The 55,204-nt window shown below is 60.0% G+C and carries 55 protein-coding genes (1 of these 55 cut by a window edge); 26 read left to right on the plus strand and 29 right to left on the minus strand.

All coding sequences use genetic code 11. The features are described from left to right. Window positions 1-342: 342 nt before the first annotated feature. The 6 genes from narI to ABLX76_RS24705 all read right to left on the minus strand — a co-directional run bounded on the left by narI (window position 343) and on the right by ABLX76_RS24705 (window position 9,243). A complete protein-coding gene (gene narI, locus ABLX76_RS24680) occupies window positions 343-1,023 on the minus strand; it encodes a respiratory nitrate reductase subunit gamma (protein ID WP_023289864.1) in 681 nt (226 codons plus the stop codon). Then, window positions 1,020-1,715: a nitrate reductase molybdenum cofactor assembly chaperone gene (narW, locus tag ABLX76_RS24685; RefSeq protein ID WP_065881624.1), complete on the minus strand. Its 696-nt coding sequence runs from the start codon at window positions 1,713-1,715 to the stop codon at window positions 1,020-1,022. Before narW ends, narI begins: the two co-directional genes overlap by 4 nt. Further along, entirely contained in the window at window positions 1,715-3,259 is a 1,545-nt protein-coding gene (narH, locus tag ABLX76_RS24690; RefSeq protein ID WP_004202708.1) for a nitrate reductase subunit beta, read from the minus strand. The genes narW and narH overlap by 1 nt, the downstream gene beginning before the upstream one ends. After that, window positions 3,256-6,996, minus strand: a complete 3,741-nt coding sequence (locus tag ABLX76_RS24695; RefSeq protein ID WP_348875398.1) for a nitrate reductase subunit alpha — start codon at window positions 6,994-6,996, stop codon at window positions 3,256-3,258. The genes narH and ABLX76_RS24695 overlap by 4 nt, the downstream gene beginning before the upstream one ends. A gap of 113 nt (window positions 6,997-7,109) precedes the next feature. After that, the gene (locus ABLX76_RS24700; protein WP_023289860.1) at window positions 7,110-8,492 is read right to left on the minus strand and encodes a NarK family nitrate/nitrite MFS transporter; all 1,383 of its coding nucleotides are present in this window, start codon (window positions 8,490-8,492) and stop codon (window positions 7,110-7,112) included. 175 nt (window positions 8,493-8,667) lie between these two features. Beyond that, window positions 8,668-9,243 (minus strand): TetR family transcriptional regulator, encoded by a 576-nt coding sequence (locus ABLX76_RS24705; RefSeq protein WP_032429166.1) that lies wholly within the window; start codon window positions 9,241-9,243, stop codon window positions 8,668-8,670. A 119-nt stretch (window positions 9,244-9,362) separates the two neighbouring features. Here ABLX76_RS24705 and kmrA point away from each other — a divergent pair, with 119 nt between their 5' ends. Further along, the gene (gene kmrA / locus ABLX76_RS24710) at window positions 9,363-10,862 is read left to right on the plus strand and encodes an efflux MFS transporter KmrA (RefSeq protein ID WP_348875399.1); all 1,500 of its coding nucleotides are present in this window, start codon (window positions 9,363-9,365) and stop codon (window positions 10,860-10,862) included. Here kmrA and ABLX76_RS24715 read toward each other — a convergent pair. Further along, the gene (locus ABLX76_RS24715) at window positions 10,857-11,693 is read right to left on the minus strand and encodes an IclR family transcriptional regulator C-terminal domain-containing protein (RefSeq protein ID WP_072198970.1); all 837 of its coding nucleotides are present in this window, start codon (window positions 11,691-11,693) and stop codon (window positions 10,857-10,859) included. The genes kmrA and ABLX76_RS24715 overlap by 6 nt on opposite strands. 171 nt (window positions 11,694-11,864) lie before the next feature. On the opposite strand from ABLX76_RS24715, the gene ABLX76_RS24720 reads away from it, so the two are divergent. The 7 genes from ABLX76_RS24720 (at window position 11,865) to benD (ending at window position 18,119) form a co-directional block, all read left to right on the plus strand. Further along, window positions 11,865-13,028, plus strand: coding sequence for a muconate cycloisomerase family protein (locus ABLX76_RS24720; protein WP_170927813.1), 1,164 nt, complete (start codon window positions 11,865-11,867; stop codon window positions 13,026-13,028). Window positions 13,029-13,047: 19 nt separating this feature from the next. Continuing rightward, on the plus strand, window positions 13,048-13,338 hold the full coding sequence (gene catC, locus ABLX76_RS24725; protein ID WP_023289855.1) for a muconolactone Delta-isomerase: 291 nt from the start codon (window positions 13,048-13,050) through the stop codon (window positions 13,336-13,338). Window positions 13,339-13,406: 68 nt separating this feature from the next. Continuing rightward, on the plus strand, window positions 13,407-14,333 hold the full coding sequence (catA, locus tag ABLX76_RS24730; RefSeq protein ID WP_348875413.1) for a catechol 1,2-dioxygenase: 927 nt from the start codon (window positions 13,407-13,409) through the stop codon (window positions 14,331-14,333). Window positions 14,334-14,442: 109 nt separating this feature from the next. After that, window positions 14,443-15,825 (plus strand): Rieske 2Fe-2S domain-containing protein, encoded by a 1,383-nt coding sequence (locus ABLX76_RS24735; RefSeq protein WP_348875400.1) that lies wholly within the window; start codon window positions 14,443-14,445, stop codon window positions 15,823-15,825. Beyond that, window positions 15,825-16,310 carry a benzoate 1,2-dioxygenase small subunit gene (gene benB, locus ABLX76_RS24740; protein WP_023289852.1) on the plus strand — a complete coding sequence of 162 codons (486 nt, stop codon included), beginning with the start codon at window positions 15,825-15,827 and terminating at the stop codon, window positions 16,308-16,310. The genes ABLX76_RS24735 and benB overlap by 1 nt, the downstream gene beginning before the upstream one ends. A 9-nt stretch (window positions 16,311-16,319) precedes the next feature. Next, on the plus strand, window positions 16,320-17,336 hold the full coding sequence (gene benC / locus ABLX76_RS24745) for a benzoate 1,2-dioxygenase electron transfer component BenC (protein WP_048297600.1): 1,017 nt from the start codon (window positions 16,320-16,322) through the stop codon (window positions 17,334-17,336). 9 nt (window positions 17,337-17,345) lie between these two features. Then, window positions 17,346-18,119, plus strand: a complete 774-nt coding sequence (gene benD, locus ABLX76_RS24750) for a benzoate diol dehydrogenase BenD (protein ID WP_050533429.1) — start codon at window positions 17,346-17,348, stop codon at window positions 18,117-18,119. Here benD and yddG read toward each other — a convergent pair. Then, window positions 18,116-18,994: an aromatic amino acid DMT transporter YddG gene (gene yddG, locus ABLX76_RS24755; protein ID WP_032453011.1), complete on the minus strand. Its 879-nt coding sequence runs from the start codon at window positions 18,992-18,994 to the stop codon at window positions 18,116-18,118. The two genes, benD and yddG, sit on opposite strands and share 4 nt — an antisense overlap. A 225-nt stretch (window positions 18,995-19,219) precedes the next feature. Here yddG and fdnG point away from each other — a divergent pair, with 225 nt between their 5' ends. The 3 genes from fdnG to fdnI are packed head-to-tail and all read left to right on the plus strand — an operon-like array spanning window position 19,220 to window position 23,812. After that, complete coding sequence (fdnG, locus tag ABLX76_RS24760) at window positions 19,220-22,267, plus strand: formate dehydrogenase-N subunit alpha (protein ID WP_101978305.1); 3,048 nt, start codon at window positions 19,220-19,222, stop codon at window positions 22,265-22,267. 11 nt (window positions 22,268-22,278) lie between these two features. Then, window positions 22,279-23,163: a formate dehydrogenase subunit beta gene (gene fdxH / locus ABLX76_RS24765; RefSeq protein WP_348875401.1), complete on the plus strand. Its 885-nt coding sequence runs from the start codon at window positions 22,279-22,281 to the stop codon at window positions 23,161-23,163. Next, window positions 23,156-23,812 (plus strand): formate dehydrogenase-N subunit gamma, encoded by a 657-nt coding sequence (gene fdnI, locus ABLX76_RS24770; protein ID WP_023289846.1) that lies wholly within the window; start codon window positions 23,156-23,158, stop codon window positions 23,810-23,812. The genes fdxH and fdnI overlap by 8 nt, the downstream gene beginning before the upstream one ends. 95 nt (window positions 23,813-23,907) lie before the next feature. On the opposite strand, the gene ABLX76_RS24775 is transcribed toward fdnI, so the two are convergent. The 4 genes from ABLX76_RS24775 to ABLX76_RS24790 all read right to left on the minus strand — a co-directional run bounded on the left by ABLX76_RS24775 (window position 23,908) and on the right by ABLX76_RS24790 (window position 25,889). Beyond that, window positions 23,908-24,180 (minus strand): CcdB family protein, encoded by a 273-nt coding sequence (locus ABLX76_RS24775; RefSeq protein ID WP_226327374.1) that lies wholly within the window; start codon window positions 24,178-24,180, stop codon window positions 23,908-23,910. Next, window positions 24,180-24,368 (minus strand): hypothetical protein, encoded by a 189-nt coding sequence (locus tag ABLX76_RS24780; RefSeq protein ID WP_050533435.1) that lies wholly within the window; start codon window positions 24,366-24,368, stop codon window positions 24,180-24,182. Before ABLX76_RS24780 ends, ABLX76_RS24775 begins: the two co-directional genes overlap by 1 nt. A gap of 178 nt (window positions 24,369-24,546) precedes the next feature. Beyond that, on the minus strand, window positions 24,547-25,365 hold the full coding sequence (gene ppk2, locus ABLX76_RS24785) for a polyphosphate kinase 2 (RefSeq protein WP_023289843.1): 819 nt from the start codon (window positions 25,363-25,365) through the stop codon (window positions 24,547-24,549). An 86-nt stretch (window positions 25,366-25,451) separates the two neighbouring features. Next, the gene (locus ABLX76_RS24790; protein ID WP_348875402.1) at window positions 25,452-25,889 is read right to left on the minus strand and encodes a VOC family protein; all 438 of its coding nucleotides are present in this window, start codon (window positions 25,887-25,889) and stop codon (window positions 25,452-25,454) included. Between the two features lie 278 nt (window positions 25,890-26,167). Between ABLX76_RS24790 and araJ the strand changes: the two genes are divergently transcribed. After that, window positions 26,168-27,322 carry an MFS transporter AraJ gene (gene araJ, locus ABLX76_RS24795; protein ID WP_023289841.1) on the plus strand — a complete coding sequence of 385 codons (1,155 nt, stop codon included), beginning with the start codon at window positions 26,168-26,170 and terminating at the stop codon, window positions 27,320-27,322. A gap of 6 nt (window positions 27,323-27,328) precedes the next feature. On the opposite strand, the gene ABLX76_RS24800 is transcribed toward araJ, so the two are convergent. The 7 genes from ABLX76_RS24800 to adhP all read right to left on the minus strand — a co-directional run bounded on the left by ABLX76_RS24800 (window position 27,329) and on the right by adhP (window position 35,632). Then, window positions 27,329-28,420 carry an alkylhydroperoxidase domain protein gene (locus ABLX76_RS24800; protein ID WP_065881645.1) on the minus strand — a complete coding sequence of 364 codons (1,092 nt, stop codon included), beginning with the start codon at window positions 28,418-28,420 and terminating at the stop codon, window positions 27,329-27,331. A 9-nt stretch (window positions 28,421-28,429) separates the two neighbouring features. After that, on the minus strand, window positions 28,430-29,416 hold the full coding sequence (locus tag ABLX76_RS24805) for a putative FMN-dependent luciferase-like monooxygenase (RefSeq protein ID WP_065881647.1): 987 nt from the start codon (window positions 29,414-29,416) through the stop codon (window positions 28,430-28,432). Next, window positions 29,416-31,032 (minus strand): ABC transporter ATP-binding protein, encoded by a 1,617-nt coding sequence (locus tag ABLX76_RS24810; protein ID WP_023289838.1) that lies wholly within the window; start codon window positions 31,030-31,032, stop codon window positions 29,416-29,418. The genes ABLX76_RS24805 and ABLX76_RS24810 overlap by 1 nt, the downstream gene beginning before the upstream one ends. Next, on the minus strand, window positions 31,029-31,877 hold the full coding sequence (locus ABLX76_RS24815) for an ABC transporter permease (protein WP_050533438.1): 849 nt from the start codon (window positions 31,875-31,877) through the stop codon (window positions 31,029-31,031). Before ABLX76_RS24815 ends, ABLX76_RS24810 begins: the two co-directional genes overlap by 4 nt. Then, window positions 31,874-32,818 carry an ABC transporter permease gene (locus ABLX76_RS24820; protein WP_023289836.1) on the minus strand — a complete coding sequence of 315 codons (945 nt, stop codon included), beginning with the start codon at window positions 32,816-32,818 and terminating at the stop codon, window positions 31,874-31,876. Before ABLX76_RS24820 ends, ABLX76_RS24815 begins: the two co-directional genes overlap by 4 nt. A 10-nt stretch (window positions 32,819-32,828) precedes the next feature. Then, window positions 32,829-34,451, minus strand: a complete 1,623-nt coding sequence (locus ABLX76_RS24825; protein WP_282279244.1) for a TIGR04028 family ABC transporter substrate-binding protein — start codon at window positions 34,449-34,451, stop codon at window positions 32,829-32,831. 170 nt (window positions 34,452-34,621) lie between these two features. Then, the gene (adhP, locus tag ABLX76_RS24830; RefSeq protein WP_218810951.1) at window positions 34,622-35,632 is read right to left on the minus strand and encodes an alcohol dehydrogenase AdhP; all 1,011 of its coding nucleotides are present in this window, start codon (window positions 35,630-35,632) and stop codon (window positions 34,622-34,624) included. A 253-nt stretch (window positions 35,633-35,885) separates the two neighbouring features. Here adhP and ABLX76_RS24835 point away from each other — a divergent pair, with 253 nt between their 5' ends. Both ABLX76_RS24835 and ABLX76_RS24840 read left to right on the plus strand, forming a co-directional pair. Further along, window positions 35,886-36,485 (plus strand): inorganic diphosphatase, encoded by a 600-nt coding sequence (locus ABLX76_RS24835; protein ID WP_023289834.1) that lies wholly within the window; start codon window positions 35,886-35,888, stop codon window positions 36,483-36,485. Window positions 36,486-36,628: 143 nt separating this feature from the next. After that, window positions 36,629-37,582 carry a helix-turn-helix domain-containing GNAT family N-acetyltransferase gene (locus ABLX76_RS24840; RefSeq protein WP_032452996.1) on the plus strand — a complete coding sequence of 318 codons (954 nt, stop codon included), beginning with the start codon at window positions 36,629-36,631 and terminating at the stop codon, window positions 37,580-37,582. 35 nt (window positions 37,583-37,617) lie between these two features. Here the strand turns inward: ABLX76_RS24840 and ABLX76_RS24845 are convergent, their stop codons facing one another. Together ABLX76_RS24845 and ABLX76_RS24850 are read right to left on the minus strand one after the other, a co-directional pair. Further along, window positions 37,618-39,330 (minus strand): ABC-F family ATP-binding cassette domain-containing protein, encoded by a 1,713-nt coding sequence (locus ABLX76_RS24845; protein WP_348875403.1) that lies wholly within the window; start codon window positions 39,328-39,330, stop codon window positions 37,618-37,620. 522 nt (window positions 39,331-39,852) lie between these two features. Then, a complete protein-coding gene (locus ABLX76_RS24850; RefSeq protein ID WP_004202648.1) occupies window positions 39,853-41,550 on the minus strand; it encodes an NAD-dependent malic enzyme in 1,698 nt (565 codons plus the stop codon). Window positions 41,551-41,628: 78 nt separating this feature from the next. Here ABLX76_RS24850 and ABLX76_RS24855 point away from each other — a divergent pair, with 78 nt between their 5' ends. Further along, window positions 41,629-41,736, plus strand: a complete 108-nt coding sequence (locus tag ABLX76_RS24855) for a hypothetical protein (protein ID WP_032425875.1) — start codon at window positions 41,629-41,631, stop codon at window positions 41,734-41,736. Here the strand turns inward: ABLX76_RS24855 and sra are convergent. Both sra and ABLX76_RS24865 read right to left on the minus strand, forming a co-directional pair. Then, window positions 41,733-41,873 carry a stationary-phase-induced ribosome-associated protein gene (gene sra, locus ABLX76_RS24860; protein ID WP_012541615.1) on the minus strand — a complete coding sequence of 47 codons (141 nt, stop codon included), beginning with the start codon at window positions 41,871-41,873 and terminating at the stop codon, window positions 41,733-41,735. The genes ABLX76_RS24855 and sra overlap by 4 nt on opposite strands. 177 nt (window positions 41,874-42,050) lie before the next feature. Continuing rightward, window positions 42,051-42,902 carry a Vmh family MBL fold metallo-hydrolase gene (locus ABLX76_RS24865; RefSeq protein ID WP_218811014.1) on the minus strand — a complete coding sequence of 284 codons (852 nt, stop codon included), beginning with the start codon at window positions 42,900-42,902 and terminating at the stop codon, window positions 42,051-42,053. Between the two features lie 114 nt (window positions 42,903-43,016). On the opposite strand from ABLX76_RS24865, the gene ABLX76_RS24870 reads away from it, so the two are divergent. Next, window positions 43,017-43,910: a LysR family transcriptional regulator gene (locus ABLX76_RS24870; RefSeq protein ID WP_044523447.1), complete on the plus strand. Its 894-nt coding sequence runs from the start codon at window positions 43,017-43,019 to the stop codon at window positions 43,908-43,910. 67 nt (window positions 43,911-43,977) lie between these two features. Here ABLX76_RS24870 and ABLX76_RS24875 read toward each other — a convergent pair whose 3' ends face one another. Together ABLX76_RS24875 and ABLX76_RS24880 are read right to left on the minus strand one after the other, a co-directional pair. After that, complete coding sequence (locus tag ABLX76_RS24875; RefSeq protein ID WP_348875404.1) at window positions 43,978-44,223, minus strand: DUF2543 family protein; 246 nt, start codon at window positions 44,221-44,223, stop codon at window positions 43,978-43,980. 189 nt (window positions 44,224-44,412) lie between these two features. After that, window positions 44,413-45,327 (minus strand): SDR family oxidoreductase, encoded by a 915-nt coding sequence (locus ABLX76_RS24880; RefSeq protein WP_023289828.1) that lies wholly within the window; start codon window positions 45,325-45,327, stop codon window positions 44,413-44,415. 655 nt (window positions 45,328-45,982) lie between these two features. On the opposite strand from ABLX76_RS24880, the gene ABLX76_RS24885 reads away from it, so the two are divergent. The 5 genes from ABLX76_RS24885 to ABLX76_RS24905 all read left to right on the plus strand — a co-directional run bounded on the left by ABLX76_RS24885 (window position 45,983) and on the right by ABLX76_RS24905 (window position 49,115). Further along, a complete protein-coding gene (locus ABLX76_RS24885) occupies window positions 45,983-46,168 on the plus strand; it encodes a general stress protein (protein ID WP_004143718.1) in 186 nt (61 codons plus the stop codon). A 346-nt stretch (window positions 46,169-46,514) separates the two neighbouring features. Continuing rightward, window positions 46,515-46,730 (plus strand): hypothetical protein, encoded by a 216-nt coding sequence (locus ABLX76_RS24890; protein WP_004202641.1) that lies wholly within the window; start codon window positions 46,515-46,517, stop codon window positions 46,728-46,730. Window positions 46,731-46,753: 23 nt separating this feature from the next. Next, complete coding sequence (locus ABLX76_RS24895; protein WP_023289827.1) at window positions 46,754-47,260, plus strand: ferritin-like domain-containing protein; 507 nt, start codon at window positions 46,754-46,756, stop codon at window positions 47,258-47,260. A gap of 16 nt (window positions 47,261-47,276) precedes the next feature. Further along, the gene (locus ABLX76_RS24900; RefSeq protein WP_277475700.1) at window positions 47,277-47,450 is read left to right on the plus strand and encodes a hypothetical protein; all 174 of its coding nucleotides are present in this window, start codon (window positions 47,277-47,279) and stop codon (window positions 47,448-47,450) included. A gap of 39 nt (window positions 47,451-47,489) precedes the next feature. Beyond that, on the plus strand, window positions 47,490-49,115 hold the full coding sequence (locus ABLX76_RS24905; RefSeq protein WP_348875405.1) for an alpha-amylase family protein: 1,626 nt from the start codon (window positions 47,490-47,492) through the stop codon (window positions 49,113-49,115). On the opposite strand, the gene ABLX76_RS24910 is transcribed toward ABLX76_RS24905, so the two are convergent. The 3 genes from ABLX76_RS24910 to ABLX76_RS24920 form a co-directional block, all read right to left on the minus strand. Continuing rightward, window positions 49,112-50,107 carry an SDR family oxidoreductase gene (locus tag ABLX76_RS24910; RefSeq protein ID WP_218811016.1) on the minus strand — a complete coding sequence of 332 codons (996 nt, stop codon included), beginning with the start codon at window positions 50,105-50,107 and terminating at the stop codon, window positions 49,112-49,114. The genes ABLX76_RS24905 and ABLX76_RS24910 overlap by 4 nt on opposite strands. Before the next feature lie 320 nt (window positions 50,108-50,427). Beyond that, window positions 50,428-50,874 carry a YetF domain-containing protein gene (locus ABLX76_RS24915; RefSeq protein ID WP_243806525.1) on the minus strand — a complete coding sequence of 149 codons (447 nt, stop codon included), beginning with the start codon at window positions 50,872-50,874 and terminating at the stop codon, window positions 50,428-50,430. A gap of 8 nt (window positions 50,875-50,882) precedes the next feature. Continuing rightward, complete coding sequence (locus tag ABLX76_RS24920; RefSeq protein WP_117132237.1) at window positions 50,883-51,386, minus strand: hypothetical protein; 504 nt, start codon at window positions 51,384-51,386, stop codon at window positions 50,883-50,885. 145 nt (window positions 51,387-51,531) lie between these two features. Here ABLX76_RS24920 and ABLX76_RS24925 point away from each other — a divergent pair, with 145 nt between their 5' ends. From ABLX76_RS24925 to ABLX76_RS24940, 4 genes are all read left to right on the plus strand, one after another. After that, complete coding sequence (locus ABLX76_RS24925) at window positions 51,532-51,936, plus strand: YdeI family stress tolerance OB fold protein (RefSeq protein WP_032452981.1); 405 nt, start codon at window positions 51,532-51,534, stop codon at window positions 51,934-51,936. A 15-nt stretch (window positions 51,937-51,951) separates the two neighbouring features. Next, the gene (locus tag ABLX76_RS24930; RefSeq protein WP_065881663.1) at window positions 51,952-52,098 is read left to right on the plus strand and encodes a hypothetical protein; all 147 of its coding nucleotides are present in this window, start codon (window positions 51,952-51,954) and stop codon (window positions 52,096-52,098) included. Between the two features lie 114 nt (window positions 52,099-52,212). Continuing rightward, the gene (locus tag ABLX76_RS24935) at window positions 52,213-52,644 is read left to right on the plus strand and encodes an OsmC family protein (RefSeq protein ID WP_004202630.1); all 432 of its coding nucleotides are present in this window, start codon (window positions 52,213-52,215) and stop codon (window positions 52,642-52,644) included. A gap of 113 nt (window positions 52,645-52,757) precedes the next feature. Next, window positions 52,758-53,627 carry an oxygenase MpaB family protein gene (locus tag ABLX76_RS24940; protein ID WP_050533451.1) on the plus strand — a complete coding sequence of 290 codons (870 nt, stop codon included), beginning with the start codon at window positions 52,758-52,760 and terminating at the stop codon, window positions 53,625-53,627. 1 nt (window position 53,628) lies between these two features. Here ABLX76_RS24940 and ABLX76_RS24945 read toward each other — a convergent pair whose 3' ends face one another. Continuing rightward, the gene (locus tag ABLX76_RS24945; protein ID WP_348875406.1) at window positions 53,629-54,315 is read right to left on the minus strand and encodes an ABC transporter substrate-binding protein; all 687 of its coding nucleotides are present in this window, start codon (window positions 54,313-54,315) and stop codon (window positions 53,629-53,631) included. A 221-nt stretch (window positions 54,316-54,536) separates the two neighbouring features. On the opposite strand from ABLX76_RS24945, the gene ABLX76_RS24950 reads away from it, so the two are divergent. Further along, window positions 54,537-55,204 carry the 5' portion of a cation diffusion facilitator family transporter gene (locus ABLX76_RS24950; protein WP_348875407.1) on the plus strand. Its footprint extends 274 nt past the window's final position, so the window shows 668 of its 942 coding nt (coding positions 1-668); its start codon is at window positions 54,537-54,539; its stop codon lies beyond the right edge, outside the window.

Genomic DNA, 55,204 nt, shown 5'->3' on the forward strand with positions numbered 1-55,204 from the left:
CCACCCGGCGAAATTACAGGTACCGTGCCTGATATCTTGCCCGGCGGCGCTGCGCTTGCGCGGGCCTACGGGGTATGAGCCTGTGAGAGGGTCCTGTAGGCCGGGTAAGGCGACAGCCGCCACCCGGCGAAATTACAGGTACCGTGCCTGATATCTTGCCCGGCGGCGCTGCGCCTGCGCGGGCCTACGGGGTATGTGCTCTGTGAGAGGGTCCTGCAGGCCGGGTAAGGCGACAGCCGCCACCCGGCATAACGGCTGGAGCCCGGGCCGATAACTACCCGGACTCGCGCGAAGGCCGCGTCCGGGCTACCGGTTAGGATGAATAATAACAGCCGCCAGCGCTCAGCGTCGGGAGCGCACCACCTGGTAGCGGCGGGTGAAATACTCCACCGGCGCGCTCCAGACGTGAACCAGACGGGTGAACGGGAAGATCAGGAAGATGGTCATCCCCAGCACCAGGTGGACGCGGTAAATCCAGGCCACGCCGTCCAGATGCGCCGAGGCGCCGCCGTGGAAGGTGACCACCGCCTGCGCCCAGTCCACCAGCTTGAGCATTTCGCTGCCGTCCGGATGCTGGGCGGAGAAGGGGATCGTCGTCAGCCCCAGCGCGCACTGAATCAGCAAAATGCACAGGATCAGAATATCTGCCGTGGTGGAGGTGGCGCGAATGCGCGGGTTGGTCAGGCGGCGCGCCAGCAGACCGATGCCGCCCACCAGGGTGAGCACCCCGCACACGCCGCCGAGGATCATTGCCATCAGCTGCTTCTGCGACATCGGCAGGAACCAGGAGTAGACCCAGTGCGGGGTCAGCATGCCAAAGAGATGGCCGAAAAAAATGCCGAGAATGCCGATATGAAACAAGTTCGACCATAGCACCATCCCGCGTTTATCCAGCATCTGGCTGGATGACGCGCGCCAGGTATACTGCCCATAGTCGTAGCGTAGCCAGCTGCCGAGCAGAAACACGGCGCCGCAAAGGTAAGGGTAGATATCGTAAAAGAAGACGTTCAGATACTGGATCATTTCGGGCCTCCGGCGCGGATGTCGACGTACAGCGGCGCCACATCCTGGCTAAAGCGTCGTTGATAAGCTTGCATAGGCGAGCTGTCGCAAGCGGTCGCATTATCTTCAATAAACTTCACCTGCTCTTCTTCCCACACTTCGTCCAGCGCCTGACAGGTATCGTCGCGCTTTTCTCCCGCCACCTGTTTGGTGACACTGTCACTGGTGAGCGGGCTTTTTGCCAGCGCCAGCAGGGCGTCAAACAGTTGATAATACGAGCATTCTCGTTGCTTCAGGCGGCCGCCGATCAGCGCCAGAATCGGCGCGATATTCTGCAGCCCTTCGCGGGCGTCGGCGAGGGGTAAAATACTGAGATACTCCAGATACAGCGGCAGATAGTCGGGCAGTTCACGGCAATCGATCAGCAGACCTGCCTGCTGATACTGATTCATCAGGTCCACCATCGCCTGGCCACGGTCGCGGGACTCAGCATGCACATGTTCAAACAGCAGCAGCGAGGTGGCGCGCCCTCGCTCGAACACCTCGCACCAGTCGGCCTGGCGATCCAACAGCGGCGCCGCCAGCAGCTCCCCGACAAAGGGCGTCAGGGATGGGATATCGGCGCTGACCAGCGCCAGGGCTTCGTCGCGGTTCTCCCACAGCACCTCGTCGGGATACTCCAGCAGCAGACCGAGCACTTTCAGGATCCGCATCACTCTCCCTCCCCATGCTTACGCACGCCGCTGACGTCGATGGCGTCAATCCGCCGGCTGTTAAACAGGTTGAATTTCGTATCTGACCCGTGGCAGCCGTCGCCGAAGGTAAAGCCGCAGCCGTTGCGTTCCGGGAAGGCATCCTCCGCCAGTTCGCGATGGCTGGTGGGGATCACGAAGCGGTCTTCGTAGTTGGCGATCGCCAGATAGCGATACATCTCTTCGACCTGCTCAACGCTGAGTCCCACCTCTTCAATTGCCCGGGTATCGGTCACGCCCTCGACGGTTTGCGAGCGCTTGTAGTGGCGCATCGCCATCATCCGTTTCAGCGCGCGCAATACCGGCCCGGTATCCCCGGCGCTCAGCAGGTTCGCCAGGTACTGGACCGGAATGCGCAGGCTCTCAACCGCCGGCAGGATGGCGCCGTTGTTCGGCAGGCCGCCGGCGTCAGCAACCGACTGGATCGGCGACAGGGGCGGCACATACCAGACCATCGGCAGAGTGCGATACTCCGGATGCAGCGGCAGGGCCAGCTTCCAGTCCATCGCCAGCTTATAGACCGGCGATTTCTGCGCCGCCTCAATGACATTGTGGGGGATGCCTTGTTTTAACGCTTCCTCGATGACCGCCGGATCGTTTGGATTAAGGAATACCTCGCACTGGCGCTCATAGAGGTCGGTTTCATGCTCGGTGCTGGCAGCTTCTTCGATACGGTCGGCGTCATACAGCAAGACGCCGAGATAGCGGATGCGCCCGACGCAGGTTTCGGAGCACACCGTTGGCTGCCCGGACTCAATGCGCGGATAGCAGAAGATGCATTTTTCCGACTTACCGCTCTTCCAGTTAAAGTAGATTTTTTTATATGGACAGCCGCTGATGCACATCCGCCAGCCGCGGCATTTGTCCTGGTCTATCAGCACGATGCCATCTTCCTCACGCTTGTAGATGGCGCCGCTCGGGCAGGTGGCCACGCAGCTCGGGTTGAGGCAGTGCTCGCACAGGCGCGGGAGGTACATCATAAAGGTGTTTTCGAACTGGCCGTACATCTCTTTCTGCATGGCTTCGAAGTTACGGTCGCGGGCGCGTTTCTCGAACTCACCGCCGAGCAGTTCCTCCCAGTTCGGGCCCCAGTCAATTTTATCCATCCGCTCGCCGCTGATCAGCGAGCGTGGGCGGGCGGTAGGCAGATATTTTCCCTCCGGCGCGTTGTGCAGGTGCTGGTAATCGTAGGTGAAGGGTTCGTAGTAATCGTCAATCGCCGGCAGCACCGGGTTGGCGAATATCTTCGACAGCACGCTAACCCGATTGCCGAGGCGGGGCGTCAGTTTACCGCTGATGCCGCGGATCCAGCCGCCTTGCCACTGCTCCTGGTCTTCCCAGTTTTTTGGGTAGCCAATGCCCGGTTTGGTTTCCACATTATTGAACCACGCGTACTCCATGCCCTCCCGGCTGCTCCAGACGTTTTTACAGGTGACCGAGCAGGTGTGACAGCCGATGCATTTGTCCAGATTCAGCACCATTCCAACCTGAGAACGGATTTTCATTTTTTCGCCTCCTGTACCTGATCGCGACCTTCGTCATCCAGCCAGGCAATATTTTTCATTTTGCGGATCATGATGAACTCGTCGCGGTTGGAGCCGACGGTGCCGTAGTAGTTAAAGCCATAGGCCAGCTGGGCGTAGCCGCCGATCATGTGCGTCGGCTTCGGGCAGACGCGGGTGACGGAGTTATGAATGCCGCCGCGGCGGCCGGTCACTTCCGAACCCGGGATATTCATAATCCGCTCCTGAGCGTGATACATCATGGTCATCCCAGGCGGCACGCGCTGGCTCACCACCGCCCGGGCGGTGAGGGCGCCGTTGGCGTTGAACGCTTCAATCCAGTCGTTATCTTCAATGCCCAGCTCTCTGGCGTCAGTTTCACTGAGCCAGACGATCGGCCCGCCGCGCGACAGCGTCAGCATCAGCAGGTTTTCGCTGTATGTGGAGTGGATCCCCCATTTCTGGTGCGGGGTCAGGAAGTTCAGCGCTTTCTCCGGAAAACCGTTCGGCGGCACGGCCTTCATCTGGCTGACGCTGCGGGTATCAATGGGCGGGCGATAAGCCACCAGGCTTTCGCCAAAAGCCCGCATCCACGGATGGTCCTGATACAGCTGTTGCCGCCCGGAGAGGGTGCGCCACGGGATCAGTTCGTGCACGTTGGTATAACCGGCGTTGTAGGAGACGTGCTCGCTTTCCAGTCCGGACCACGTTGGGCTGGAGATGATCTTGCGCGGCTGCGCCTGAATATCGCGGAAGCGGATCTTCTCATCCTCTTTATTCAGCGCCAGATGAGTGTGGTCGCGACCGGTAAATTCTCCCAGCGCCTGCCAGGCTTTCACCGCCACCTGGCCGTTGGTTTCCGGCGCGAGGCTGAGAATAACTTCGGAGGCGTCAATGGCGCTGTCGATCCGCGGCCGGCCTTTGGCCGGACCGTCCTGCTTGAGGTAGTTAAGCTTGCCGAGGAAATCGACTTCGCTTTGCGTATTCCACGAGATGCCTTTCCCGCCGTTGCCAAGCTTATCGAGCAGCGGCCCGAGAGAGGTGAAGCGTTCCCAGGTGGCGGGATAGTCGCGCTCCACCAGGGCAATCGACGGAGCGGTTTTCCCGGGGATCAGATCGCATTCGCCCTTGCGCCAGTCAAGCACCTCGAACGGCTGCGCCAGCTCAGCCGGAGAGTCATGCTGCAGCGGGACCAGCACCACGTCGGTCTCTTTCCCGAGATGGCCGACGCAGACCTGCGAGAAGGATTTGGCGATATCTTTGTAAATCTCCCAGTCGCTCTTTGCCTCCCACGCCGGGTCGACGGCGGCGGAAAGCGGGTGGATAAACGGATGCATATCCGAGGTGTTCATATCGTCTTTTTCGTACCAGGTGGCGGTCGGTAGAACAATATCGGAAAAGAGACAGGTACTGGACATGCGGAAATCCAGCGTCACCAGCAGGTCGAGTTTGCCCTCGATAGCCGCCGTCTGCCACTCGACTTCCTCAGGTTTCACCTCATCGCTGGCGCCCAGTTCATCCCCCTGAATTCCGCTGTCGGTCCCGAGCAGGTATTTCAACATGTACTCATGCCCCTTACCGGACGATCCCAGCAGGTTAGAGCGCCAGATAAACAGGTTCCGCGGATGGTTTTTGCCGCTGTCCGGCTGCTCGGCGGCAAAGCGGATCTCGCCGGATTTTAGCGACCGCACCGTGAACGCCGAGGGCGATAGCCCGGCGGCCTCGGCCTGCTGCTTGATGGTCAGCGGGTTGACGTTGAGCTGTGGCGCAGAAGGCAACCAGCCCATCCGTTCCGCGCGGACGTTGAAGTCGATAAGGCTGCCGCTAAATTTGCTGGCGTCGGCCAGCGGCGACAACAGCTCCTGCGCGGTCAGTTTTTCATAGCGCCACTGGCTGGCGTGATTGTAGAAATAGGAGGTGCTGTTCATTTGCCGCGGCGGGCGGTTCCAGTCCAGCGCGAACGCCAGCGGCAGCCAGCCGGTCTGTGGGCGCAGCTTCTCCTGGCCGACATAGTGCGACCAGCCGCCGCCGCTCTGGCCGACGCAGCCGCAGAACACCAACAGGTTAATCATCCCCCGGTAGTTCATATCCATGTGGTACCAGTGGTTTACCCCGGCGCCGAGGATAATCATCGAACGGCCATGGGTTTTATGCGCCGTATCGGCGAACTCGCGGGCGATTTGTTCGATATGCTGGCGCGGCACGCCGGTGATCTGCTCCGCCCACGCCGGGGTATAGGCTTTAACCTCGGCGAAATCTTTCGCCGCATTGACATCATCAAGCCCTCGGTCCAGGCCGTAGTTAGCCAGAATCAGGTCATATACGCTGACCACCAGGCCGCTTTCGCCACTGGCCAGCGTCAGCTGTTTCACCGGGAGCGGATGAAGGGTTACCGGTGCCTGCGGCACGCTGCGGAAATGCGGGTTTTCATTGCCGCCGAAGTAGGGGAAGGCGACTGACGCCACGCTGTCGCGAATATCCAGCAGAGACAGCGTGAGCTCCACCGTTTTGCCGTCAGCCAGCGGTTCGAGATTCCATTTCCCTTTTTCGCCCCAGCGAAAGCCGATGGAACCGTTTGGCGCCACCAGTTCGCCGTCGGCGTTGCAGGCGACGGTTTTCCATTCCGGGTTATTCGTTTCGCCCAGTCCATCCAGCAGGTCGGAGGCGCGCAGCATGCGGCCTGGCACATAGCTGCCATCGTCGCGCGGCTCAAGCATCACCAGCATCGGCATGTCGGTATAGGTGCGGCAGTAGTTAAGAAAGTAATCGCTCGGGTTATCAAGGTGGAAGGCTTTGAGGATGACGTGGCCCATGGCCATCGCCAGCGCGCTGTCGGTACCTTGCTTCGGCGCCAGCCAGTGGTCGCACAGTTTGGCCACTTCCGAATAGTCCGGGGTGATGGCGATGGTTTTCGTGCCTTTGTAGCGTACTTCGGTGAAGAAGTGGGCGTCCGGGGTCCGGGTCTGCGGCACGTTGGAGCCCCAGGCGATGATATAGCTGGCGTTGTACCAGTCGGCGGATTCCGGCACGTCGGTCTGCTCGCCCCAGGTCATTGGCGAGGCCGGGGGCAGATCGCAGTACCAGTCGTAGAAGCTGAGGCAGGTGCCGCCGATAAGGGATAAATAGCGGGTACCCGCCGCGTAGGAGACCATCGACATCGCCGGGATCGGCGAGAACCCGGCGACACGGTCCGGGCCGTAGTGTTTGATAGTCCAGACGTTGGCGGCGGCGATGAGCTGATTCAGCTCTTTCCAGCTGGAGCGGACAAAGCCGCCTTTGCCGCGCGCCGCTTTATAGCTGGTGGTTTTGGCCGGATCCTGCATGATGCTATCCCAGGCCTGCACCGGGTCGGGAAACTGCGCCAGTGCTTCGCGCCACAACGCAATCAGCCGTTTACGCGCCAGCGGGTACTTCAGACGGTTGGCGCTATAGAGATACCAGGAGTAGCTGGCGCCTCGCGGGCAGCCGCGTGGTTCATGGTTCGGCAGATCCGGGCGGGTACGCGGATAATCGGTCTGCTGGGTTTCCCAGGTCACCAGACCGTTTTTGACATAAATTTTCCAGCTGCAGGAGCCGGTGCAATTCACGCCGTGGGTGGAGCGGACAATTTTGTCGAACTGCCAGCGTTGACGGTAGCTGTCTTCCCAGTCACGGTTGTTGTTGTAGACCTGACCGTGGCCGTTGGCAAAGGTTTCGCCTTTCTGCTTAAAGTAGCGAAAGCGATCCAGTAGTTTACTCATGACATTTCTCCTGCTCCGATAAAGTCCGGCATCGTGCCACCCGGCCGGATGAGCGAACGAACGCGTACGCCGGATAAGGCGGAAGCCGCCATCCGGCAGATAAATCGTTATGGTTAAGCGGGTTTACGTCGGCCGTAGACCAGCCAGGTCACCAATACGCAAACCACGTAAAAAACGAAGAAGACCTTCATCGCCCCGACCGGCGAACCGGTCATCGCCAGCGAGGTGCCGAAGGCTTTCGGGATAAAGAAGCCGCCGATGGCGCCAATTGCCGAGATAAAGCCCAGCGCGGCAGCGGTATCGGTCACGGCTTCATGCTGCGCTTCTTCTTCGCTGCCGCCGCGCTGCCTCACGCTCTCGATGGTGAGCTGACGGAAGATGACGGCGATCATCTGGAAGGTGGAGCCGCTGCCGAGCCCGGCGGTTAAGAACAGCCCCATAAACACCACGTAGAAGGCGAGGAAGCTGCCGGATCCGCTGCCCGGCAGGGTGAGGAACAGCAGACCGGTAAAGAGCGCCATCAGCACGAAATTGACCAGCGTCACCCGCACACCGCCCAGACGGTCGGAGATGATCCCGCCGAACGAGCGCGCTAGCGCGCCAATAAACGGTCCAAAGAAAGCCAGCTTGAGAATGTCGACCGCAGGAAACTGGGTTTTCGCCAGCATGGCGAAGCCGGCGGAGAAGCCGATAAATGAGCCGAAAGTCGCCAGATAGAGCAGGCTCAACAGCCACATATGCGGGCGCTTGAGTACGGGAAGCTGATCGCGAATCGAGGCCTTCGAACTGGCGATATCATTCATACCGAACCAGGCGGCAGCGGTGGCAAGCAGCAGGAGGGGTACCCAGACGAGCGCCGCATTACTCAGGGCCATGGTCGAGCCATCGGGCTGGGTGACGCCATGGACGCCGAGGAAGGTGAAGATCGGCAGGAAGATCACCGCCGGGGCGACCATCTGCATCACGCTGACCCCGAGATTGCCCAGGCCGCCGTTGACCCCCAGCGCGCTGCCCTGTTTGGCTTTGGGAAAAAAGAAACTGATATTTCCCATACTGGAAGCAAAATTAGCCCCGGCAAAACCGCACAGCAGCGCAATAACAATAAATACCCAGAATGGAGTAGCACTATTCTGGATCGCCACGCCTAACCAAATACAAGGCACAATTAGGATCACTGTACTTAATACGGTCCAGTAGCGCCCGCCGAAGAGGGGTACCATAAAGGAGTAGGGGACCCGTAATATCGCGCCGGAAAGTGAAGGAAGTGCGGTTAATAAAAAAAGCTGGTCGGTAGTGAAATGAAAACCGACCTTATTAAGGTTGACCGCCACGGCGCTGAATAACATCCATACGCAGAAGGCAAGTAGTAAGCAGGTGACTGATATCCAGAGGTTTCTTCTCGCAATGGCCTGACCCTTGTTTTCCCAGAAGGCCTTATTTTCTGGCCGCCAGTTTTTCAAAAGGTAATGATTATCTTTCTCATTTTGTACCGACATATTGCCCTCTAATTGCCCGGAATGGAGTAAATAAATAAGGTCAACAGCTGAATACAAGGTGACGGTGAATAACCCTTAATTGGCGTTATCTAAAAAGCGTAGATAAAAAAAACGTGCTGTCGGAGAGCACGTGGAGAGCGTAGCGGGATTAATTGTTACTAAATGTAAAATTTAACTAAAATAACTCCAGCGTAATCATCTTATTGACGTAACGGCTAAACGCCGTCTCGTCCAGGGTTTGGGTGCCGAGGGCGTAAATCCCGTCGAGGCCGCACACCAGGGCGATAAAACGCCAGGCGATATCCACCGGCGGCTCGCTCGAGTGAAACTCTCCGCAGGCGAGACCCTGTTCCACGATCGCCACGGTCTCGGCATGCCACATGGTCATGGTCAGCAGGTAGGCCGCTTTGATGTCCGGGTCGCTGTCGGCCAGAACCTGGCCCTCCCGCCACAGGCGGATATAGGGTTCCAGCCGGCCATCCTCGCTGCCGATCATCGAGAATAACCGTTCGCGCCAGCTGGCATCCTCCGCCACCAGCGGCATGTCGAGCATCTCGCGGATAAGACGGATGAACACCTGGGACTTCAGCTCGCCAATGGAGGCGAAGTGGTGGTGCAGTTGTCCGGCGGCCACCTGCGCCTCGCGGGCGATCTGCCGGACGGTCATGGCGCTGAAGCCGCCGCGCAGCGCCAGACGCATGGCGGCCTGCATAATTCCTTCCCGTCGCTCATCCCGCTGTAAATAGTGCATAGAACCCCGCTGATATCTGGCTTTGGCCGAGTGTAACAAAAAGTTGGACATGTGTTCAACAATCCGGCAGGATCGCCATCCTGGACATGTGTCCAAGTTCTAACATTGAGGTACACGCTATGTCACGGCAATGGATGACGCTGATGGCGATTTTGCTGGTTTATATTCCGGTGGCGATTGACGCCACGGTGTTGCATGTGGCCGCGCCGACCCTCAGCGTCGCGCTGGGCAGCAGCGGCAATGAGCTGTTGTGGATCATTGATATCTATTCATTGGTGATGGCCGGGATGGTGCTGCCGATGGGCGCCCTTGGCGATAAAATCGGCTTTAAACGTCTGCTGCTGCTCGGCAGCGCTATTTTTGGCATCGCCTCGCTGTGCGCCGCGCTGTCGCCGACCGCCCTGACGCTGATTGCCTCCCGCGCCCTGCTGGCGGTGGGGGCGGCGATGATCGTTCCGGCGACGCTTGCCGGGATCCGCAGCACCTTCGCCGAGGCCAGCCAGCGCAATATGGCGCTGGGGCTGTGGGCGGCGGTGGGCTCCGGCGGCGCGGCCTTTGGCCCGCTGGTGGGCGGCATGCTGCTGGAGCATTTCTACTGGGGATCGGTGTTCCTGATCAACGTGCCGATTGTGCTGGTGGTTATCGCCATTAACGCGAAAGTGGTGCCGCGCCAGCCCGCGCGCCGCGACCAGCCGCTGAACCTGCTGCAGGCGCTCATTTTGATTGCGGCGATCCTGATGCTGGTGTTTAGCGCCAAATCGGCCCTGAAGGGCCAGCTGGCGCTGTGGCTCACCGCGCTGGTGGCGATCGGCGGGGCGGCGATGCTGACCTGGTTTATCCGCAAACAGCTGTCGGCGGCCCGGCCGATGGTGGATATGCGCCTGTTCACCCATCGTATTATTTTAAGCGGGGTGATGATGGCGATGACGGCCCTGATTACCCTGGTGGGTTTTGAGCTGCTGATGGCGCAGGAGCTGCAGTTTGTGCATCAGAAAACGCCGTTCGAGGCGGGGATGTTTATGCTGCCGGTGATGGTGGCCAGCGGCTTTAGCGGGCCGATTGCCGGGATGCTGGTGTCGAAGCTCGGACTGCGCGAGGTGGCTACCGGCGGGATGTTGCTGAGCGCCTTCAGCTTTCTGGGCCTGGCGCTGACCGATTTCAGCACTCAACACTGGCTGGCCTGGGGGCTGATGACGCTGCTGGGCTTTAGCGTCGCCAGCGCGCTGCTGGCCTCCAGCTCCGCCATTATGGCGGCGGCGCCGAAGGAGAAAGCGGCGGCGGCCGGGGCGATCGAAACCATGGCCTATGAGCTGGGCGCCGGCCTCGGCATTGCGCTGTTCGGCCTGATCCTCACCCGCAGCTACAGCGCCAGCATTGTGCTACCGTCCGGGCTGAATGAGACGATGGCGCAGCAGGCGTCGTCATCGATCGGCGAGGCGGTCAGCCTGACCCAGGCGCTGCCCGCCGGGGTGGCGGAGGCGCTAATGGCGGCGGCGAAGGCGGCCTTTACCCAGGCGCACAGCCTGGTGCTGGCGACAGCGGGGGTCATGCTTCTGCTGCTGGCCGCCGGGATCTGGCGCAGTCTCGCCACGGCGACGAAGCCGCAGTCGGCGCTATAGCTGTAGCGACAGGTCCATCGCCGCGCGACGTAGCGGGGCGAGGGCCTTCTCTTTTAACGCCGCGGCGCTGACCGTCGCGGCCGGCACTCCGACATTCAGCGCGGCCACCACCTGGCCATGACGCGACAGCACCGGCACCGCCAGCGAGCACAGGCCCACCTCTATCTGGCGGTCGGCGAGGGCATAGCCCTGCATGCGCACCCGATCAATCTCCGCGCGTAGCCCGGCCATATCGCACAGGGTGTGTGGGGTGTAGCGAATGAGCACAGCGCGTGACAGTGTCACCTCCAGCTGCTCCTCCGGCAGCGCGCTGAGCAATACGCGACCCATCGACGTCGCCCACGCCGGCAGACGGCTGCCGCGTCCGAGATCGACGCTCAGTAAATTATTCACCGCGGCGCGGGCGATATAGAGCACGTTATCCCCATCGAGCGTTGCCGCCGAACAGGATTCGCCGAGGGCTTTGCCGAGGCTATCCAGCGCCGTCTGCGCCACTTTCGCCAGCGGGGTGCCGGCGAGATAGGCATGGCCCACCGCCAGCACCCGGGGCAACAGCTCATAATGGCGGCCATCCGGGCTATGGACCATGCCCAGCGCGGCGAGGGTATACAGGCAGCGGCGTACCGCCGCGCGGGAAATTTGCGTTTTCTGGCTTAACTGGGAAATGGTCAGCCGCTGACGCTGCGGGGTAAAGGCGTTAAGCACCTCCAGCCCGCGAGCCAGAGACAGCATAAAGTTGGGATCGTGCTCGGCCTGCCTGGCGCTTAGGGTGGTGGGGGTATGGTCACGCATAGATTCCCTCTCCGTTGCATTGCAAAGCTCACGGGGCATCACTATACCGTGCGCAAACCGCACCGTCCTGAATTGTGCCGGTTTTACCACCGCGATCACATTATTAACCGCCTTTTAACAAACGTGCCGATAATCGCACAACATTTCGATTATCGCCGTTGACCACCCGCCAGACCGAACCCTATTGTCAATGGCACAGCCCTCCCCGTTATGGATGTGGGTACAAAAAGTTATACATCTCATCAGGAAGCGAAAATGACTGCCACCGTAGAAGGTATTGAGAGCTGGATTGTGGATGTCCCAACCATCCGGCCACATAAATTGTCGATGACCACCATGGGATGTCAGACGCTGGTGATCGTGCGCCTTACTCGCTCCGACGGCATCTGCGGCATTGGCGAGGCCACCACCATCGGCGGCTTGAGCTATGGCGTCGAGAGCCCGGAGGCTATCTCGTCGGCGATAACGCATTACCTGACGCCGCTGCTGCTGGGGCAACCGGCCGATAACCTGAATGCGCTGACCGCCCGCATGAACAGCGCCGTTAAAGGCAACACCTTTGCGAAGTCCGCCATTGAAACCGCACTGTTGGATGCGCAGGGCAAAGCGCTGGGCCTGCCGGTGTCGGCGCTACTCGGCGGCGCGCTGCAAACGTCCTTGCCGGTGCTGTGGACGTTAGCCAGCGGCGATACCGCAAAAGATATTGCCGAAGGGGAAAAATTGTTAGCAGAGGGCCGTCATCGGGCGTTTAAGCTGAAAATTGGCGCCCGCGAATTAGCTACCGACCTGCGCCATACCCGCGCCATTGTGGAAGCGTTAGGGGATCGCGCCAGCATCCGCGTCGACGTCAACCAGGCCTGGGACGCCGCGACCGGCGCGAAAGGCTGCCGCGAGCTGGCGGCGATGGGCGTCGACCTCATCGAACAGCCGGTCAGCGCCCACGACAACGCGGCGCTGGTGCGGTTGAGCCAGCATATAGAAACCGCGATCCTCGCCGACGAAGCGGTAGCCACCGCTTACGATGGCTATCAACTGGCGCAGCAGGGCTTTACCGGCGCCTACGCGCTGAAAATAGCCAAGGCCGGCGGACCGAACAGCGTACTGGCGCTGGCTCGCGTCGCCCAGGCGGCGGGGATTGGCCTGTATGGCGGCACCATGCTGGAGGGGACCGTGGGGACTGTCGCCTCGCTGCACGCCTGGTCGACACTGCCTCTGCAGTGGGGCACCGAGATGTTCGGCCCGCTGTTGCTGAAAGACGATATCGTCAGCGTACCGCTCTCCTTTGCCGACGGCGAGGTGGCGCTCCCGCAAACCCCGGGTCTTGGCGTCGAGCTGGATGAAGACAAACTGCGTTTTTACACCCGCCAGGCGTAGCGGGTAACAGGAGAAACACATGCTATTTAAAGTGGAGATGACCGTGAATATTCCGCTTGGTTTTCCCGTCGCCGAAGCGGAGGAAATAAAGCAACGCGAAAAAGCCTATTCACAACAATTACAGCGGGAAGGCAAATGGCGACATATCTGGCGCGTCGCCGGTCTTTACGCCAATGTCAGTATTTTCGATGTCAACGATGCCGAAGAGTTACATCAAATATTAATGGGATTGCCGCTGTATCCTTTTATGGATATTCGCGTCGAGGCGCTGTGCCGTCATCCCTCGTCTGTTCGTGACGACGATAGCTAATAATAATAACACCTGACCTCATGCCGGGGTGACCCGGAAATACCCTACAACGATAAGAGAGAATAATGATGAGTAATGCTTTCGTACAACAAGAAGCCGTGCAGAAATTATTACGTGAAGGCGCGGGTTTACATGTCCCTGACGGTAACGAACGTTTTAAAGCCATTATTCACCGTCTGCTGGAGAATATCTGTACGCTGATCGACGACTATAACGTCACCGAAGAAGAGTTCTGGCATGCGGTGAACTATCTGCATGCGCTGGGCGGCCGTCAGGAGGCGGCGCTGCTGGCGGCGGGACTGGGTCTGGAGCATTTCCTCGACCTGCGTCAGGACGCCATTGACGCGGCGGCGCGCCGGGAAACCGGCACCCCGCGCACCATCGAAGGGCCGCTGTATGTGGCCAATGCGCCGCTGGCCGACGGCCACGCCCGGATGGATGATGGCGCCGACGCCGGGGAAGTGATGTGGCTGCATGGCCAGGTCAACGATACCGAGGGCCGGCCGGTGGCCAACGCCATTGTCGATATCTGGCACGCCAACACCCTCGGCAATTACTCCTTCTTCGACCCGAGCCAGAGCGAATACAACCTGCGCCGGCGGATCCGCACCGGCGCCGATGGCCGCTACAGCGTCCGCAGCATCCTGCCATCCGGCTACGGCTGTCCGCCGGATGGCCCGACGCAGAAGCTGCTGGATCGGTTAGGCCGCCATGGCAACCGTCCGGCGCACATTCACTTCTTCGTCTCCGCGCCGGGGCATAAACATCTCACCAGCCAGATCAACCTCAGCGGCGATAAATACCTGTGGGATGATTTTGCCTTTGCCACCCGCGACGGCCTGATTGCCGACCCGATCAAAGTGACGGACCGCGAGACTATCGCGATGCGCGACCTTGAGGGAGAGCACACTGAGGTCTGTTTTGATTTCACCCTCTGTAAAGCGCTCAGCGCCGACGAAGAGCAGCGCGGCGCCCGCCTGCGCGCCAAAGCGTAATCTGCTGTAACGGCCCCGGGCACGCGGTTGCCCGGGCCAGACATTGCACCTGAAAGCAAACAATTCACCCGGTTTCTTTCATCCTGAATACTGCAGGAGGGACTGACTCATGCAAAAAACGCTATCAGCGCTTAAAGACAAAATTAACAACGCCTTAATTGTCGATCGTGAAAACCATATTTACCGCTGCCACCGTTCGATATTTACCGACCCGCAGCTGTTTGAATTTGAAATGAAGCATATCTTTGAAGGTAATTGGGCGTTTCTCGCCCATGAAAGCCAAATAACCGAGCCGGGGGATTATTATACCCTGACGCTGGGGCGTCAGCCGGTCATTATTACCCGCGATAAAAAGAACGAGCTGCATGCGTTAATTAACAGCTGCGCCCATCGCGGCGCGATGTTATGTCGACGGAAAACCGGGAATAAAAACTCATTTACCTGTCCGTTTCACGGCTGGACCTTCAGCAATAATGGCAAACTATTAAAAGCCAAAGATGAAAGCACCGGCGGCTATCCTGACACCTTCAAACAGGAAGGATCGCACGACCTGCAAAAGCTGCCGCGTTTTCAGTCCTATCGCGGTTTCTTATTCGGTAGCCTCAATGCCGACGTGCAGCCGCTGGAAGCCTATCTCGGGGAAACCTGCAAAATCATCGATCTGATCGTCGACCAGGCGCCGGAGGGGCTGGAGGTGCTCAAGGGATCGTCGAGCTATGTGTACGAGGGCAACTGGAAGCTGGGCGCAGAGAACGGCGCTGATGGCTACCACGTGAGCGTGGTGCACTGGAACTATGCCTCCACCATGTCGCGGCGCAATTATGAAGCGGAAGGCACCCATGCGGTGGACGCCAACGGCTGGTCAAAAAGCCTCGGCGGCGGCTACGGATTTGATAACGGCCATATGCTGCTGTGGACCCGGGCGCTGAACCCGGAGGTGCGCCCGGTGTATGCCCACCGCGAGCGCCTGCAGGCGGAATTCGGCGAACTCCGCGCCGACCAGATGGTCAACGAAACCCGCAACCTGTGCCTGTACCCCAACGTCTATCTGATGGATCAATTCTCCACCCAGATCCGCGTCATTCGTCCGCTGGCGGTGGACAAAACCGAAGTCACTATCTGGTGCTTTGCGCCGAAGGGGGAATCCGACCAGGCGCGGGCCCTGCGCATCCGCCAGTACGAGGATTTCTTTAACGTCAGCGGGATGGGGACCCCGGACGACCTCGAAGAGTTCAGCGCCTGTCAGCGCGGCTATCTCGGCGAAAACCTGGCGTGGAGCGATCTCAGCCGCGGCGCGCTGCGCTGGGTCGACGGTCCGGATGAGCATGCGCAGCACGCCGGATTTCATCCGCGCTTAAGCGGCGTGAAATCGGAGGACGAGGCGCTGTATATCGCCCATCACCATCACTGGCAGACGCTGATGCTGGCGGCGATTGAACAAGAGCAGCAACGCTATGACCAGTCGATCACCCAGCGCGTGGAGGTGGCCTGATGCTGAACCTCGAACAGGTACGCCAGTTTCTCTACTACGAAGCCCGTCTGCTGGATGATCGTCAGTGGGATGAATGGCTCAGCTGCTACAGCCCGCAGGTCGTCTACTGGATGCCGGCGTGGGGCGACGATGACCAGCTGACGCGCGATCCGCAAAAAGAGATTTCGCTGATCTACTATCCCAACCGCGAAGGGCTGGAGGATCGCGTCTACCGCATTAAAACCGAGCGCTCAGGGGCCAGCACGCCGGAGCCGCGAACCACCCATATCATCAGCAACGTCGAGCTGCTGGGGGAGAACGATGAAGGGCTGGAGGTGCGTTACAGCTGGGTGACCTGGAGCCACCGCTATCAGCACACCGACGCCTTTTTCGGCGCCACCTGCTGCACGCTGACCGAGCAGGACGGCAGACCGCAGATCGTGCGCAAAACCGTGCGCCTGAATAACGATTATATCCGTCAGGTGATCGACGTTTACCACATTTAAGAGGCGCTTATGACCTTCACTATTGCTCTTAATTTTGAGGACGGTATTACCCGCTTTATTCAATGCCATGCCGGAGAGAAAGTCCTGGATGCCGCCTATCGGCAGAAGGTGAATTTGCCGATGGACTGCTCGGACGGCGTGTGCGGCACCTGCAAATGCCACTGCGCCAGCGGGGAATACGCTCTCGGCGACGAGTATCTCGACGAAGCGCTAAGCGACGAGGAAGCGCAGGCCCGCCAGGTGCTGACCTGTCAGATGGTGCCCACCAGCGACTGCGTAATCGATGTGCCAGTGGCTGCCGCCCAGTGTAAAACCGCCCTGACGAACACCGGGGCGCAGGTGCGGCAGGTGAATTGTCTGTCCGATACCGCCGTCGAGCTGGTGGTCGCCCTCGATGAACCGCTGGACTTCCTGGCGGGGCAGTACGTCAACATCCAGGTGCCAGGCACGCCGCACGTTCGCGCCTATTCCTTCAGCTCCCGCCCAGGCTCGGCAGAAGGACGTTTCCTGATCCGTAACGTGCCCGGCGGCATGATGAGCCAGTGGTTAACCCGGCAGGCGCGGCCCGGCGATCGCCTGATCCTCAGCGGCCCGATGGGCAGCTTCTATCTGCGCCATGGCGAACGTCCGCTGCTGATGCTGGCCGGCGGTACCGGGCTGGCGCCGCTGCTCTCCATGCTCGAGACCCTGCAGACGCAGAACAGCTCGCGCCCGGTGACCCTGCTGTATGGCGTCACGCGCGACGGCGACCTGGTGAAGACCGAGGCGCTGGAGGCATTCCGTCAGCAGTTAACCCACTTTCGCTGGCTGCCGGTGGTGGCGGAGGAAAACAGCGCCTGCCCGCAGCGCGGCTTTGTCACCGATCATCTTGACGACGCCATGCTGAATAATGGCGAGGTCGATATCTACCTTTGCGGCCCGCCGCCGATGGTCAACGCGGTCGCCACGGCGCTGCGCGAGCGAGGGATCGCCCCGGCGGGCTTCTGGTACGAGAAATTTATCGCCAGCCAGAGCGCGGCGGCATAAGGAGGAAGTATGCGTTTTCGCGATAAAGTGGTCGCCATCACCGGCGCGGCCCAGGGCATTGGCCGCCAGACCGCGGAGCAGGCGGCTGCGGAAGGCGCGGCTCTGCTGCTCATCGATCGCGCGCCCTGGGTGCGCGAGCTGGCGGCGACCCTGGCGCAGTCCGGCAGTCAGGTGCTGGCGCTGGAGGCGGACCTGGAACAGTGGCCGAGCGCCGAGCAGGCATTTGCCGACGGGGTCGCGCATTTTGGCCGCATCGATGTGCTAATCAATAACGTCGGGGGGACCATCTGGGCGCGGCCGTTTGCCGAATACCAGCCGGACCAGATTGAGAAAGAGATCCGCCGCTCGCTGTTTCCCACCCTGTGGGGCTGCCGCGCGGCGCTGCCCTGGATGCTCAAGCAGGGCAAAGGCAGCATCGTCAACATCTCATCGGTGGCGACGGCGGGGGTCAACCGGGTGCCTTACTCGGCGGCGAAAGGCGGCGTCAATGCGCTGACCCGGTCGATCGCCATGGAGTACAGCGGCAGCGGCATCCGCATCAATGCCGTCGCGCCGGGCGGGACGGAGGCGCCGCCGCGCCTGACGCCGCGTAACGACGAGCAGCCCGGTGAGCAGGAGAAGGCGTGGTATCAGCAGGTGGTCGATCAGACGGTGGCCAGCAGCCTGATGCACCGCTACGGCACGCTGGCGGAACAGGCGAATGCGATCCTGTTCCTCGCCAGCGATGAGGCCAGCTATATCACCGGCGTGACCCTCCCGGTGGCGGGCGGCGATCTCGGCTAACGGCGGGTCGCGTACCAGCAGAGCAGGGAGCCGAGACACACCATCCCGGCCCCCTGCCAGAAGGGCCACGATAGCGCGGCGCTAAGCAGGATCGCCGCCAGCGCGGAGGAGAGCACCGGCGTGAAGTAGGAGGCCGCCGCCAGCAGGCTGACGTTGCCGTGGAGGATCCCCACGTTCCACGCGGCGTAGGCCAGACCGAGCGCCACCGCTACCGTCAGCAGCTTGATGCTGACCGGCCAGCTGAAGACCATCGGCGGCTGCGGCGTGGCGAGAAACTTCAGCCACAGCGTCAGCGCGGTTAACAGGACGAACAGGGTAATGGCATTTTTGCCGCGGGCATATTTGGCCGTCACCGTGCAGTAGGCCGCCCAGATAAAGGCGCCGATAAAGGCCAGCAGATAGCTGAGCGGACTGGAGATGACGTTGCTGATAATCTCGTCCAGCTGCAGGCCGTGCTCACCCCCCAACACCCAGCCGACGCCAAGCAGGGCGAGAAGCAAACCGGGGATCACCAGCCAGCTGCTTTTCTGACCATTAAACAGGATGGCGAACAGAATGGTCAGGCTGGGCCACAGGTAATTGACCATCCCCACTTCAATGGCCTGCTGACGGCTGGCGGCATAGCCCAGGGATAGCGCGAGGCAGATTTCATAGCTGACGAACAGCGCGCTGCCGGCCAGCAGATAGCGGCGCGGGATCTGGCGCAGGTTAGGGAAACCGACGGTAAAAATCAGCAGCAGGCCGCTGAGGCTGTAAATCATCGCTGCGCCGCCGACCGGTCCCAGTCCTTCGCTGACGCCGCGAATCAATCCGACCATGGTGCTCCATAAAATAATGGCGGCGAAGCCGATGGTCGTGGCTCTCTTTTTCTCCATGCTTATCCTGAGGGTTACGCAAATGCAGCCGGCATATATATCATCTTTTTACCGCCGCGGGGCGAAATTTTCCGCCATGGGTAACCCCTAGGGATTAGTGAAAACGGCCGCGGCTGGCGATTAAGGGGGCGTTGGTTTTGCTCCTTGATTTGACGCAAATTTTCCCGGGATTTTGCTGTTAGTTTCCTCCGCGCGATGAATCAACATCCTGCATGGAGGAATGCAATGGACGTCAGCCGCAGAAAGTTCTTTAAGATCTGCGCAGGCGGTATGGCCGGAACCACAGCTGCCGCCCTGGGCTTTGCCCCCAAAATGGCGCTGGCTCAGGCACGCAACTACAAATTGCTGCGTGCGAAAGAGATCCGCAACACCTGCACTTACTGCTCCGTTGGCTGCGGGCTATTAATGTATAGCCTCGGCGACGGCGCGAAAAACGCCAAAGAAGCGATTTACCATATTGAAGGGGATCCGGACCATCCGGTGAGTCGCGGCGCGTTATGCCCGAAAGGCGCCGGCCTGCTGGACTATGTCCACAGCGACAACCGCCTGCGCTACCCGGAATACCGCGCGCCGGGATCTGATAAATGGCAGCGACTCTCCTGGGATGAAGCCTTCAGCCGCATCGCCCGGCTGATGAAAGCCGACCGCGACGCCAACTTTATGGAAAAGAACGAACAGGGCGTGACGGTTAACCGCTGGCTTTCCACCGGCATGCTGTGCGCTTCGGCAGCAAGTAATGAAACCGGCATGCTGACGCAAAAATTTGTGCGTTCGCTCGGCATGCTGGCGGTAGACAACCAGGCACGCGTCTGACACGGACCAACGGTAGCAAGTCTTGCTCCAACATTTGGTCGCGGTGCGATGACCAACCACTGGGTGGATATCAAAAACGCGAACGTCGTGGTGGTGATGGGCGGCAACGCCGCGGAAGCCCACCCGGTGGGATTCCGCTGGGCGATGGAAGCGAAAAACAACAACGACGCCACGCTTATCGTTGTCGACCCGCGCTTTACGCGTACGGCGTCGGTGGCGGATATCTATGCGCCGATTCGCTCCGGTACCGACATTACCTTCCTGTCGGGAGTCCTGCTGTACCTGATCGAACATAACAAAATCAATGCCGAGTACGTGAAGCACTACACCAACGCCAGCCTGCTGGTGCGGGATGATTTTGCCTTCGAAGAGGGGCTGTTCAGCGGCTATGATGCGGACAAACGCCAGTATGATAAATCGTCCTGGAACTACCAGTTCGATGAAAACGGCTACGCCAAACGCGATGAGACGCTCAGCCATCCGCGCTGCGTGTGGAACCTGCTGAAGCAGCACGTTTCCCGTTACACGCCGGAGGTGGTCGAAAACATCTGCGGTACGCCGAAAGCGGACTTCCTCAAGGTGTGCGACGTGCTGGCCTCAACCAGCGCCGCCGATCGCACCACCACTTTCCTGTATGCCCTGGGCTGGACGCAGCACACCGTCGGCGCGCAGAACATTCGCACCATGGCGATGATCCAGCTGCTGCTCGGCAATATGGGCATGGCCGGCGGCGGCGTGAATGCCCTGCGCGGTCACTCTAACATTCAGGGACTGACCGATCTTGGCCTGCTGTCCACCAGCCTGCCGGGCTACCTGACGCTGCCTTCTGATAAGCAGCCGGATCTGCAGACGTATCTGACGGCCAACACGCCAAAAGCGACCCTGCCGGACCAGGTGAACTACTGGAGCAACTACCCGAAATTCTTTGTCAGCCTGATGAAGTCCTTCTACGGCGAGGCGGCGCAAAAAGAGAACGACTGGGGCTTTGAGTGGTTGCCAAAGTGGGACCAGGCTTACGACGTGATCAAATACTTCAACATGATGGATAACGGCAACGTCACCGGCTATATCTGCCAGGGCTTTAACCCGGTGGCGTCGTTCCCGGACAAAAACAAAGTGGTTCGCAGCCTGAGCAAGCTGAAGTATATGGTGGTTATCGACCCGCTGGTCACCGAAACCTCGACCTTCTGGCAAAACCACGGCGAGTCGAACGATGTCGACCCGGCAGCCATTCAGACCGAAGTCTTCCGCCTGCCGTCCACCTGCTTTGCCGAAGAGGACGGTTCGATCGCTAACTCTGGCCGCTGGCTGCAGTGGCACTGGAAAGGTCAGGATGCCCCAGGTGAAGCACGTAACGACGGCGAGATCCTGGCCGGGATTTACCATCGTCTGCGCGAACTGTACCGCACCGAAGGCGGTAAAGGCGCTGAGCCTCTGCTGAAGATGAGCTGGCGCTATGAACAGCCGGATCGCCCCGAGTCTGAAGAGGTCGCGAAAGAGAACAACGGCTACGCGCTGGCAGATCTTTACGATCAACATGGCGCTTTGCTGGCGAAAAAAGGGCAACTGCTCAATAGCTTCGCGCTGCTGCGCGATGACGGCACCACCGCGTCGTCTTGCTGGATCTACAGCGGCAGCTGGACGGAGCAGGGCAACCAGATGGCGAACCGCGATAACGCCGACCCGTCGGGTCTGGGCAATACGCTGGGCTGGGCCTGGGCGTGGCCGCTCAATCGCCGGGTGCTCTATAACCGCGCGTCAGCCGACATCAACGGCAAGCCGTGGGATGCGAAGCGGATGCTGATCCAGTGGAACGGCAGCAAGTGGGTCGGGAATGATATTCCGGACTTCAATACCGCGCCGCCGGGGAGCAACACCGGGCCGTTTATCATGCAGCAGGAGGGGCTGGGTCGTCTGTTCGCGCTGGATAAGCTGGCGGAAGGGCCGTTCCCGGAACACTACGAGCCGATGGAAACCCCGCTTGGCACTAACCCGCTGCACCCGAAGGTGGTCTCCAGCCCGGTGGTGCGTGTGTATGAAGAGGACGCCATTCGCTTAGGTAAGAAGGATAAGTTCCCGTACGTCGGGACCACCTATCGTCTGACCGAACACTTCCATACCTGGACCAAGCATGCGCTGCTCAATTCCATCGCGCAGCCGGAACAGTTTGTCGAAATCAGCGAAGGGCTGGCAAAAGCGAAAGGCATCGCCAACGGCGACCGGGTAAAAGTCAGCAGCCAGCGCGGCTTTATTCGCGCGGTGGCGGTGGTGACGCGCCGTCTGCAAACTCTCAACGTCAACGGCCAGCAGGTGGAGACCGTCGGGATCCCGCTGCACTGGGGTTTTGAAGGCGTGGCTCGCAAAGGCTATATCGCTAACACCCTGACGCCGAACGTCGGCGATTCCAACTCGCAAACGCCGGAGTACAAGGCGTTTCTGGTCAACATCGAGAAAGCGTAAGGAGCGATTCAATGGCGATGGAAACACAAGACATTATTAAACGCTCCGCGACCAACCCGATCACGCCCGCGCCGCGCGCGCGGGACCATAAGGCGGAAGTCGCCAAGCTTATCGATGTCTCCTCCTGCGTGGGCTGTAAAGCCTGCCAGGTGGCCTGCTCCGAGTGGAACGACATCCGCGATGAGGTGGGGCACTGCGTCGGGGTGTACGACAACCCGGCGGATCTCAGCGCTAAATCCTGGACGGTGATGCGCTTTAGCGAGACCGAACAGAACGGCAAACTGGAGTGGCTTATCCGTAAGGATGGCTGTATGCACTGCGAAGAGCCGGGCTGCCTGAAGGCCTGCCCGTCCGCCGGGGCGATTATTCAGTACGTCAACGGCATCGTCGATTTCCAGCAGGAAAACTGCATCGGCTGCGGCTACTGCATTGCCGGGTGTCCGTTTAACGTCCCGCGTCTCAATAAAGAGGATAACCGGGTCTATAAATGCACCCTGTGCGTGGACCGGGTCAGCGTCGGTCAGGAACCGGCGTGCGTGAAAACCTGTCCGACCGGCGCGATCCACTTCGGTACGAAGAAAGAGATGCTGGAGGTGGCCGAGGAGCGGGTGGCTAAGCTGAAAAAACGCGGCTATGCCAGGGCCGGGATTTACAACCCGCAGGGCGTCGGCGGCACCCATGTGATGTACGTCCTGCATCATGCCGACCAGCCCGAGCTTTATCACAAGCTGCCTGCTGCGCCGAAGATTGATACCTCGGTGGAGCTGTGGAAAGGGATCCTGAAGCCGCTGTCGGCGGCGGGCTTTATCGCTACCTTTGCCGGGCTTATCTATCACTACATCGGTATCGGGCCAAATAAGGAAGTTGACGACGACGAGGAGGAGCATGATGAGTAAATCGAAGATGATAGTGCGCACGACCTTTATCGATCGTGCCTGTCACTGGACGGTGGTGATCGCTTTCTTCCTCGTGGCGCTATCGGGTATTTCGTTTTTCTTCCCGACCCTGCAGTGGCTGACGGAAACCTTCGGTACCCCGCAGATGGGGCGTATTCTGCACCCCTTCTTCGGAGTGCTGATTTTTATCGCCCTGATGTTTATGTTCGTGCGTTTTGTCCATCACAACATCCCTGATAAACAGGATATCCCCTGGCTGAAAGGCATTGTGGAGGTGCTGAAAGGCAACGAGCATAAAGTGGCGCGGGTCGGTAAATATAACGCCGGGCAAAAGATGATGTTCTGGACCATCATGAGCATGATTTTTGTGCTGCTGGTGACCGGCGTGATTATCTGGCGTCCCTGGTTTGCCCACTATTTCCCGATTCAGGTGATTCGCTACAGCCTGTTAATTCACGCGACGTCGGCCATTATTCTGATCCACGCGATCCTTATCCATATGTATATGGCGTTCTGGGTGAAGGGGTCGATTAAGGGGATGATTGAAGGCAAGGTCAGCCGCCGTTGGGCGAAGAAACATCACCCGCGCTGGTATCGCGATGTGGAACGTCTGGAGGCGATCAAAGAGAGTCGCGAAGGGATGAAGTAAGCCGTCTGGCCAGGAGGCCCGCTCCAGTTTTGCTGGAGCGGGTTTATGTGTTAGTGATTAATGCGTCCATCGCTGATATCACGGTCGTTCTTTCTTTAGCCAAATTGCAGATAAAAATATTTTTTATCCAGCCTTTGCTTTGCCACGCTGGTGATTGCCGGCGCGTTGATGAACAGTTTCTCAAACTCCATATTAATAACCGGGGCGGCAGCATGATAATGGCCGGTCAAATGAGAATGATAGCTCAGCGGCACAATTAAACGTGTGCCAAGGTCATTAAAATAATCATGTTGGATTACCATTAAATAAGGTTGAAACGCATTGGTTCTCGATGATGGGTTACGAAAAATATCAAATTGTGCCGCCATTAAATCCCTCCGAAAAAAGGATCCTCTGACAACAACCCTGCACGGGCAGTGAACTCATTCAGTGCCTTAATGAATTCCTGGTCTTTTCGGCGTTTGTCCGCATCGACGATGGTAAGTGACTGGTTTTGCGGGTTAAACGTTGTTGTGCGATCGCGATTCTGTGACTTGTTAACGGCATTCTGTTTCATTATCTGCTCCTTGTTGTTGGCGAGCTGATTATCACGCGGTGTGCGATGAAAAGAAATACCTGGTTCGGATTTGTTTTTTATTTTGCGAGACAACTTCCAGAGGAAAGCAACCGCATGAAATATTCATGGTTATGGTAATAAACCCGGCGCTGGCATTAACCAGCGCGGCGGGAAATAATCAGAACTTCTCCGGAATAAAGCGGAAGGGGAAATTGGTCTGTTTCATTTTGCCCATTTTGCGCTTCGGCAGCGTGACATGCTCCACTGGCAAGGCTTCGTAGGGGATCTGTGACAGCAGGTGGGTGATGATATTCAGACGCACTCGCTTTTTATCTTCGGAGCGGGCGACGAACCACGGCGCCCAGGCGGTGTCGGTGGCGGCGAACATGGCGTCGCGGGCAGCGGTATATTCATCCCAGCGGTTGAAAGACTTGATGTCCATCGGCGAGAGCTTCCAGATCTTGCGCCCGTCGTCGATGCGATCCCGCAGGCGCCGCTCCTGCTCCTGCGGAGAGACCTCCAGCCAGTACTTGAGCAGGATAATGCCCGACTCGACCATGCCGCGCTCCACCATCGGCGCGCCGTCGAGGAACTTCTGCACTTCCTCCGGGGTACAAAAGCCCATCACCCGTTCGACGCCGGCGCGGTTATACCAGCTGCGATCGAAAATCACGATTTCGCCAGCCGCCGGGAGGTGCTTGATATAGCGCTGAAAATAGAGCTGACTTTTCTCGCGTTCGGTGGGCGAGGGTAAGGCGACGACCCGGAAGATCCGCGGACTGACGCGCTCGGTGATCGCCTTAATCGTGCCGCCTTTGCCGGCGCCGTCCCGGCCTTCAAAGACGATGCATACCTTCAGCCCTTTATGCACCACCCAGCGCTGCAGTTTTACCAGCTCAACGTGGAGCTTGCGCAGCGCCTTCTCGTACGCTTTATTGTCGAGCGGGGCGATCTTCACCGCCGCGTCGACAGGATGACCGCTTTTCTTATTACCCATCGCCATGCTCCGTGTTGCCGAGGTATCCCTTTGAAGTGTAATCCTTCACTGGCGTGGCGGTGGAAAATATTCGCGCCCGGGACGGGCTAGCGGGCGTTCCCCGCGGCAATGACTTCCAGCCCCACTCGCTGCCCCCATGACAGCTCCAGGGTGTTACCGTCCGGGTCGGCAAAGAAAGCGAAATAGCCCACAGGATCGCCCAGCTGCTCCGGTTCCCGGCGCAGAACGCCTTCCCGCCGCGCCTGGGCGACCTTCTCATCGATCTCCTCCTGGGTGGCGCAGGCGACGCCGAGATGGCCGAACGGACCCAGCGGCGTGTCGGCAGGGCCATCACTTTGCACCAGCACCAGGGCGAAAGGTCGGGTGCGATCGCTGAGCCACGCCACTTTACGCGCCGAGGGGAGGTTGGGTTCGCGCTGGTGAATAACGGTCATCGCCGTGTAGCGGGTATAAAAATCGATGCTGCTGGCCAGACAGCGGACGGTAAAGGCGACATGGGTAAAGCCAACATCAACATTTTGCATGGATGATTCTCCCGAGGTGAACGATGTCTCGACTTTACAACCTCAAGTTAACTTGAGATCAATCCACAATGTGTCCCTGCGTGCCCACCAATTTTTACAGGGAATTATCCACCGCCAGGCGCCTCTGCCGCCAGCAGGACCGCCAACGGCGGCGCTGGCGAGCGCATGAACGAATCAGGCCGTTGTATGGAGGATACTGTCGTCGGGCGTTTTTAGCTGGTGTGGCGAGGCGGGATGGTCAATAATGCCGGCCGTCTCTCAATACCCCTATAAGATGTATGAAAAAAACGATTTTTTCACTGGCGCTGGGCACTTTCGGACTCGGCATGGCGGAATTTGGCATTATGGGCGTGCTGCCGGACATGGCGCGCGATGTCGGGATTTCAATCCCCGCCGCCGGCAATATGATTGCCTGGTATGCCTTCGGCGTGGTGATCGGCGCGCCGATCATGGCGTTGCTCTCCAGTCGGTTTTCGTTGAAATCGGTGATGCTGTTTCTCGCCGCCCTGTGCATTCTCGGCAATACCCTGTTTACCTTCTCCAGCAGCTACGCCATGCTGGCGCTTGGCCGGCTGGTTTCCGGGTTTCCCCACGGGGCTTTCTTCGGCGTGGGGGCGATCATCCTGTCGAAAATCGCGCCGCCGGGGAGGGTGACCGCCGCGGTGGCGGGGATGATCGGCGGCATGACGGTGGCTAACCTGGTGGGCGTTCCCGGGGGCACCTGGCTTGGGCATCATTTTAGCTGGCGCTATACCTTCGCGCTTATCGCGGTGTTTAACGTCGCGGTGTTTATGGCCATCTTCTGCTGGGTCCCTACGCTGTATGATCGGGCCACCACCCGGCTGCGCGAGCAGTTCCGTTTCCTCGCTTCCCCGGCGCCGTGGCTGATTTTTGCCGCCACCATGTTCGGCAACGCCGGGGTGTTCGCGTGGTTCAGCTATATCAAGCCCTTTATGCTCAACGTTTCCGGCTTTGCCGAAAGCCGGATGATGCTGATTATGATGCTGGCGGGGCTGGGCATGGTGGTCGGCAACCTGTTCAGCGGCAAAATTTCCGGGCGCTACAGTCCGCTGCGCATCGCGGCCATCACCGACGGGGCGATCGCTGTGACGCTGCTGCTGATCTTTGCCTTCGGGGAGCATAAAATCGCTTCGCTGACGCTGGCGTTTTTCTGCTGTGCCGGGCTGTTCGCCCTGTCGGCGCCGCTGCAGATCCTGTTGCTGCAGAACGCCAAAGGCGGCGAGATGCTGGGGGCGGCAGGGGGGCAGATCGCCTTTAACCTCGGGAGCGCCATCGGCGCCTTCTGCGGCGGAATGATGATTGCCCAGGGCTTCGGCTGGAACAGCGTGGCGCTCCCCGCCGCCACGCTGTCGTTTCTGGCGATGAGCGCCTTGCTCATCTACGGCCGCCATCAACGCCGACAGGCTTGCTAACGATGCTTACTCACGCCAGGGCTCGCCGAGCGTCAGCATCAGCCGGTTGGCCCAGGCGAAAAAGGCCGCTGACTGCAGCAGATCCAGCTGGGCCAGAGTATCTAAGCCCTGTTCATCAAGCGCTGCCAGATGGCTGGCATTCAGCGCCGGCGGCGTCACCGATAGCGCGGCGGCGGCGTCGATTTCCGCCTGCCAGCGCGGCGACTGCCCGCCGCGCAGATCCTCTCCCGGCGTCACTGCCAGCAGCGTGTCGACGGCAGTCTCGTCCTTCGCCAGCTGCGCCGCTTTGCGGGCATGCACCGAGGCGCAGTAAATACAGCCGTTGATTTTACTGGCCACCGTGGCGGCCAGTTCACGTTCGGCGCGCGGCAATCCCCCCGGGGTATAGAAAATGCCTTTATCGGTCAGCGTCCGCTGCTCCAGCACCGGCTGGTTGCGCGCCAGCAGGCGGAAGTAGGGCGAATCGCTATGGCCATATTTGGCCAGAATCGCCTGTTCTTCAGCGCTAAATTCCGCCAACGGTTTATCCGCCAGCCAGGGTTCCCAGTGCAGCTCCTCGCGGGTGAAGCGCACCGGGGCCTCTTTGCCGCTCTGCGCGTGCGGGGTGGTGTGCCAGTACCCGGCCACCACCGGCGTGTCGGCGCTGACGATGGGCTGGTGGTTGAGCGCCCGCAGACCCAGCAGCAGGCGGCTCTGGAAGCTGACAAAGGCCACCAACTGCGCCAGGGTGACGATGCCCCGCAGGCTCCAGCCCGCGTTTGTCAGAACCTGCAGCGCGCCGGGTGTCGCTTCGACGGGGGTGAAGGTCAGCAGGCGGGCAAAGGCCAGCGCCGGAACCAGACGATCCGTGGTCGGATCGGCCAGGCCGAAGCCGGCATAGTGCGCCGCCAGCGCGTCCGCCTGATGGAGCTTCGCCACCTTTGCCGCCACCGCGAAGCGTTCATCGAGGGGAAAATCGGCGTCCTGCTGGCTGAACAGCACTTCATAACTTCCCTGCGCATGTCGGGTAGCGGCATCGCGGACTGCGCGCGCCTGGTCGAGCGGGGAACCGGCGGCGATCTCCGCCAGTTCGGCCAGAATATCCTGACTCAGCGTCATGGTGACTCCTTATCTGATGTGGGGGGCAATATGCTGAGCGATCAGCTCAATGGAACGCAGCGTATCCCGGTGCGAAGGCTCCACCGAGTGCACCTGGAACGAAACATCGGTGGCGCGGGCCAGCACGCTGTCCTGCGCCAGGGAGGCAATAACATGCTCAGGATCGCCCACGTGGGCATCCAGCTGTTGCAGATAGTCAGTGACACTGTCACCTTCTATCAGATGACCCGCAGCCCGGTACTGTGCAGCCTGCTTGCGCAGGCCGGGTTCGGCGATCTGCAGGGCGTTGGCGTGACTGTCGGCGACGAAGGCGGTGCGCGAAGCGAGGATCCGCGGCGCAACGCCGTCCGGCAGCGCCGCCAGGTAGGCGTCGACGATCGGGTTCTGAATGGCGTCCAGCGGCAGGCGCGGCTCACCGGGCGGCCGGGGCTGCGTGCGCGACAGCATCAGCCCGTGCCCCGCCTGACCGGCGCGGATGGCGCCTTCCACCGAGAAGGTGGCGATCCAGATGCGCGCCGCCAGCTGCGGCGCGGGCGGATAGAGACGGTTGTCCGGGTGGCTGAGGGTGTCGCCGCGCCAGGCGCTGTGGATCAGGTGCAGATGGTCGGCAAACACCGCCCCGCGCTGCTCGCTGGTCAGGCCGAAGGGCAGAAACGACGTTGGCGTGCCGCCGGAACCAAATCCCACCTCCAGACGCCCGTCGGTGAGTAAATCCAGCACCGCCGCGTCTTCGGCGACGCGCAGCGGATTTTCCATGGGCAACGTGATAATCGCTGTGCCGAGGCGAATGCGGTCCGTCTGCGCCGCCACGTGGGCGAGAAACACCAGCGGGGAAGGCAGGCCGCCTTCCTGTTCATGAAAATGGTGCTGGGCAATCCATGCGCTGTCGAAGCCGACGCGCTCCGCGTGGCGGATCTGTTCGGCCGCCAGCCGGTAGCGCGTTTGTGCGGAGCCCTGATCGAGCAGACGGGTAAAAAAGCCGAGGCGTTTAGGCATTATGCGTTCTCCATGTGGGCCTGTGCCAGGCGTGGGGAAACCTGGGGAATGGCGGCGATCAGTTCGCGGGTGTAGGCCTGCTGCGGGGCGGCGAACAGGCGCCCAACGTCGCCATGCTCCACCACCTGGCCGGCGCGCAGCACTGTGACGCTGTCGGCAATCCGCCTCACCGTCGCCAGATCGTGGGTAATGAACAGGTAGCTCAGACCAAGCTGCTGCTGTAGCTGCTGCAGCAGGGCGAGGATCTGCGCCTGAACGGTGACGTCGAGCGCCGAGGTCGCTTCGTCAAGAACCAGTATCGCCGGCTCGAGGATCAGTGCCCGGGCAATCGCCACCCGCTGCCGCTGGCCGCCGGAAAGCTCCCGCGGCGTCCGCGACAGTAGCTCCGGGGCCAGCGCCACCCGGGCGGCGACGCTCTCCACACGCTGGCGACGCGTCGCCGCGCTGAGGCGCTCAAAGTTTTTTAACGGCTCTTCGATAATCGCAAACAGCGTCTGGCGCGGGTCGAGCGAAGCAAAGGGGTTCTGGTAGACGAACTGGATTTTGCGCCGCAGCTGACGCTGCGCCTCGCGGCTGAGATGCCCGGCGTCAATACCGTCGATGGTCACCTGTCCGGCGTCGGCGCGCTCGAAGCCCAGCAGGATCCGCGCCAGGGTGGTTTTCCCGGAGCCGGATTCGCCCACCAGCGCATGGGTGCTGCCGCGTCTGACCTCAAAGCTGACGCTGTCGAGCGCCTGCAGGGCCTGTTTGCCCAGCGAGAAGCGTTTGCTGATCCCTTCGACGCGAATGGCCGGCGTGGCCAGCGGACGGTGACGATCCGCCGTCAGCCTCAGCGGCGCGTCCTGCAGATCGTGGAGCAACTGGCGGGTGTAAGGGTGCTGCGGACGCCGGACAATCGCCTCGGTGGCGCCCTGTTCCTGAATCTCGCCCTGGCGAAACACCATGATCCGGTCGGCGCGTTCGGCGGCCAGCGCCAGATCGTGAGTGACAAACAGCACGGCGGTTCCCGACTCGCGCCGCAGGATGTCGAGCAGATCGAGAATGCGCTTTTGCACCGTAACGTCGAGGGCGCTGGTGGGCTCGTCGGCAATAATCAGATCCGGCTGCAGGGCGATGGCGATGGCGATCAGCACCCGCTGTTTCATCCCGCCCGACAGCTGATGCGGGTACTGGTCAAAACGCTGTTCCGGGTGGCTGAGCCCGACTTTAGCGAGCAGGTTGAGAACCTGCTGCCGGCGTTCGGCGGCGGAAAGGGACTGATGCAGCCGCAGGATCTCTTCCACTTGCTGACCAATGGTTTTTACCGGATTAAGCGAATTGCCGGGGTCCTGCGGCACCAGGCTGATGCTCACCCCGCGCAGGCGGTTCAGGCGTTTTGCCGACCAGTCGCTAATCACTTCGCCATTGAGGATAATCCGCCCGGCGTCGCGGCGGGCGTTATCCGCCAGCAGGCCGATAATGGCCTGCGCGGTCGTGGTTTTCCCCGAGCCGGATTCACCGACGAAGGCCAGCATTTCGCCGCGCTGAATGGAAAAGCTGACGTTATGCACCACTTCGCGCCATTCACCCCGCGACCGGTAGCTGATGCGCAGATCTTCAACAGACAGAACGTTCATGGACGTACTCCACTCCACTGGCGGCTAAGACGATTGGCGGCAAGGACCACCGCGACCACGGCGAGGCCGGGAAAGGTGGTCAGCCACCAGGCGGTCGACAGGTAATTACGACCTTCGGCGATCAGTAATCCCCACTCCGGGACCGGCGGCGGGGTGCCGTAGCCAAGGAAGCTGAGGGTGGCCAGCGCCAGCATCGCCTGACCAAACTGCAGCGTGGCGAAGGCGAGTACCGCGGTGAGCGAGTTGGGCAGGATATGACGCCAGAAGATGGCGAGAAAGGTGCCGCCGCTGCCCCGGGCCGCCTCGACGTAATCACTGTGGCGCACGCGCACCACCTCCGCACGCGCCAGGCGCGCGAAGCTGGCGATGGCCGCCACGCCGACCGCCACCGCCGCATTTACCGTGCCAAAACCCAGCAGAATGATCACCGTCAGCTGCAGCAGCAGGGAAGGGATAGCCAGCAGGACATCCACCAGGCGCATGATGGTCGATTCCACGCGGCCGGCCAGCGCCCCGGCGAGGGTGCCAAGGGCGGTGCCCACCACCAGACCGATGGCGACGGCGATCAGCGCCGCCGACAGAGAATGTACCGCGCCGTAAACCACCCGCGTCCACAGGTCGCGGCCCAGCTGGTCGGTACCCAGCCAGTGGTGCGCCTGTGGCGCCAGGCGCTGAGCGCCGGGGATCCCTTCCAGCGGGTTAGCGGAGGTAAACCACTGTGGGGCAAGGGCCATTAACAGGGCGGTGATCATCACCGCCCACGCCAGCCACAGGCCTGGCTGCAGACGCACTTTGCGCCACTCCGGGCGGCGGCGAACCGCGATGGCATAGTCGACCAGGCTCATTTCGCACCTCCGGTCTGTAATTGGAGTCGGGGATCCAGCCGCGGCATGACCAGGTCGACCAGCAGGTTGATCAGGACGAAACCGAGAGCCGAAATCATCACCACCGCCTGCAGTACGGCGATATCCTGGTTATTCACCGCCTGCTGGGTCAGCTGGCCGAGGCCGCTGCGGCCGAAGACGGTCTCGGTGATCAGCGCCCCGGCAATCAGCTCGCCCAGCAGCAGCCCGGCTATATTCAGCGCCGGCAGCAGGGCGTTACCCATCACATGGCGCCAGAGGACGCCGGTCTCGCTCATTCCCTTGGCGCGGGCGACCGCGACGAAGGGCTGAACCGCCACCTGATCCATGCTGCGCATCAGGATCTGCGCCAGCGGGGCGGAGATGGGCAGCGCGACGGCGATAACCGGTAAAATCAGCCCCTCCAGCGGACCGGGGTTGATCACCGGGATCCAGCGCAGCTGAAACGAAAAGAGCTGGATCAGGGCGATACCCAGCCAGAAGGTGGGCAGCGAGATAAACAGCACCGGCAGCGACTGCAGGAGGTTGCTGAGCCAGCGCAGCCCCGGCAGACGTGAGGCGAAAGCGAGGGCAAACGCCAGGATCACGGCCAGCAGGAAGGCCGGCAGGGCGAGGCTTAAGGTATCCGGCAGGTTGCTGGCAATCAGGCTACTGACCGCCAGACCCGCCTGCAGGGAATAGCCAAAGTCGCCGTGCAGCATCGCCAGCAGCGTGTGCAGGTACTGGCGCCACAGCGGGCTGTCGGCGCCGTAGGCCAGCCGCATGTCGGCGATTTGCGCCGGGCTCAGACCGAGGTCCGGGTTCTGAAACTTGATCAGCACCGCATCCCCCGGCAGCACCTGCAGCAGGAAAAAGGTGAGGGTAAACGCCGCCCACAGGACCAGCAGCCCCTGGCCGAACCGTCGCAGAAGATAAGCGCTCATATCCGGCCTCTTAGTGTTTATCCAGCCAGGCGCCGTAGAACGACGGACGCCCGACGGCTTCGAAGCTGACGCCTTTCACCCACGGCGCGCCGGCGAACACCTGCGGCTCTTCGAAAATGGGGATCACATAGGCGTTATCGATCAGATAGCGCTGGGCATCGCCGGTTAACTGCAGGCGCTGCTGCGGCTCCACCGCCGCGGAGATGCCGGTCAGCAGGTCGTTCAGCTTATCATCGCGGAAGTGCTGCACTTTATCGCTGGAGCCGCCTTTCTGCAGCAGCGCGTCACGGTTGTTAGGAAAGAACATGCTTTTTACTACATCCGGGTCGGCGCGGCCCACTTCCGAGACGGTGAGCGGGGTTTTCTGCGGGTCGAGGTTATCGAGCGTCCGGCTGCCGGCGTCCCCGGCTTTGACCGTTAACGCTACCCCCACCTGGCGCCATTGCTGGGCGATCAGCTGCAGCACTTCTTTATTCTGCGGCTGGGGGAGCGACTCATAGACCGTCAGCGCCAGCCGCTGCCCGTCTTTGCTGCGAATGCCGTCGGCGGCGGGTTTCCAGCCGGCCTCATCCAGCAACTGCCGGGCTTTGGCCTGGTCGAAGGTGAGCTTATCGCTCAGATTGACATAGCCGGCGGCGGAGCTGGCCAGCACGGAGGTGGCTTGCGGGTAGTTAGCGGAGAACAGCGTCTCCACCACCTGCCGGGCGTTGGTGGCATGGAGCAGGGCCTGGCGCACCCGCAGGTCGGCGACCAGTGGGTTATCCGGGCGGAAGCTCAGGCTGTCGTTGACCCCGCGGGTAGGCGCGGCGTAGACCGTAAATCCCTGATCGGTCGCCTGCTTTTCATCGTAGGCCTGCACCTGGCGAATAAAGCCCGCCTGGCCCGCCAGCAGCGCGCCGATGCGCACGCTGTCTTCCGGGGTGACAATATAGGTGATGCCGTCGAGGTTAGCGGGGCCCTGCTGGGCGATGTTTTTCGGCCCCCACTGATAATCCTTGCGCGCCACCAGCGTCAGCTCGCGGCCCGGTTTTTCATCCTGCACCACGAAGGGACCGGAGCCGATGATGTGCCGGGCATCGCCCAGCTCCTCGAAATTGCGCTGCAGGGTGCTGAGGGAGACCAGGCCGGAGCCGATGGTGGCGGTCCCCTGCAGGAAGCCCGGCGACGGCTTGTTGAAGTAGAATTTCACCGTCAGCGGGTCGACCACTTCGCTGCGCTGGTAGTTATTGATCACCTCCGAGACGGGCAGGCGATGGGCTTTATCCCCCAGCCCATAGGTGTCGAAGTTTTTGGCGACCGCGGCGGCGTCCAGCGGCGTGCCATCCGAGAAGGTGACCCCTTTTCGCAGGTGGAAAGTGTACTCGGTTTTATCGGCATTGCTGGTCCAGCTTTCGGCGATCCACGGCTCAATCTCCAGCGTTTTCGGGTTCTGCCAGGTCAGCTTGTCGGTGATCTGATTGAGTATGCCGCCATTGGGATAAAAGCCGCCGGCGGGTGGATAGAGATTGGTATGCGGTTGCTGCTCCAGATAAATCAAGGTACCGCCTTTAACCGGCGTGTCGGCGGCCCAGACGGAAAAGGCGCCGGAGAGAAACAGCGCGGCCAGCGCGGGCAGGCGAAAATGACGATGCATGGTGAATTCCTTTGTTATCTATTGTGTTGCCATCATCGGGCGCGGCTAAAAACAAAGGAACCAAGGAATTGCGCTAAGCATTTGCGGAAATTGCATTTACTTTACGCGGCGGGAAGCGAGGGGAAGCGCGAAAGGAGAAGCGCCTCGCCCGGCGGGAGAGGCGCTGGCGATTAGCTACGCAGATCGATAACCATACGGCCGCGGATCTGACCTTGCTCCATCTCTTTGAAGATGGCATTGATATCTTCCAGCGGACGCAGGGTGACTTTCGGCACCACTTTGCCTTCGGCGGCGAACTGGAACGCTTCCACCAGATCCTGACGGGTGCCGACCAGCGAGCCGACCACCTCGATACCGTCGAGTACCAGACGTGGAATATCGAGGCTCATCGCCTCTGGCGGCAGGCCTACCGCCACCACGCGGCCGCCGGCGCGAACGGCATCCACCGCCGAGTTAAAGGCCGCTTTGGCCACCGCGGTCACCACCGCAGCGTGGGCGCCGCCGGTTTTTTCCTGAATCACTTTCGCCGCATCTTCATTGCGCGAGTTGATGGTCAGGTCAGCGCCCATCGACGCCGCCAGCTCCAGCTGGCCGTCGTTGACGTCGATAGCGATCACTTTGGCGTTAAAGACATTCTTGGCATACTGCAGCGCCAGGTTGCCCAGCCCGCCGAGGCCGTAGATAGCGATCCACTGGCCCGGCTTGATGTGGGAGACCTTAACGGCTTTGTAGGTGGTGACCCCAGCGCAGGTAATGCTGCTGGCGGCGGCGGAGTCGAGGCCGTCCGGGACTTTAACCGCGTAGTTGGCGGTGACGATGCACTCTTCCGCCATGCCGCCGTCGACGGTATAGCCAGCGTTTTTCACCGAGCGGCACAGCGTCTCGTTGCCGCTGTTACAGTAATCGCAGTGGCCACAGCCTTCGAAGAACCACGCCACGCTGGCGCGATCGCCCGGCTTCAGGGAGGTGACGCCAGGGCCGACTTTTTGAACTACCCCGATCCCTTCATGACCGAGGATAACGTCGGTTTTATCGCCAAAATCGCCGTTTTTCACGTGCAGGTCAGTATGACACACGCCGCAGCATTCCATTTTCAACAGCGCTTCGCCGTATTCCAGCGGGCGCAGCGTTTTTTCCGTAACGTTAACCTGATGGTCGTGAGTAACAACAGCTGCCTTCATGCCTGTCTCCTTGAGAGGGGATTGATTAATTTTATTAATGCAATATTACCCAATAAGGATTAGACGCTATGGAGAAAAAAACAAGGCGCTTTAGTACAGGATGTGGTTTTTTGCTACAGTAGTAGCACAAAATTCAGACAATACCTCTAATTTTGGTAGGTAATAATAGTGTCACGGAATGGTCATGTTTTCTTCATCACCCAACTCTATTGTTTTGCGCATCAATTTCTTATAACAACAGAGTGATACAACAATGCATCTGGTCAAAACGCTCCTCACCGCCGGTCTGCTTTTTTCCGCCGCCGCGCAGGCTCACAATGTGCTGGAATTCCCGCAGCCGGAAAACAATCCGGAAGAGTTTTACGCGGTCACCGAGATCCCGGCAGGCGGGATCATTAAGTATGAAACCGACGCTAAAACGGGGTTTATCGTCGCCGACCGCTTTCAGTCGATGCCGGTGGCTTACCCGGCGAACTACGGTTCGTTAACCCAGTCGCTGGCCGGGGATGGCGACCCGCTGGACGTGGTGTTTTACACCCGCGCGCCGATGGCCCCGGGCACGCTGATTAAGCTGCGGCCGATCGGCGTTCTTAAGATGATAGACGGCGGTGAGAAAGACGACAAAATCATCGCCGTCCCGGCCAGTAAAATTGATCCGACCTATGACGACATTCAGACCATCACCGATCTGCCGAAAATCGAGCAGCAGCGGCTGGAGGCCTTCTTCCGGGTCTACAAAGAACTACCAGAGGGGCGGAAAAAGGTCGAGCTGGCCGGTTTTAATGATGCGGCCGCCGCGAAGCAGGAGATCAAATCGGCCTGGGAGGCCTGGAAGGCGAAGAACCCGCAATAATACTTATCGCGGGCGCAGTCCGGCGCCCGCGGCACGCCATCATCCGATACGCTACCTTGCCATGCTGGATAGTTTATCCTCTTGACGCGGCCTGAAGTAAATGGTTGTATTATACAACTATCTACTTCACTGGACGCCTCACGATGTCTGACACGCCTTTAATCCAACAAATTCGAACGGCCTCGCGATTAATGGTGCGCGAGCTGGGTTTTATGAACACCACGCTGGCCGCCACCCACTATTCACCCTCGGCGGTGCATACCCTGCTGGAGGTGTCGGTCAGGGGGACGATAACCGCCGCGCAGCTGGTCACATTGCTCGGGCTGGAAAAATCGAGCGTCAGCCGGATGGTCGCCCGTCTGCTGGCCGCCGGAGAGCTGGAGGAGCGCCCCTGCGCGGAGGACGCGCGGTCTAAATCGCTGGCGCTGACCGCGAAAGGGCACGACACGGTGGCAACGATTAACGCCTACGGTACCCGCCGGGTGGTGGAGGCGTTAGCGCATCTCGATGAGACGCAGCAGCGGACCGTCGCCAGCGGACTGGCGGCCTATGCTCAGGCGCTGGCGCAGTGTCGGGATGCTGCGCTTGCGGAAACGACGCCGCAAATTTCGCTGGTAACCGGCTATCAGCCGGGGGCGATCGGCCGGATAGCCCAGATGCACGGGGAGTATTACGCCCGGCACCATGATTTCGGCGCTTTTTTTGAAGGCAAGGTTGCCAGCGGCGTCGCGGAATTCGCCACCCGGCTTTCCTCGCCGGTCAACCAGATCTGGCTGGCGATGCGCGAGGGGAAGATTGTCGGTTCGGTGGCGATCGATGGCGAGGATCTCGGCCAGCAGCAGGCGCATCTGCGCTGGTTCATTCTCGATGACAGCTGCCGGGGAACCGGCATTGGCAGGCGGCTGCTCAGTGAGGCGATGGCTTTCTGCGATAGTCGTCAGTTCAGCGCCGTTCAGCTGTGGACGTTTAAAGGTCTGGACGCGGCCCGCAAACTGTATGAGTCCTTTGGCTTCACGTTAACCCGCGAATGGCAGGGGGACCAGTGGGGAAAGATGATGACCGAGCAGCAGTTTACCCGGCCAGGAAACGCCGGCTAAGGGCGTGGTGCCTTAGCCGGCGGGGAGTGCGAAGATTACGCCAGCTGGTTAAGCAGCCGGGCGATCTCCTCTCGCCACTGGGTCTGCAGCGAGGGCTTTTGATGTTTCGGCTTACGGGCCATATCGTCCGCCAGCCATTGCTCCAGGGCTATCAGGCGCGTCAGCAGCGCCTCTTCATCATCAGCCGCGAGTGACGGCTCCTGGGGTGAGGAGGCCGCCGTCAGGGTGGGGATCTGCGCCTGCAGACGGGCATAGACCTCCTCCAGACTGTGCCACTCCGTTAACCCGGCGCTGTCGATCAGCCAGAAGCGGTTACAGCTTTCGCTAATAAGCTGGCGGTCATGACTGACCAGCAGCACGCCGCCGGGGTAGTCGCGGAGCGTCTGCGCCAGCGCCGCTTTGCCCTCCATATCCAGATGGTTGGTGGGTTCATCCAGCAGCAGCAGGCTGTAGCGCGCCAGCGACAGACCGACGAACAGCAGCCGCGACCGCTCGCCGCCGCTGAGGGTGCAGACCTTCTGTCCATGCCTCGCCCAGCCAAACCCGGCGGCAATCAGCGCCCGTTTACGGGTGTCCGCCGACGGGGCGAACGGCGTCAGGGCGTCGAGCAGGCTGGCCTCGTCCGGCAACTGCGCCAGGGTCTGGTCGTAGTACCCGGGGTGAAGCCGGGGGTGCAGACGCAGCCCCGGAAGCGGCGATGCGTCGTTCATCTGCTGCCACAGCAGGCGCAGCAAGGACGATTTCCCGCCGCCGTTGCGGCCCATGATGGCCACGCGATCGCCGCTGCGCAGTCGCGCCACGCCGGTGGTGAACAGGGCCGGCAGTCCCGGCGCGGGAGCCACCGGCAGCCTGTCCATCTCCAGCAGGCGGTCCGCCGGCAGGGCGTCCCCCTGCATCACCAGGCGCCACGGCGGGCCGATGCTGAGCTCGGTCTGCTCGTCTTTCAGGCGGGCGACCTGCTTCTCCATCTGTTTGGCTTTGCGGGCGAGATCTTCGTTGTCATACACCCGCCCCCAGGTGGCCAGCCGCCGGGCGCTGGCGCTGACCCGGTCGATCTCTTTTTGCTCCGCCTTATGACGTAACGCGGCGCTTTCATCCTGCTCCTGCAGTGCCTGACGGGCAGCGCTGCAGGGCAAGGCGAAGCTGTGCAGCGTCTGGTCGCGGAGGATCCAACTGGCATTAGTTACAGCATCCAGTAAAGCGTTGTCGTGTGACACCAGCACGAAGCTCCCCTGCCAGGTCTGCAAGAAGCTTTCCAGCCACAGCAGAGTGGGCAGATCGAGATGGTTGCCGGGCTCATCCAGCAGCAGCAGGTCAGGCTGGCGGATCAGCGCCCGGGCCAGCAGCAGGCGCGTATGCTGTCCGCCGCTCAGGGTGCTGGTTTGCTGCTCCATCACCGCCGGCGTGAAGCCCATCTGCGCCAGCAGGCGTTCGGCCAGCCAGCGCTGTGCTTCCCGCGCGTCGACGGGTAACGGGGCCAGCACCGCCTGCAGCAGCGACTGCGAACGCAGCGCCTCCGGCAGATGCTGTTCAACGCGGGCCATCAGACACTGACCGGCGAGTGAGACGCTGCCCGAGGTGGGCGCGAGGGTGCCGTCCAGCACCTGCAGCAGGGTGCTTTTGCCGCAACCGTTATGGCCGATGAGACCGATACGGTCGCCTTTCTTCAGGGTGAAGGAGAGGGTATTAAACAGCGGCCCGAAGGCAGTCTCCACGTGGAGCGCATGGGCAGTTAGTAATGTACTCATAGTCAACTTACTCAAGAGTTACAGGCATGCGAATGCCTCGTCAAAACTCGCTGACGATAACCCGGTAAGCCGGAGAGAAGGGATTCTGTGAAGGGTCTTCGCTCAAGCCAAAGTTATCGCAGCACGATACCGATAACGCTTGAGCTGGCGCCATTGCCTAAGGCATGTGAAACAATAAACATTTCACAATACAGCATGGGGGGCCTCCTTTTATATTCAGTAAGTGAATGGGTGATGGCAGTGTAGTGGGGAAAGGAAAAGCGCGCCAGTGACAAAACTGGCAGGGTGTGGAGAAGCGTCGGATATCGATTGTCCCGCCCCGCGCGGCTGCAGTTTCTGCCTGCGGATCGTCTGCTAGGGGGCAGAGGCCATGATTTTGCGTGGCACAGGGCGCGCGGCAAATGCTATCTGGTTTCTATTTTTACGATAAATGAATATGGGCGAAAAAGGCGTTTCTGTGGCGGGGAATATTATCCGGACGCTATTAATAACCGGGCCGATCGTGCGGCCCGGTGAGCGCGATTAAATTGAGGTGCGGCGGTAATTACGATATTCCGGCAGCCAGAAATTATCGCTGATGGACTGCAGCAGCGCTTCCGCGGACGTTTTCACCGCCACGCCCTGCTCCTGAGCCACCTTACCGACCGCGAAGGCAATCGCCCGCGAGACGGTCTGGATATCCTTCAACTCCGGCAGAACCGGACCTTCGCCGTTGTTCACCAGCGGCGAGTGTTTCGCCAGGGTTTCGCTGGCGGCCATCAGCATCTCGTCGGTGACCCGCGAAGCGCCGGAGGCGATCACCCCCAGACCAATGCCCGGGAAGATATAGGAGTTGTTGCACTGGGCGATGGGATACTGTTTGCCTTTCACGGTGACCGGGGCAAACGGACTGCCGGTGGCGACCAGCGCCTCGCCGTCGGTCCAGCTCAGGATATTCTGCGGCGTGGCTTCCACCCGTGACGTTGGGTTGGAGAGCGGCATCACGATCGGCCGCGGGCAATGCTTATGCATCTCGCGGATAATCTCTTCCGTGAACAGCCCCGGCTGACCCGAAACGCCGATCAGGATGTTCGGTTTCACGTTGCGCACCACGTCCAGCAGGGACAGGACATCGTTAGTGGTATCCCAGCCCTGCAGATGTTCACGCTTCTGCACCAGCTTGTTCTGGAACGGCAGCAGATTAGGCATGCCGTCGGTTAACAGGCCGAAGCGGTCAACCATAAATACGCGCTGACGGGCCTCTTCTTCACTGAGTCCTTCGCGGACGATCTGGGCGATAATTTGCTCGGCGATGCCGCAGCCGGCGGAGCCCGCCCCGAGGAAGACGATTTTCTGTTCGCTCAGCTGGCTGCCGGCGCCGCGGCTGGCGGCGATCAGCGTCCCGACGGTGACCGCCGCGGTGCCCTGAATATCGTCGTTAAAGGAGCAGATCTCATTGCGGTAGCGGTTGAGCAGCGGCATGGCGTTCTTCTGCGCAAAGTCTTCAAACTGCAGCAGCACGTCCGGCCAGCGGGCTTTAATCGCCTGGATCACATCGTCAACGAACTGATAGTACTCGTCGTCGGTAATACGCGGATGACGCCAGCCCATATACAGCGGATCGTCCAGCAGCTGCTGGTTGTTTGTCCCGACGTCCAGCACGATGGGCAGGGTGTAAGCCGGGCTGATGCCGCCGCAGGTGGTGTACAGCGACAGTTTACCGATCGGGATCCCCATCCCGCCGATCCCCTGGTCGCCGAGGCCGAGGATACGCTCGCCATCGGTCACCACAATCACTTTGACATTATGGTTCGGGACGTTTTGCAGAATGTCGTCAAGGTTATGGCGATTCTGGTAGGAGATAAAGACGCCGCGGGCGCGACGGTAAATCTCGGAGAAACGTTCGCAGGCGGCGCCCACCGTCGGGGTATAGATAACCGGCATCATCTCTTCGAGATGGTTGCCAATCAGGCGATAGAAAAGGGTCTCGTTGGTGTCCTGGATATTACGCAGGTAAATGTGTTTGTCGATTTCTGTTTTGAATCCCTGATACTGGATCCAGGCGCGTTCCGCTTGCTCTTCGATGGTTTCAACCACTTCCGGCAGCAGGCCAAGCAGGTTGAAACTGCTGCGCTCTTCCATACTGAAGGCGCTGCCCTTGTTGAGCAGAGGGAATTCAAGCAGAACGGGGCCCGCGTAGGGGATGTACAGGGAACGGTTTTTCTTATGGGTAAATTGCATCGCACTAACTCCTTGATCGTGTCCACAGTCCCGGCGCGGCGATAAGCGAAGGGCGGGTGGAAAAGCAGCGGGCAGAGTATAGAGCAGAAGGTCTTCAAGCGGGTAAACAAGCCGTCAATTGCCATAAAAAAACACCATCCTGGCAACAGGACGGTGTTGTTTATCATCACTCAGGCTGAAAATTAACCACCGCGGCGTTTGCGGCCGGTAGCATGGATATGGTTGAGGGTGGTTTCTTCATCGCCTTCCAGCACCACTTTTTTCTGCTGGGAAAGCTTGTAGTTCAGACCGAGAAGATGACGTGCCTGATGGTTCGATTTCATTCTGACTCCTTTATCCTGTTCTGGTTTCAAGGGCAAACCCGGTGGTGACCGGATGAAATGTAACCCAAAGTTGGCCGCACGTTTTTTATGCGGCCTCAGGTAGGGTGGTCCATTTTCAGGGCAATAGCAACCTTAGCGCGCCAGATTAAGAACAGTCTCCCTCGCGCAGCGCCGGCATTACCACTTCATCTCGCCGGTGTTAACTTTGGCGCTAAGCTCCAGCGAGCTGGTTTCCGCCAGCCCCGGCCACTGCGTCTCCATTGCCTTGATCACCCCGGCGGAATCCTTATGTGTCTTCAGCGCCTGCTCAAACTGCTGGAGGTAGGTTTTTGTAAAGCGCACCGCGATGTCACCCTCCGGCGGCGTGCCGAGGTAATGCCCCGGGATCACCTGCTGCGGGTGCAGGGCAATCATCTGCTCCAGCGTAGTGCGCCACTGCTGGCGACTGGCCGGCGTCTGGGTGTCGGCGGTCCAGAGATGCATGCCCCACGCCACGCCGGTGCCGCCGAGGATCGTTTTGTTCGCCCGGATCCAAACGAACGCCGCGTAGTCATGCGGCTGCATAATCGTCACTGTTTCGCCATCGATGGTAAAGCTGTTGGCTTTCAGCGCCTGCGGGACGTATACCTGCGTCGGCGCGCCGTCTTTCATCTGCGGGCCCCAGTACGCCAGCTTTGCCGCTTTGGTGGCTTCAATATGTTTAACCACTTCCGGCGTGGCGACCACTTCCGCCTGCGGGAAGGCTTTCACCAGCGGCTCAAGGCCAAAGTAGAAGTCAGGATCGCCGGAGGTGATCACAATCCGCGACAGCGGTTTGCCGTTTTTCTTGATCATGTCCACCAGCTTTTCGCCGTCTTTGACGCTGAACTGGGCGTCAAACAGCACCGCTTCATGCGGGCCGGAAACGAGGGTGGAGTTGACGGCAAAAATACCTTTCTCCTGAGGGTTGTAAGTCTGCAGCGTCAGCGGCGCCGCGAAGACCGCGCCGCTGAACAGGGCGGTGGCAATAGCAAGGGCAGATAATTTCATCATTTATTCTCAGTCACAGGGGAATGCGTAGCATTGTACGGATTTCGCTATTTGATAGAATTCCTGAAATAAGAGATGCTGAGTTTCATAAATCGTGCAGATGAAGGAGGCGTGATGGACAGGGTGATTGCGGCGCAGGTATATCTGCGGATTTGCGAACTGGGAAGCCTCAGCGCCGCGGCGCGCGCGCTGGGGATGTCGCGCCCGATGGTCAGCCGCTATCTGGAACAGATGGAGAGCTGGGCCGGCGCCCGGCTGATCCATCGCTCAACCCGGCGGCTGACGCTGACCCCGGCGGGGGAGAAGGTGTTGCTCAAGACCCGCGGGTTGACGCGGATCGCCGATGAAATCGCCGGCGAGCGCCAGCGGGCCGACCCCAGCGGCACGCTGCGGGTGGCGTGCGCGCATTTTACCGCGATGCAGCTGATCTCCCCGCTGCTGCCGGACTTTCTCGCTCGCTATCCGCTGTTGCGCCTGGAGCTGGATATCAATAACCATCCGGTCAGCCTGATCGGCGAGCGCATCGACGTGGCCATTCGCATTACCGATAATCCGGAGGCCGGGGCTATCGCTCGCCGTCTCGGCGTGTGCCGGTCGCTACTCTGCGCTGCGCCGCGCTGGCTCCGCCAGCATGGTCCGCTGACGACGCTTGACGATCTGCAACAGCATAACTGCCTGTTATACAGCCATTTTGCCGGCCAGCGCTGGCAGTTCAGCGATGCGCAGGGGCAGGAGGCGTCGGTGTCGGTGAACGGTAATCTGAGCGCGGGGATCTCTTCCTTGCTGCTGGAGGCGGCGGTCGCCGGGTGCGGCATCGCGATGCTCCCCGAACTGGAGGCGCGGGGTGCGATTGCCAGCGGCGCGCTGGAGGTGGTGCTGCCTGACTGGACGCCGAAGGCGCTGAGCGTTTACGGCATCTATCTTTCCCGCGACTATCAGCCCGATGGGCTGCCGCTGTTTCTGGATGCGCTGCAGCGACGTCTGGGGGAGACGCTCGCCGATGCCTGAGCAGCGGCGTCGCCTTCAGCGGCAACACCGGCGGGCGGCGGCCCTGCCGGTGAGCTGACGATGAGACTTACTCGTTGCCCCACTGATTGAGGAAGTTAGCGATATCGTCAATACGGCGCTCGTCAATGGCCGCCTCGCGGGCCATCTCCTGCTGCGCTTCTTCGTCGATCTCTTCGTTATGGCTTAACCGCGCAATCAGCAGCTGAAAATAGCGCGCCAGCGCATCGCGTTCCTCATCCTTAACCGGGGCAGCCGCTTCGGTCTCGTATTCGTCCACGATGTCATAAAATTTCAGGGGGATGTCATTACTCATCTGTCGTCCTCAGGATTGGCGTCAGGGCCGGGGTTAGCGCACAGCGGCGGGCGAGTATCATAGCATGCAGCCGGTAGGCTGCAGGAGAGGAAAAATCGCCGCGCCGGCGAGGCGAGAGAGCAGATACCGATCCCCGGGGGCGGAGGGTAAAACCGGCGCGCGATGTCGCACGCCGGTCTGCCGGGAGGCTTAGACTACCCCGTCCCCACCGTCAGAGCACCAAACCTGGCCGGAGGTATAAGAGCAGGCATCGGATGCCAGGGTGACGTACAGCGGGGCGATCTCGACCGGCTGTCCCGGACGCCCCATCGGCGTGTCTTTCCCGAACTGTTTCACTTTCTCGTCCGGCTGACCGCCACTGGACTGCAGTACCGTCCAGTAAGGGCCTGGCGCCACGGCGTTAACGCGAATGCCACGTTTTGCCACCTGTTTGGCCAGCGATTTAGTGAAGATCGCCAGGCAGGCTTTGGTCTGGGCGTAATCGAGCAGGATTGGACTGGGTTTATAAGCCTGCACCGAGGTGGTGTTGATGATCGCGCTCCCGGCCTGGAGATGGGGCAGCGCGGCGCGGGTGATCCAGAACGGCGCGTAGACATTGGTTTTAAAGGTGGCGTCAAAGTCTTCGGTGGTGAGCTCCTCGAGAGTCTCACAATATTGCTGACGCCCGGCGTTATTGACCAGGATGCTCAGGCCACCCAGCTGTTCCACCGCGTCGGCCACCAGCGACTGACAGAAGGACTCGGAGCGAATATCCCCCGGCAGGGCTACCGCGGTGCGGCCTTCGGCTTTAATCAGGGCGATGACTTCATCGGCATCCTCTTGCTCTTCCGGCAGATAGCTTATGGCGACATCGGCCCCTTCGCGGGCAAAGGCGATCGCCACCGCGCGGCCAATGCCGGAGTCACCGCCGGTAATGAGCGCTTTCTTACCGGCCAGCCGCCCGGTGCCGGTGTAGCTGGTTTCCCCATGGTCCGGTGACGGCTCCATTTCCGCATCCAGACCCGGCGGGTTTTGTTCTTGCTCCGGGAACTCCGGACGTGGAGCCGTCTCTTCTGGCAACATGGAGGTGGGTAATTTCTTCATTGGCGGTTTTTCATCTTGCATAGTCATCTCCTTCAGACAGAACGGGCCAGCTGTAAGGATAGGTCAGGTTCCCCCATCGCCAGACCCCAGGTGACTCGCCCATGGCCAGTGAATGCCCGGGAAAAGTGGCACTGTTATTTCTTAACCGACTGATCCCCGGCGTATTTAAGTGAATAGCGCTGCGTTAATATCGCTGGGGTGAAATTAGGATTATTCCATCAATATTTAACGTGGCTGGGCTATTTTTCTCCCCGGGAAAAATTTTTTAAAGACGGAGAGGAAGACGCGTCGTGAAAAAGGGAATATTAAGTTAACCCGCTACGCATGGCTAATAACGCCATGCCTCTTAGGTGGTATTTTTTGTAAGGATGGCTGTCCGGGAGTGGAAGAAATATTTATTCATCACTTTATTTTCATTTGTTTACAAACGAGGATCGCTGTCCGCAGAATAGACCATAATGGGCATATAATCCAAAGCGAAGAAGGGGTTGCGGAAAGATTAACTTTTAGTGCCGCTTCGCTGTGGTTAATTTATTTATTGGTAACACTGATTAATGGCCGGAATTAATTTGACTCCTGCGGGTATTCCTCTAGTGTTAGATATCGAGGGCGATGATTTGTAACAGGGTCATTTTCCATTTACCAACCGATATTGATCAAACCAAAGGTGAACATTATGGCAGAGCATAGAGGCGGTTCAGGTAATTTTGCAGAAGATCGTGAAAAAGCATCCGAAGCCGGGCGTAAAGGTGGACAGCACAGCGGCGGGAACTTTAAAAATGATCCTGAGCGTGCATCCGAAGCCGGTAAAAAGGGTGGTAAGAACAGTCATGGCGGCGGCCGTAAATCCGGCGACAGCTAGCGACTGATGACCCGTGACGCCGTTTCGACGGCGTCGGGACAGAAACCTGTGGGCCAGGCGGTCCGCAGGTTTCTGTTTATTTGCGTACGCTTTCACTTACCCATCGTCTATTGTCCGCAACGGAAGAAAAGAAGCAGGATAATTAAATTATAGTAACCTTAATAATTAAGCACTGTTTACCGCAACGGCAATGTGCCGGCGAAGCGGTAAGGGCGAGTAAATGACGGCACTGTTTTTATGGCTGCGGAAAGGGAAGATATTGTCAGCCGGGTATTAACCGCCGGATGCCAGGAGTGGGCAGCAACACATCCGCTTACTAAATATTGTTCAGATCTAAGGTAATAAAATGAAACTGACGCCGGTATTTATTAAGCGTTGTCATCTTGTGGCCGCCGTTATGTGGGTGGGTCTGGCGATACCCTCGTTAATCTGGTGGAAAGACAGCGTCCTGTGGGTCATTCTCATCAGTATTTATGCGAATATTGTTGGGCATTTATCCGGATATAGCGCAGCGCGAGCTGACCAGGCGGCGGAAGAGAATGAAGACTCCCCGTCAAAATAAAAAATTAATGATCAGAGGTGTATATGACGGATAGTGAAAATTACCATAACTGGCTTCGCGATGCCCATGCCATGGAAAAACAGGCCGAGTCACTGCTTATGGCCACCATCAGACGCCTCGATAATGAACCGCAATTACGGACCCGCCTTGAACAACATCTCTATGAAACCCGTCGGCAACTGTCGGCCCTGCAGGACCTTATCGCCCGCAACCACATTTCCCGCTCGGCGCTGAAGGATGCGATGAGCCGGGTCGCAGCCCTGGGCCAGACTATTGGCATCATGCTGCCCGGCGATGAGCTCATTAAACTGATTATCACCGCCTACGTTTTTGCCCATTTTGAGGTCGCCTGCTATACCGCTTTATTAACGGCGGCGAAGCGAGTGGGGGACCATAGCGCGATGCCTACTCTGGAAGGGATCCTTGCCGAAGAGAGAGGGATGGCTGACTGGCTGCTGCATCATCTGCCGGCGCTGACCGGGCAATATCTGATGCATAACAATCTGCCCGGCGTTGAGGCCGGACAATAAGCCGCCGGAGTCAATTATGGTTAAGCGCCACACCATCGCGCTGCTCGCCACCGAGAAAGCGGTTCCGCTGAAATTAACCGCCAGGCAGCAGGCGCTGGTGGACGCGGTGGCCAACAGGGCCCCTCCTGCAGAGCATGATCCCGTATCGCCTGTCGGCAAAGCAGACGTCAGGAACAGGAGGGCGCGCTGAGGAAGCTGACAGTGGCGGGCAGAACGCAAGGTGATAGTGATGCAACAGGAAGAGTGGTTTCACAGAGCGGTCATCTATCAGGTGGACAGTTCTCTGTTTTACGATGCCAACGGCGATGGGTTTGGCGATCTTGCCGGTATCCGCCAAAAGCTGCACTACATTCGTAGTCTGGGGGCGACGGTGCTCTGGCTGACCCCTTTCTATCTCACCCCCCTGCAGGATGATGGCTATGATATCAGCGACCATCTGCAGCCCGATCCCCGCTTCGGGACCATCGCCGACGTGATTGAGCTGATTGCCCGCGCCCGGGAGCTGGGACTGCGGGTGATCGTTGAGCTGGTTATCCAGCATACCTCTGCCCGGCACCCGTGGTTTCAGGCGGCGCGACGCGATCCCCGCTCGCCGTGGCGACCATACTATCTTTGGGCCGATCGGCCGCCGGAGAACGACGATCCGCCCATGTTTCCCGGCGTCGAGGAGAGCGTCTGGAGCTGGGACGACCAGGCCGGACAATACTATCGTCACATGTTTTATCGGCATGAGCCCGACCTGAATCTCGCTCATCCGCCGGTGATCGCCGAAATTGAAAACATCATCACCTTCTGGCTGCAGGCCGGGGTGTCAGGATTTCGCCTCGATGCGGCGTCACATCTGGTGAAGCAGGCCGGGAAGGGCGAAGAGGCGCGGGGCTACCCGCTGCTGACGCATCTTCGCCAGGTCGTGCAGCGCCTCAACCCCGACGCGATACTGTTGGGTGAAGTGGACGTGGAGGTGGAAGCGTATCGCCATTATTTCGGCCGCGGCGATCGGCTGCAGATGGTGCTCAATTTCTGGCTTAATAAATACCTCTATGTCAGCCTGGCGCAGCAGCGCGCCACCCCGGTGGTGAAGGCGCTGCAGGCGATGGTAGCCCCGCCGGACGGATGCTGCTTCGTCAACTGGCTGCGTAACCATGATGAACTGGACCTGGAGGGGATTGGCGAACGCAACAAGCGCCAGGTTATCCGCACCTTTGCCCCGGATAAATCGATGTCGGTTTACCAGCGCGGCGTGCGCCGGCGGCTGGCGCCGATGCTGGGTGGCGATACCCGACGCATCGCGCTGGCCCATGCTATCCTGCTGGCGCTGCCTGGCGTGCCGGTGATGCGCTATGGCGACGAGATTGGTATGGGCGACGATCTGCGCTTACCGGAGCGCTACGCGGTCCGAACGCCGATGCAGTGGTCGGCGGCGCCCAACGGCGGCTTCTCCCGGGCGGCGCGGGATGATTTGCCGGTAAAACCGGTGGCCAGCGGACGGTTTCGCTACCAGCGGATCAATGTCGAAGCGGCGCTGCGCCACCCCCGCTCGCTACTGCATCGGGTGCGCAATATGGTGCTGGCGCGCACGGAATATACTGAACCGGGATCCATCCCTTTTACCCTCCTTACGGTGAAGCCTGCCGCTGTGCTGGCCTTGTGCTATCGCAGCGAATCGCGGGAGGTGCTGATGCTGGCGAATTGCGGCCAGCAGGCGGTAGAGGTGCAGCTCCCGCCGCTGGCCGAGGGCTACTGGAGCCCGATTCTGGAAGATAAGTTCTACCAGGACGGGCTGCGCGGCGGGGAAGAGGCGCGGCTGGCGCTCTCAGGGTATGGCTACCGCTGGTTCAGCCGCAGCCTGGCTTAGCGCCGTCTCCCCGGTCGGCGGAACAACGCGCGCAGGGCCATCGTCGCCACCGCCACGCCGACGCCAGCAGCCACTTTTCCCGGGAGATCGGCGCTGATGGTCACTGCTTTACGCCGCGCGCCCTCGTTAAAAGGGCCGTGTCCGGGATGATTGCCGCGTACCGGCGTGAACAGGTCGTCCTGGTGCTCTGCCGGCTTCGGCTGGCCGGTAAACTGTCCCTCCCACGCTTTCTTCACCATCAGCCGATCGAGCAGACGAGGGAAGAAGACCTGGCCGAGGATCGACTGGATGGTGCTTTTCCCCACCCACAGCTCGTTCACCGGCCGCTGGATCACGCTGTAGATAGCCTCGGCGGCGACCTCCGGCTGATAGACCGGCGGTACCGGCTGCATGGCCTGATCCATTTTGTTGCGCGCCCAGCCAAACTGAGCGGTGTTCATCCCCGGCAGCTGGACCATGGTCAACTGGATGTGGCTTTTCTCATGCATCAGCTCGGTGCGCACGGCATCGGTGAAGCCGCGAATGGCCGCTTTGGCTCCGCAATAGGCCGACTGCAGGGGGATCGAGCGCCAGGCCAGCGCCGATCCAGCCTGAATAATCACCCCCCGATCCCGGGGCGTCATCACCTCCAGCGCCGCGCGGGTGCCGTTGACATAGCCGAGATAGGTCACCTCCGTCACCCGGCGAAATTCGTCGTCGCTCATCTGACGAAAGGGCGCCAGTACGGTGGTCATGGCGTTGTTGATCCAGACGTCTATGGCACCGAGGGTGGCTTCCACCTCGGCGGCGGCGCGCTGCACAGCCCCGGCATCGGCAACATCGGCGCTAATCGTCAGCGTTTTGACGCCAAACCGTTCGCAGGCCTGCTGCGTCTCCTGCAGACCCGTTTCATCGCGGGCGATCAGCGCCACGTGATATCCTGCGCGGGCGAAACGCAGCGCGGTGGCTTTTCCTGCCCCGGCGGTTCCGCCGGTAATAACCATCACGGACATAATGACCTCATTCATTTTTTCGCTATCGTAAATTTAAGCTGCACGGAACGAATAATTATTAAGCACAAATAATAACAGTGAGGTGGGAAATATCCTGGAATAAGCGCAGTGTGAATCAGGCGACATATCGTGATGACTCTGGCCTGTTTCTGCATAAGCAGGCGTTGAGGTTCTATAATCTGTAAGGTCCCTGACAACCCGCGAGGAGGAAAAATGTTGACATCAAACACGCGTAGCGTTGAAAAAGAAGAGGATGACGCCACCCGCGCCCCGGAATCGGGGGATAAACAACCGGAGCGCGATAAATAGCTCTTCCGGTGTTATTCCTGTTGCGGAATAATGGATATCTGGCCGTTACGTTCGAGAATAGCGAATTTGATCGCTTTCAGTTCATAAATCCCATGGTGCTGCCTGGCCGCCAGCAGGATATCATCGACAGAAATATTGACGAGCTTGATTTTCTCATCGATGACAGCACCATTTTCCACTACGATAACCGGCGTGCCATCAAGGAAATTTTCCGCCTGGGCAAATTTTTTCTTAATATAACCAAATAAAATATCAATACTGACCAGGGTGACGATAGTCAGCATCGAACCGGTGACGGAATAGTCTGTGCTGAGCATCGCCTGCTGGGTAGCTTCGCTGATAATCAGCAGCAATATCAGGTCAAAATTCGTTAACTGCATCAGGGTTCGTCTGCCGGCAATCTTGAAAATAACTAGCAATATCAGATAGATTGCTGCGGCTCTAAGGACCATTTCCATCGCGACTCCTACGGATAGACAAACTGCTGCCAGCTGACGGCAGGGCGATCGTTGACGGCCGCCTGCAGGGAGAGAGTGCCTATGGTTTTGGGGGTAATCGCTAACCACACCGAGAGCGGCGAGCGGCTGGTCGTCCGCTGATACACCAGATATAATTTCCCGTCGGCACTGTACATTTTATCCGGCTGCGGGCGGATATCGCCAAGCTGGTAGCGAGTTAATAACGTGGCGGCGAAGCTGATCGTCGTGTCATTTTCCTGGGTGGGTTTGATCTGAATATTCAGTTCGGTTTCACTCATCAGTCTGGCATAACGCTGGTAATCGACGATTAATTCACCTCCGGCGCTTTCCCGGTGCGCCTCACTGAAATAACCAGAGGACCACAGGCCGCTTAACGCGGTAAGGATAATGAGGCTGAGTGCAATTATCCCATAGCGCCTGAAGCGATATTCAAAGCGGAGCGCTCGTTCATTTTCGTCGACGATGGGACAAGACTGTTGATTCTCAATCATTATTATTTTCCCCGCGTTTCGTTTCGGCATCAGCGCAACGATAAGGACATTCTTATATTAGACGATATCAGAACAATTGACTTTGTAAAAATGGCCAGCCTCAGCCAGGCTTTATTCTGTTCATCAGCAAAAACAAGGAGGCATGATGAAAAAATTAGCCTTGGCCATGGCCTGTTTGTTTGCCGCCGCTGTCGCGCAAGCGGACGATAAGGGCGGTTTTAGCCAGGATGCCGCGCCGCCGCCGCCGCACAAACTGGATGACGGCTATCGCGGCGTTGAGGAGGGGCGGATCATGACCGTTGAGCAGGCGAAAACCATGCACGACGGCGCCACGATTTCGCTGCGCGGCAATCTGCTGACCCGGCAGGGAGATGACCGTTATCAGTTTCGCGATAAAAGCGGCACCATCACCGCCATTATTCCGGTTGCCGCGTTTAATGAACAGCATGTAGAGCCTGACGATCTGGTCAGTATTAACGGTAGCCTTGATCGCAAAATGACGCCGCCGGTAGTGCGTATCGATCGCCTGCTCAAACAGTCGCCTAAATAAGGGGAGCTTGCCGGTATGAGCACAACATCTCACACGCATGGCGAGGAGCGCGGGAAGCACCCTGCGCGCGAGGCGCCAGGCGAACAGGGCGAAGTGCCGCGTAAACGGGACGACAGCGAGGATGACAAAACCGATCCTTACCATCCTCACGATGGCCGTTAGCGTCACCCGCAACGGGAACTTTTCGGGAACGCCGGGGGGGCGGGCCGCAGAATAGACGCAGGTTCGGCATCAGGCACTATACTTTTTGTTCGACATCATCACAGGAGGAGTCATATGGCGATTCATAAGAAAGGGCTGGCGCACTGGGAAGGCGATCTCAAGCATGGCAAAGGCACCGTGTCGACGGAGAGCGGGGCGCTGAGCCAGCAGCCCTACGGCTTTAACACCCGTTTTGAAGGGGTGAAAGGCACCAACCCTGAGGAGCTGATCGGCGCCGCGCATGCCGCCTGCTTCTCGATGGCTCTGTCGCTGATGCTCAGCGAAGAGGGCTATACCGCGACGTCCATCGACACCACCGCGGTGGTCACCCTCAATAAAACCGACGGCGGGTTTGCGATAACCGACATCGCGCTGCAAAGCCAGATTGTCCTGCCGGGCGTCGCGCCGGCGGCGTTCGATGAGATCATCCAGAAAGCGAAGGCCGGCTGCCCGGTATCGCAGGTGCTGAAAGCCAATATCACCCTCGACTACCAGCTGAATCCGTAAGCTGTCGTGCCCGCACTCTGCGGGCACCGTTCCCGCGATCTCTCTCCCCGCCACTGCCTCCGCTGCGCAATAGTGGTATCTTGGGTCCTTTCGCAAACGTAAAGGACTCCATCATGATCGGCATTCGCGGGATGATCGAGGCGCAGGTGCTCGGCCTGACCGGCATGGCGCTAAAAGAGATTGATTTTGAACAGCCCAAAGGGGAGCCGGGGCTGTTTGGTCCGCAATCAGCCATCTGGCAGGTGCATGGCGATTTTACCTCTATGTTGTGCGGCGGCATTAGCGCGCTGCTGCTGCAGATGCTGCATCCCCTGGCGCTGGCCGGCGTCTGGGACCACTCCCGTTTTCGCGAGGATATCTTTGGCCGCCTGCGCCGCACCAGTCAGTTTATCTCCGCCACCACCTTCGCCGCCACCCCCGACGCGGAGCGGCTGATCGCCAAAGTGCAGGGGATCCATCAGCGGATCGCCGGGGTGGACAAGGACGGCACGCCGTATCAGGCAAGCGACCCGGCGCTGTTGACCTGGGTGCATGTCGCCGAGTGCAGCCGCTTTATGGCCTCCCACCTGCGCTATAAGCGCACGGTGGTCAGCGACCAGCGCCAGGAGGACTATTTTCGCGAGTCGGCGGAGATCGCTCGCCGGCTGGGGGCCGAGGATATTCCCCGGACGCCGAATGAGGTCGCGGACTATCTTGAGGCGATGCGCCCGCAGCTGCGCTGTGACGAACGTACCCGGGAGGTGGCTGAGGTGCTGCTCACCACCCGTCTGCCGGGTCGCCTGAGTCAGCCGGTTGGCCAGGTGATGATGCGGGCCGGGATCGATCTTCTGCCGCCATGGGCGCAGGAGATGCTGGGACTGTCGCTGACGCCGCTGCAGCGGCGCACGACGCGTCTGATGGTGCAGGCTATCGCCCGCGTGCTGCGCGCCTCGGTACGCAACGGCGCCTGGCATTGCGCCATGCGCCGGATGGCGGAGGCGTGATTCAGCCCGCCTCGCTCAGGTGCCGGGCAATCAGCGCCTCCAGGCTACCGTCCGCTCGCCATTCGTTCAACGCGTCGTTCACCGCGCTAAAGCGGGCCACGTCTTCCCGGGCGACGCAGATGGCCTGGTGGATCTCGGTAAAATTATCCGCCAGGACCCGCACCTCCGGATGGCGGCGCGCTGTCGCCTCCAGCGGCTGACGGATGCCGGCGACCATATCCCCTTCACCGGCGAGGAAGGCGACGATGGCCTCCTGCGAGGAGGGGAGACGATTCAGGCTGGCGTGCTGCAGATGGCGGGTTAACCACAGATCGTAGGCGGCGTTTTGCCCGACGTTAATCGTGGTTGCCGGGCGATCCATATCGGCCACGCTCTGGCAGGGCGAACCGGCTCTCACCAGCGCGGTTCCCTGGATGGTGATATAGGGAGAGGTAAAGCGCAGGGTCGCCTCCCGTGCCGGATCGATGGCCAGAAAGGCAATATCCCAGCGTTCGCCGCCGGCGTCGGCCACCACTTTACCGGCGGCAGGATAGGTGACGAACTCGGCGGCGACGCCCCAGCGCTTCGCCAGTCGATGGCTGAGCTCGGGGGTAATGCCTGTCGGCACGCCCCTTTCGCCAGGATGGGCCAGTACCGCATTGCCCAGATTAATGGCAAAACGCAGCCGGGAGGGTGTGATATCTGACATCGCTGACTCCTGTGGTGGCTAAGAGAAGGCGGCCCGACCTGTCGGCGCCAGTGATAAGATAGTCCATCCGCACGCGGTTGTACCTCTCCGGCCACACTTTCAGAATCTATTCGTTAACGACCGCAGCGAATTCGTTAAACCGCAAGGCAATGGCTTTTATATTGTTAAGCATAAACTCAGCTTGTCAGTTTATTCTTCCCGCTCACTGAGGGAGAGAAATAATGACACAACATAATTTTGACAATGATAATAAATATCATCAGCGTTCGGAGCAGGCGCGAAAGAGTACCCTGGTTAGCGTGGTGGTCAATATTTTTCTCTCCACGTTGCAGATTGCGGTGGGAATATTCTCGGGTTCCCAGGGGTTAATTGCCGATGGAATGCACTCTTTTTCCGATCTGCTCGCCGATGGCGTTGTGCTGGTGGCGAATAAAAAGAGTCGCCGGCCCTCTGACCACGATCACCATTATGGCCACTGGCGCTATGAGAACGGCGCCTCTCTGGTCCTCGGCGCGATCCTGGCGCTGGTCGGGGTCGGTATGCTGTGGTCTGCGGCGGGTCATCTCGCGCAACCGCAGACGATTGCGCCGGTGCACAGCGTTGCGCTGTGGATGGCGCTGTCGGCGCTGGTGGTCAAAGAGGGGCTGTTTCGCTATATGCTGGCGGCCGCCAGGCGGCTGAACTCCTCGCTGCTCATCGCCAACGCCTGGCATGCCCGCTCGGACGCCGCGTCATCCCTGGTGGTGGCGTTGGGGATTATCGGTAATCTGGCCGGGTTTGCCTGGTTCGATCCGCTCGCCGCGCTGGCGGTGGGGCTGGTGATTACGCGGATGGGCTATCGTTTCGCCGCCACCGCGCTGCACGATTTAATGGACCGCGCCGTCGATGA

The sequence above is a fragment of the Klebsiella sp. JB_Kp004 genome, assembly GCF_040065795.1.
GTDB classification, from domain to species: Bacteria; Pseudomonadota; Gammaproteobacteria; order Enterobacterales; family Enterobacteriaceae; genus Klebsiella; species Klebsiella quasipneumoniae.

Excerpts from the sequence above, each read along its gene's own strand:
- narI (WP_023289864.1), bottom strand. The coding sequence starts at position 1,023 with ATGATCCAGTATCTGAACGTCTTCTTTTACGATATCTACCCTTACCTT.
- narW (WP_065881624.1), bottom strand. The coding sequence starts at position 1,715 with ATGCGGATCCTGAAAGTGCTCGGTCTGCTGCTGGAGTATCCCGACGAG.
- narH (WP_004202708.1), bottom strand. The coding sequence starts at position 3,259 with ATGAAAATCCGTTCTCAGGTTGGAATGGTGCTGAATCTGGACAAATGC.
- ABLX76_RS24695 (WP_348875398.1), bottom strand. The coding sequence starts at position 6,996 with ATGAGTAAACTACTGGATCGCTTTCGCTACTTTAAGCAGAAAGGCGAA.
- ABLX76_RS24700 (WP_023289860.1), bottom strand. The coding sequence starts at position 8,492 with ATGTCGGTACAAAATGAGAAAGATAATCATTACCTTTTGAAAAACTGG.
- ABLX76_RS24705 (WP_032429166.1), bottom strand. The coding sequence starts at position 9,243 with ATGCACTATTTACAGCGGGATGAGCGACGGGAAGGAATTATGCAGGCC.
- kmrA (WP_348875399.1), top strand. The coding sequence starts at position 9,363 with ATGTCACGGCAATGGATGACGCTGATGGCGATTTTGCTGGTTTATATT.
- ABLX76_RS24715 (WP_072198970.1), bottom strand. The coding sequence starts at position 11,693 with ATGCCCCGTGAGCTTTGCAATGCAACGGAGAGGGAATCTATGCGTGAC.
- ABLX76_RS24720 (WP_170927813.1), top strand. The coding sequence starts at position 11,865 with ATGGATGTGGGTACAAAAAGTTATACATCTCATCAGGAAGCGAAAATG.
- catC (WP_023289855.1), top strand. The coding sequence starts at position 13,048 with ATGCTATTTAAAGTGGAGATGACCGTGAATATTCCGCTTGGTTTTCCC.
- catA (WP_348875413.1), top strand. The coding sequence starts at position 13,407 with ATGAGTAATGCTTTCGTACAACAAGAAGCCGTGCAGAAATTATTACGT.
- ABLX76_RS24735 (WP_348875400.1), top strand. The coding sequence starts at position 14,443 with ATGCAAAAAACGCTATCAGCGCTTAAAGACAAAATTAACAACGCCTTA.
- benB (WP_023289852.1), top strand. The coding sequence starts at position 15,825 with ATGCTGAACCTCGAACAGGTACGCCAGTTTCTCTACTACGAAGCCCGT.
- benC (WP_048297600.1), top strand. The coding sequence starts at position 16,320 with ATGACCTTCACTATTGCTCTTAATTTTGAGGACGGTATTACCCGCTTT.
- benD (WP_050533429.1), top strand. The coding sequence starts at position 17,346 with ATGCGTTTTCGCGATAAAGTGGTCGCCATCACCGGCGCGGCCCAGGGC.
- yddG (WP_032453011.1), bottom strand. The coding sequence starts at position 18,994 with ATGGAGAAAAAGAGAGCCACGACCATCGGCTTCGCCGCCATTATTTTA.
- fdxH (WP_348875401.1), top strand. The coding sequence starts at position 22,279 with ATGGCGATGGAAACACAAGACATTATTAAACGCTCCGCGACCAACCCG.
- fdnI (WP_023289846.1), top strand. The coding sequence starts at position 23,156 with ATGAGTAAATCGAAGATGATAGTGCGCACGACCTTTATCGATCGTGCC.
- ABLX76_RS24775 (WP_226327374.1), bottom strand. The coding sequence starts at position 24,180 with ATGGCGGCACAATTTGATATTTTTCGTAACCCATCATCGAGAACCAAT.
- ABLX76_RS24780 (WP_050533435.1), bottom strand. The coding sequence starts at position 24,368 with ATGAAACAGAATGCCGTTAACAAGTCACAGAATCGCGATCGCACAACA.
- ppk2 (WP_023289843.1), bottom strand. The coding sequence starts at position 25,365 with ATGGGTAATAAGAAAAGCGGTCATCCTGTCGACGCGGCGGTGAAGATC.
- ABLX76_RS24790 (WP_348875402.1), bottom strand. The coding sequence starts at position 25,889 with ATGCAAAATGTTGATGTTGGCTTTACCCATGTCGCCTTTACCGTCCGC.
- araJ (WP_023289841.1), top strand. The coding sequence starts at position 26,168 with ATGAAAAAAACGATTTTTTCACTGGCGCTGGGCACTTTCGGACTCGGC.
- ABLX76_RS24800 (WP_065881645.1), bottom strand. The coding sequence starts at position 28,420 with ATGACGCTGAGTCAGGATATTCTGGCCGAACTGGCGGAGATCGCCGCC.
- ABLX76_RS24805 (WP_065881647.1), bottom strand. The coding sequence starts at position 29,416 with ATGCCTAAACGCCTCGGCTTTTTTACCCGTCTGCTCGATCAGGGCTCC.
- ABLX76_RS24810 (WP_023289838.1), bottom strand. The coding sequence starts at position 31,032 with ATGAACGTTCTGTCTGTTGAAGATCTGCGCATCAGCTACCGGTCGCGG.
- ABLX76_RS24815 (WP_050533438.1), bottom strand. The coding sequence starts at position 31,877 with ATGAGCCTGGTCGACTATGCCATCGCGGTTCGCCGCCGCCCGGAGTGG.
- ABLX76_RS24820 (WP_023289836.1), bottom strand. The coding sequence starts at position 32,818 with ATGAGCGCTTATCTTCTGCGACGGTTCGGCCAGGGGCTGCTGGTCCTG.
- ABLX76_RS24825 (WP_282279244.1), bottom strand. The coding sequence starts at position 34,451 with ATGCATCGTCATTTTCGCCTGCCCGCGCTGGCCGCGCTGTTTCTCTCC.
- adhP (WP_218810951.1), bottom strand. The coding sequence starts at position 35,632 with ATGAAGGCAGCTGTTGTTACTCACGACCATCAGGTTAACGTTACGGAA.
- ABLX76_RS24835 (WP_023289834.1), top strand. The coding sequence starts at position 35,886 with ATGCATCTGGTCAAAACGCTCCTCACCGCCGGTCTGCTTTTTTCCGCC.
- ABLX76_RS24840 (WP_032452996.1), top strand. The coding sequence starts at position 36,629 with ATGTCTGACACGCCTTTAATCCAACAAATTCGAACGGCCTCGCGATTA.
- ABLX76_RS24845 (WP_348875403.1), bottom strand. The coding sequence starts at position 39,330 with ATGAGTACATTACTAACTGCCCATGCGCTCCACGTGGAGACTGCCTTC.
- ABLX76_RS24850 (WP_004202648.1), bottom strand. The coding sequence starts at position 41,550 with ATGCAATTTACCCATAAGAAAAACCGTTCCCTGTACATCCCCTACGCG.
- sra (WP_012541615.1), bottom strand. The coding sequence starts at position 41,873 with ATGAAATCGAACCATCAGGCACGTCATCTTCTCGGTCTGAACTACAAG.
- ABLX76_RS24865 (WP_218811014.1), bottom strand. The coding sequence starts at position 42,902 with ATGAAATTATCTGCCCTTGCTATTGCCACCGCCCTGTTCAGCGGCGCG.
- ABLX76_RS24870 (WP_044523447.1), top strand. The coding sequence starts at position 43,017 with ATGGACAGGGTGATTGCGGCGCAGGTATATCTGCGGATTTGCGAACTG.
- ABLX76_RS24875 (WP_348875404.1), bottom strand. The coding sequence starts at position 44,223 with ATGAGTAATGACATCCCCCTGAAATTTTATGACATCGTGGACGAATAC.
- ABLX76_RS24880 (WP_023289828.1), bottom strand. The coding sequence starts at position 45,327 with ATGCAAGATGAAAAACCGCCAATGAAGAAATTACCCACCTCCATGTTG.
- ABLX76_RS24885 (WP_004143718.1), top strand. The coding sequence starts at position 45,983 with ATGGCAGAGCATAGAGGCGGTTCAGGTAATTTTGCAGAAGATCGTGAA.
- ABLX76_RS24890 (WP_004202641.1), top strand. The coding sequence starts at position 46,515 with ATGAAACTGACGCCGGTATTTATTAAGCGTTGTCATCTTGTGGCCGCC.
- ABLX76_RS24895 (WP_023289827.1), top strand. The coding sequence starts at position 46,754 with ATGACGGATAGTGAAAATTACCATAACTGGCTTCGCGATGCCCATGCC.
- ABLX76_RS24900 (WP_277475700.1), top strand. The coding sequence starts at position 47,277 with ATGGTTAAGCGCCACACCATCGCGCTGCTCGCCACCGAGAAAGCGGTT.
- ABLX76_RS24905 (WP_348875405.1), top strand. The coding sequence starts at position 47,490 with ATGCAACAGGAAGAGTGGTTTCACAGAGCGGTCATCTATCAGGTGGAC.
- ABLX76_RS24910 (WP_218811016.1), bottom strand. The coding sequence starts at position 50,107 with ATGTCCGTGATGGTTATTACCGGCGGAACCGCCGGGGCAGGAAAAGCC.
- ABLX76_RS24915 (WP_243806525.1), bottom strand. The coding sequence starts at position 50,874 with ATGGAAATGGTCCTTAGAGCCGCAGCAATCTATCTGATATTGCTAGTT.
- ABLX76_RS24920 (WP_117132237.1), bottom strand. The coding sequence starts at position 51,386 with ATGATTGAGAATCAACAGTCTTGTCCCATCGTCGACGAAAATGAACGA.
- ABLX76_RS24925 (WP_032452981.1), top strand. The coding sequence starts at position 51,532 with ATGAAAAAATTAGCCTTGGCCATGGCCTGTTTGTTTGCCGCCGCTGTC.
- ABLX76_RS24930 (WP_065881663.1), top strand. The coding sequence starts at position 51,952 with ATGAGCACAACATCTCACACGCATGGCGAGGAGCGCGGGAAGCACCCT.
- ABLX76_RS24935 (WP_004202630.1), top strand. The coding sequence starts at position 52,213 with ATGGCGATTCATAAGAAAGGGCTGGCGCACTGGGAAGGCGATCTCAAG.
- ABLX76_RS24940 (WP_050533451.1), top strand. The coding sequence starts at position 52,758 with ATGATCGGCATTCGCGGGATGATCGAGGCGCAGGTGCTCGGCCTGACC.
- ABLX76_RS24945 (WP_348875406.1), bottom strand. The coding sequence starts at position 54,315 with ATGTCAGATATCACACCCTCCCGGCTGCGTTTTGCCATTAATCTGGGC.